65 protein-coding genes and 1 pseudogene are annotated in these 56,211 nt (G+C 40.3%); 4 read left to right on the top strand and 62 right to left on the bottom strand.

Annotated features, from left to right (window positions below):
- The 18 genes from WAX46_RS08485 to WAX46_RS08400 form a co-directional block, all read right to left on the bottom strand.
- On the bottom strand, positions 1-229 hold a 229-nt coding region (locus tag WAX46_RS08485), incomplete at its 3' end, for a helix-turn-helix domain-containing protein (protein ID WP_336493650.1).
- Positions 230-344: 115 nt separating this feature from the next.
- The gene (locus WAX46_RS08480) at positions 345-854 is read right to left on the bottom strand and encodes a YpoC family protein (protein WP_226567960.1); all 510 of its coding nucleotides are present in this window, start codon (positions 852-854) and stop codon (positions 345-347) included.
- Positions 851-1,513, bottom strand: coding sequence for an endonuclease III (gene nth, locus WAX46_RS08475; RefSeq protein ID WP_336493649.1), 663 nt, complete (start codon positions 1,511-1,513; stop codon positions 851-853). Before nth ends, WAX46_RS08480 begins: the two co-directional genes overlap by 4 nt.
- A gap of 17 nt (positions 1,514-1,530) precedes the next feature.
- Positions 1,531-2,235 carry a DnaD domain-containing protein gene (locus WAX46_RS08470; RefSeq protein ID WP_226567958.1) on the bottom strand — a complete coding sequence of 235 codons (705 nt, stop codon included), beginning with the start codon at positions 2,233-2,235 and terminating at the stop codon, positions 1,531-1,533.
- 98 nt (positions 2,236-2,333) lie between these two features.
- Positions 2,334-3,626, bottom strand: coding sequence for an asparagine--tRNA ligase (asnS, locus tag WAX46_RS08465; protein WP_336493648.1), 1,293 nt, complete (start codon positions 3,624-3,626; stop codon positions 2,334-2,336).
- Between the two features lie 112 nt (positions 3,627-3,738).
- Positions 3,739-4,224: a cell wall elongation/penicillin-binding protein regulator TseB gene (tseB, locus tag WAX46_RS08460; RefSeq protein ID WP_336493647.1), complete on the bottom strand. Its 486-nt coding sequence runs from the start codon at positions 4,222-4,224 to the stop codon at positions 3,739-3,741.
- 12 nt (positions 4,225-4,236) lie between these two features.
- Positions 4,237-4,407 (bottom strand): YpmA family protein, encoded by a 171-nt coding sequence (locus tag WAX46_RS08455; protein WP_226567955.1) that lies wholly within the window; start codon positions 4,405-4,407, stop codon positions 4,237-4,239.
- A gap of 133 nt (positions 4,408-4,540) precedes the next feature.
- Positions 4,541-7,333 carry an ATP-dependent DNA helicase DinG gene (gene dinG / locus WAX46_RS08450; protein WP_226567954.1) on the bottom strand — a complete coding sequence of 931 codons (2,793 nt, stop codon included), beginning with the start codon at positions 7,331-7,333 and terminating at the stop codon, positions 4,541-4,543.
- A gap of 104 nt (positions 7,334-7,437) precedes the next feature.
- Positions 7,438-7,821: an aspartate 1-decarboxylase gene (gene panD / locus WAX46_RS08445; RefSeq protein ID WP_024422780.1), complete on the bottom strand. Its 384-nt coding sequence runs from the start codon at positions 7,819-7,821 to the stop codon at positions 7,438-7,440.
- Positions 7,814-8,680 (bottom strand): pantoate--beta-alanine ligase, encoded by an 867-nt coding sequence (panC, locus tag WAX46_RS08440; RefSeq protein WP_336493646.1) that lies wholly within the window; start codon positions 8,678-8,680, stop codon positions 7,814-7,816. Before panC ends, panD begins: the two co-directional genes overlap by 8 nt.
- A complete protein-coding gene (gene panB / locus WAX46_RS08435) occupies positions 8,677-9,516 on the bottom strand; it encodes a 3-methyl-2-oxobutanoate hydroxymethyltransferase (RefSeq protein ID WP_226567952.1) in 840 nt (279 codons plus the stop codon). Before panB ends, panC begins: the two co-directional genes overlap by 4 nt.
- Before the next feature lie 199 nt (positions 9,517-9,715).
- Positions 9,716-10,699 carry a biotin--[acetyl-CoA-carboxylase] ligase gene (locus WAX46_RS08430; protein WP_226567951.1) on the bottom strand — a complete coding sequence of 328 codons (984 nt, stop codon included), beginning with the start codon at positions 10,697-10,699 and terminating at the stop codon, positions 9,716-9,718.
- Positions 10,672-11,874, bottom strand: a complete 1,203-nt coding sequence (locus tag WAX46_RS08425; RefSeq protein WP_226567950.1) for a CCA tRNA nucleotidyltransferase — start codon at positions 11,872-11,874, stop codon at positions 10,672-10,674. Before WAX46_RS08425 ends, WAX46_RS08430 begins: the two co-directional genes overlap by 28 nt.
- Positions 11,867-13,012, bottom strand: coding sequence for an N-acetyl-alpha-D-glucosaminyl L-malate synthase BshA (gene bshA / locus WAX46_RS08420; RefSeq protein ID WP_226567949.1), 1,146 nt, complete (start codon positions 13,010-13,012; stop codon positions 11,867-11,869). The genes WAX46_RS08425 and bshA overlap by 8 nt, the downstream gene beginning before the upstream one ends.
- 2 nt (positions 13,013-13,014) lie before the next feature.
- A complete protein-coding gene (gene bshB1 / locus WAX46_RS08415) occupies positions 13,015-13,719 on the bottom strand; it encodes a bacillithiol biosynthesis deacetylase BshB1 (protein WP_336493645.1) in 705 nt (234 codons plus the stop codon).
- Entirely contained in the window at positions 13,706-14,125 is a 420-nt protein-coding gene (gene mgsA / locus WAX46_RS08410; RefSeq protein ID WP_226567947.1) for a methylglyoxal synthase, read from the bottom strand. Before mgsA ends, bshB1 begins: the two co-directional genes overlap by 14 nt.
- Before the next feature lie 17 nt (positions 14,126-14,142).
- Positions 14,143-14,946, bottom strand: coding sequence for a 4-hydroxy-tetrahydrodipicolinate reductase (gene dapB / locus WAX46_RS08405; RefSeq protein WP_336493644.1), 804 nt, complete (start codon positions 14,944-14,946; stop codon positions 14,143-14,145).
- Between the two features lie 5 nt (positions 14,947-14,951).
- Positions 14,952-15,287, bottom strand: a complete 336-nt coding sequence (locus WAX46_RS08400) for a nucleotide pyrophosphohydrolase (RefSeq protein WP_226567945.1) — start codon at positions 15,285-15,287, stop codon at positions 14,952-14,954.
- A gap of 137 nt (positions 15,288-15,424) precedes the next feature.
- Here WAX46_RS08400 and WAX46_RS08395 point away from each other — a divergent pair, with 137 nt between their 5' ends.
- Together WAX46_RS08395 and WAX46_RS08390 are read left to right on the top strand one after the other, a co-directional pair.
- Positions 15,425-16,297, top strand: a complete 873-nt coding sequence (locus tag WAX46_RS08395; RefSeq protein WP_336493643.1) for a YitT family protein — start codon at positions 15,425-15,427, stop codon at positions 16,295-16,297.
- A 35-nt stretch (positions 16,298-16,332) separates the two neighbouring features.
- Positions 16,333-16,506: pseudogene (locus WAX46_RS08390) on the top strand (IS3 family transposase); the annotation flags it as partial.
- A 53-nt stretch (positions 16,507-16,559) separates the two neighbouring features.
- Here WAX46_RS08390 and ypjB read toward each other — a convergent pair.
- The 36 genes from ypjB to WAX46_RS08210 all read right to left on the bottom strand — a co-directional run bounded on the left by ypjB (position 16,560) and on the right by WAX46_RS08210 (position 48,277).
- The gene (gene ypjB, locus WAX46_RS08385) at positions 16,560-17,363 is read right to left on the bottom strand and encodes a sporulation protein YpjB (protein WP_336493642.1); all 804 of its coding nucleotides are present in this window, start codon (positions 17,361-17,363) and stop codon (positions 16,560-16,562) included.
- Between the two features lie 65 nt (positions 17,364-17,428).
- Positions 17,429-18,022: a DUF1405 domain-containing protein gene (locus tag WAX46_RS08380; RefSeq protein ID WP_336493641.1), complete on the bottom strand. Its 594-nt coding sequence runs from the start codon at positions 18,020-18,022 to the stop codon at positions 17,429-17,431.
- Positions 18,023-18,124: 102 nt separating this feature from the next.
- Positions 18,125-18,892, bottom strand: coding sequence for a menaquinol-cytochrome c reductase cytochrome b/c subunit (locus WAX46_RS08375; protein WP_226567941.1), 768 nt, complete (start codon positions 18,890-18,892; stop codon positions 18,125-18,127).
- A gap of 40 nt (positions 18,893-18,932) precedes the next feature.
- Complete coding sequence (qcrB, locus tag WAX46_RS08370) at positions 18,933-19,607, bottom strand: menaquinol-cytochrome c reductase cytochrome b subunit (RefSeq protein ID WP_003215804.1); 675 nt, start codon at positions 19,605-19,607, stop codon at positions 18,933-18,935.
- A 2-nt stretch (positions 19,608-19,609) separates the two neighbouring features.
- Positions 19,610-20,116 carry a ubiquinol-cytochrome c reductase iron-sulfur subunit gene (locus WAX46_RS08365; RefSeq protein WP_226567940.1) on the bottom strand — a complete coding sequence of 169 codons (507 nt, stop codon included), beginning with the start codon at positions 20,114-20,116 and terminating at the stop codon, positions 19,610-19,612.
- Between the two features lie 142 nt (positions 20,117-20,258).
- Positions 20,259-20,705: a YpiF family protein gene (locus tag WAX46_RS08360; protein ID WP_226567939.1), complete on the bottom strand. Its 447-nt coding sequence runs from the start codon at positions 20,703-20,705 to the stop codon at positions 20,259-20,261.
- 60 nt (positions 20,706-20,765) lie between these two features.
- Positions 20,766-21,305: a ReoY family proteolytic degradation factor gene (locus WAX46_RS08355; RefSeq protein WP_226567938.1), complete on the bottom strand. Its 540-nt coding sequence runs from the start codon at positions 21,303-21,305 to the stop codon at positions 20,766-20,768.
- 75 nt (positions 21,306-21,380) lie between these two features.
- Complete coding sequence (locus WAX46_RS08350; protein ID WP_226567937.1) at positions 21,381-22,652, bottom strand: tetratricopeptide repeat protein; 1,272 nt, start codon at positions 22,650-22,652, stop codon at positions 21,381-21,383.
- A gap of 289 nt (positions 22,653-22,941) precedes the next feature.
- Entirely contained in the window at positions 22,942-24,228 is a 1,287-nt protein-coding gene (gene aroA / locus WAX46_RS08345; protein WP_226567936.1) for a 3-phosphoshikimate 1-carboxyvinyltransferase, read from the bottom strand.
- A 9-nt stretch (positions 24,229-24,237) separates the two neighbouring features.
- A complete protein-coding gene (locus WAX46_RS08340) occupies positions 24,238-25,353 on the bottom strand; it encodes a prephenate dehydrogenase (RefSeq protein WP_336493640.1) in 1,116 nt (371 codons plus the stop codon).
- 109 nt (positions 25,354-25,462) lie between these two features.
- Entirely contained in the window at positions 25,463-26,554 is a 1,092-nt protein-coding gene (hisC, locus tag WAX46_RS08335) for a histidinol-phosphate transaminase (RefSeq protein WP_226567934.1), read from the bottom strand.
- Positions 26,555-26,565: 11 nt separating this feature from the next.
- On the bottom strand, positions 26,566-27,369 hold the full coding sequence (gene trpA / locus WAX46_RS08330) for a tryptophan synthase subunit alpha (RefSeq protein WP_226567933.1): 804 nt from the start codon (positions 27,367-27,369) through the stop codon (positions 26,566-26,568).
- Positions 27,366-28,565, bottom strand: coding sequence for a tryptophan synthase subunit beta (trpB, locus tag WAX46_RS08325; RefSeq protein WP_336493639.1), 1,200 nt, complete (start codon positions 28,563-28,565; stop codon positions 27,366-27,368). Before trpB ends, trpA begins: the two co-directional genes overlap by 4 nt.
- The gene (locus tag WAX46_RS08320; RefSeq protein WP_376776429.1) at positions 28,546-29,214 is read right to left on the bottom strand and encodes a phosphoribosylanthranilate isomerase; all 669 of its coding nucleotides are present in this window, start codon (positions 29,212-29,214) and stop codon (positions 28,546-28,548) included. The genes trpB and WAX46_RS08320 overlap by 20 nt, the downstream gene beginning before the upstream one ends.
- A complete protein-coding gene (gene trpC, locus WAX46_RS08315) occupies positions 29,211-29,963 on the bottom strand; it encodes an indole-3-glycerol phosphate synthase TrpC (protein WP_226567931.1) in 753 nt (250 codons plus the stop codon). The genes WAX46_RS08320 and trpC overlap by 4 nt, the downstream gene beginning before the upstream one ends.
- Positions 29,956-30,978 carry an anthranilate phosphoribosyltransferase gene (trpD, locus tag WAX46_RS08310; protein ID WP_226567930.1) on the bottom strand — a complete coding sequence of 341 codons (1,023 nt, stop codon included), beginning with the start codon at positions 30,976-30,978 and terminating at the stop codon, positions 29,956-29,958. Before trpD ends, trpC begins: the two co-directional genes overlap by 8 nt.
- Positions 30,950-32,497: an anthranilate synthase component I gene (gene trpE, locus WAX46_RS08305; protein WP_226567929.1), complete on the bottom strand. Its 1,548-nt coding sequence runs from the start codon at positions 32,495-32,497 to the stop codon at positions 30,950-30,952. Before trpE ends, trpD begins: the two co-directional genes overlap by 29 nt.
- Before the next feature lie 231 nt (positions 32,498-32,728).
- Entirely contained in the window at positions 32,729-33,112 is a 384-nt protein-coding gene (aroH, locus tag WAX46_RS08300) for a chorismate mutase (RefSeq protein WP_336493638.1), read from the bottom strand.
- On the bottom strand, positions 33,109-34,200 hold the full coding sequence (aroB, locus tag WAX46_RS08295) for a 3-dehydroquinate synthase (RefSeq protein WP_226567927.1): 1,092 nt from the start codon (positions 34,198-34,200) through the stop codon (positions 33,109-33,111). The genes aroH and aroB overlap by 4 nt, the downstream gene beginning before the upstream one ends.
- The gene (gene aroC / locus WAX46_RS08290) at positions 34,200-35,372 is read right to left on the bottom strand and encodes a chorismate synthase (RefSeq protein ID WP_226567926.1); all 1,173 of its coding nucleotides are present in this window, start codon (positions 35,370-35,372) and stop codon (positions 34,200-34,202) included. Before aroC ends, aroB begins: the two co-directional genes overlap by 1 nt.
- 72 nt (positions 35,373-35,444) lie before the next feature.
- A complete protein-coding gene (locus WAX46_RS08285; RefSeq protein ID WP_336493637.1) occupies positions 35,445-36,224 on the bottom strand; it encodes a CheR family methyltransferase in 780 nt (259 codons plus the stop codon).
- A gap of 140 nt (positions 36,225-36,364) precedes the next feature.
- Complete coding sequence (gene ndk, locus WAX46_RS08280) at positions 36,365-36,811, bottom strand: nucleoside-diphosphate kinase (protein WP_336493636.1); 447 nt, start codon at positions 36,809-36,811, stop codon at positions 36,365-36,367.
- Positions 36,812-36,940: 129 nt separating this feature from the next.
- Complete coding sequence (hepT, locus tag WAX46_RS08275; protein WP_226567923.1) at positions 36,941-37,903, bottom strand: heptaprenyl diphosphate synthase component II; 963 nt, start codon at positions 37,901-37,903, stop codon at positions 36,941-36,943.
- 24 nt (positions 37,904-37,927) lie between these two features.
- Complete coding sequence (locus WAX46_RS08270; RefSeq protein ID WP_226567922.1) at positions 37,928-38,632, bottom strand: demethylmenaquinone methyltransferase; 705 nt, start codon at positions 38,630-38,632, stop codon at positions 37,928-37,930.
- Positions 38,633-38,635: 3 nt separating this feature from the next.
- Positions 38,636-39,403 (bottom strand): heptaprenyl diphosphate synthase component 1, encoded by a 768-nt coding sequence (locus WAX46_RS08265; RefSeq protein ID WP_226567921.1) that lies wholly within the window; start codon positions 39,401-39,403, stop codon positions 38,636-38,638.
- Between the two features lie 114 nt (positions 39,404-39,517).
- On the bottom strand, positions 39,518-39,748 hold the full coding sequence (gene mtrB / locus WAX46_RS08260; protein WP_226567920.1) for a trp RNA-binding attenuation protein MtrB: 231 nt from the start codon (positions 39,746-39,748) through the stop codon (positions 39,518-39,520).
- A gap of 23 nt (positions 39,749-39,771) precedes the next feature.
- Positions 39,772-40,341 carry a GTP cyclohydrolase I FolE gene (folE, locus tag WAX46_RS08255; RefSeq protein ID WP_226567919.1) on the bottom strand — a complete coding sequence of 190 codons (570 nt, stop codon included), beginning with the start codon at positions 40,339-40,341 and terminating at the stop codon, positions 39,772-39,774.
- 190 nt (positions 40,342-40,531) lie between these two features.
- The gene (gene hbs / locus WAX46_RS08250; protein ID WP_226567918.1) at positions 40,532-40,810 is read right to left on the bottom strand and encodes a non-specific DNA-binding protein Hbs; all 279 of its coding nucleotides are present in this window, start codon (positions 40,808-40,810) and stop codon (positions 40,532-40,534) included.
- A 371-nt stretch (positions 40,811-41,181) separates the two neighbouring features.
- A complete protein-coding gene (gene spoIVA / locus WAX46_RS08245) occupies positions 41,182-42,660 on the bottom strand; it encodes a stage IV sporulation protein A (protein ID WP_008344534.1) in 1,479 nt (492 codons plus the stop codon).
- Positions 42,661-42,865: 205 nt separating this feature from the next.
- On the bottom strand, positions 42,866-43,591 hold the full coding sequence (locus WAX46_RS08240; protein WP_336493635.1) for a hypothetical protein: 726 nt from the start codon (positions 43,589-43,591) through the stop codon (positions 42,866-42,868).
- 18 nt (positions 43,592-43,609) lie between these two features.
- A complete protein-coding gene (locus WAX46_RS08235; RefSeq protein ID WP_008344530.1) occupies positions 43,610-43,813 on the bottom strand; it encodes a DUF2768 domain-containing protein in 204 nt (67 codons plus the stop codon).
- Between the two features lie 265 nt (positions 43,814-44,078).
- Positions 44,079-45,116 (bottom strand): NAD(P)H-dependent glycerol-3-phosphate dehydrogenase, encoded by a 1,038-nt coding sequence (locus WAX46_RS08230; protein ID WP_226567916.1) that lies wholly within the window; start codon positions 45,114-45,116, stop codon positions 44,079-44,081.
- A 14-nt stretch (positions 45,117-45,130) separates the two neighbouring features.
- A complete protein-coding gene (der, locus tag WAX46_RS08225; protein WP_336493634.1) occupies positions 45,131-46,441 on the bottom strand; it encodes a ribosome biogenesis GTPase Der in 1,311 nt (436 codons plus the stop codon).
- 160 nt (positions 46,442-46,601) lie between these two features.
- Entirely contained in the window at positions 46,602-46,796 is a 195-nt protein-coding gene (locus WAX46_RS08220; RefSeq protein WP_008344527.1) for a capping complex subunit for YIEGIA, read from the bottom strand.
- Positions 46,797-46,802: 6 nt separating this feature from the next.
- Complete coding sequence (locus WAX46_RS08215; RefSeq protein WP_336493632.1) at positions 46,803-47,687, bottom strand: YIEGIA family protein; 885 nt, start codon at positions 47,685-47,687, stop codon at positions 46,803-46,805.
- A complete protein-coding gene (locus WAX46_RS08210; RefSeq protein ID WP_226567913.1) occupies positions 47,684-48,277 on the bottom strand; it encodes a YphA family membrane protein in 594 nt (197 codons plus the stop codon). Before WAX46_RS08210 ends, WAX46_RS08215 begins: the two co-directional genes overlap by 4 nt.
- A 127-nt stretch (positions 48,278-48,404) precedes the next feature.
- Between WAX46_RS08210 and WAX46_RS08205 the strand changes: the two genes are divergently transcribed.
- Positions 48,405-48,536, top strand: a complete 132-nt coding sequence (locus WAX46_RS08205; RefSeq protein WP_226567912.1) for a YpzI family protein — start codon at positions 48,405-48,407, stop codon at positions 48,534-48,536.
- Positions 48,537-48,565: 29 nt separating this feature from the next.
- On the opposite strand, the gene fni is transcribed toward WAX46_RS08205, so the two are convergent.
- The 8 genes from fni to prsW all read right to left on the bottom strand — a co-directional run bounded on the left by fni (position 48,566) and on the right by prsW (position 55,828).
- Positions 48,566-49,621, bottom strand: coding sequence for a type 2 isopentenyl-diphosphate Delta-isomerase (gene fni, locus WAX46_RS08200; protein WP_336493631.1), 1,056 nt, complete (start codon positions 49,619-49,621; stop codon positions 48,566-48,568).
- Positions 49,622-49,635: 14 nt separating this feature from the next.
- The gene (gene rpsA, locus WAX46_RS08195) at positions 49,636-50,787 is read right to left on the bottom strand and encodes a 30S ribosomal protein S1 (RefSeq protein ID WP_226567910.1); all 1,152 of its coding nucleotides are present in this window, start codon (positions 50,785-50,787) and stop codon (positions 49,636-49,638) included.
- A gap of 223 nt (positions 50,788-51,010) precedes the next feature.
- Positions 51,011-51,688, bottom strand: coding sequence for a (d)CMP kinase (cmk, locus tag WAX46_RS08190; protein ID WP_226567909.1), 678 nt, complete (start codon positions 51,686-51,688; stop codon positions 51,011-51,013).
- 71 nt (positions 51,689-51,759) lie between these two features.
- Positions 51,760-51,942, bottom strand: coding sequence for a DUF5359 family protein (locus WAX46_RS08185; protein ID WP_099681003.1), 183 nt, complete (start codon positions 51,940-51,942; stop codon positions 51,760-51,762).
- A 63-nt stretch (positions 51,943-52,005) separates the two neighbouring features.
- On the bottom strand, positions 52,006-52,653 hold the full coding sequence (locus WAX46_RS08180; protein WP_336493630.1) for a flagellar brake protein: 648 nt from the start codon (positions 52,651-52,653) through the stop codon (positions 52,006-52,008).
- Positions 52,654-52,755: 102 nt separating this feature from the next.
- A complete protein-coding gene (gene ypeB / locus WAX46_RS08175; protein ID WP_226567907.1) occupies positions 52,756-54,105 on the bottom strand; it encodes a germination protein YpeB in 1,350 nt (449 codons plus the stop codon).
- A gap of 16 nt (positions 54,106-54,121) precedes the next feature.
- Complete coding sequence (gene sleB / locus WAX46_RS08170; protein ID WP_226567906.1) at positions 54,122-55,039, bottom strand: spore cortex-lytic enzyme; 918 nt, start codon at positions 55,037-55,039, stop codon at positions 54,122-54,124.
- A gap of 132 nt (positions 55,040-55,171) precedes the next feature.
- Positions 55,172-55,828, bottom strand: a complete 657-nt coding sequence (prsW, locus tag WAX46_RS08165) for a glutamic-type intramembrane protease PrsW (protein WP_226567905.1) — start codon at positions 55,826-55,828, stop codon at positions 55,172-55,174.
- A 194-nt stretch (positions 55,829-56,022) separates the two neighbouring features.
- On the opposite strand from prsW, the gene WAX46_RS08160 reads away from it, so the two are divergent.
- The coding region (locus WAX46_RS08160; RefSeq protein WP_336493159.1) for a transposase at positions 56,023-56,211 on the top strand (189 nt) is incomplete at its 3' end.

Raw genomic sequence — 56,211 nt, 5'->3', positions numbered from 1 at the left:
TCTCTAATTCGGAAGAGTACTCGGGACCCTTTCCATAGATATATTGTTTTCCAACAGGCTGTTCGAACCTGTGTGTATCCCCAGCCTTATGCCACCTCACCCATGTCTGAACCTGCGTCTTATTCTTGATATTCAATTCCTGCATGATCTCTTTCATAGGTACACCTGCCAATCTCATTTCTACAGCCTTCTGTTTGACTTCAACTGGATAACTCACTCTTGTCCCCATAGAAAAAACACCTCCATGTTTTATTTCGGATCACAACGGTCCGTTTTCAAACTTGAAGGTGTTTTTTATTTGTCTCATATTATGGGGTCAGTCCCCTTATTTGGCAAGTGCTTTTTTAACGATTCCGCTTTAACTTTTTGAGTGCATCGTATTTTCCATACTGCTTTTTGAATTCTGTATATAGCTCGTCCAGTTGAATAAAGCAGTGATATTGGGTAGGCTTTAGCAAAATGAACTCTAATCGTTCTGTCCAGTTAATAGGAGCAACAGGAAACATCTGTTGTTTAATATCCTCCCAATCAACCGTTTGAAGCCGCTCCCCTTTGATCCAGTAAAACATTGCAATCATACTGACGATTCCTTGCAGCATATCATCCTCTTCACAGCGGGATTTTCTTGTTTGAAAACGAGGAAGCATTTTTTCTTTTAATTCATTCCAAAGCTCGAACATCACAGGAACACACTCTTCTGTTTTCTGCCACGGAAGCCCGTCTGTTAAAGGTTCTGACGATAGATCAAATGCGAGTGGATTGACCCTTAGGATATCTAATCGTTCGCCTTTTATCTCTGTCTTTTTCTCTTTTAGCTTTTCTACATATGAGGTGAAAACAGCTGCCGCACTCATGCTAGCTTCACCAGCCCTTTTTTCAGCCTCTTCTGCCCTTCTCTACACATATCGAGCAGCGGACAAGATGCACATTGCGGCCGCTGCGCCTTGCAATGATATCTACCAAAAAAGATCAGACGATGATGGGTGACGGACCAATCTTCTTTTGGCACCTTCTTCATTAATGTCTGCTCTACTTCGAGAACAGAATCCTTCCAGTGGCAAATCCCAAGGCGTTTACTAACTCGTTCTACGTGTGTGTCTACAGCAATAGCCGGAATCCCAAAAGCGACTGATACCACAACATTTGCTGTTTTTCGTCCAACACCTGGAAGCTTAACTAGCTCGTCTCGGCCCCTTGGTACTTCACCGCCAAATTCTTCAATCAGCATTTTACTTAATTTTTGAATGTTTTTCGCCTTATTTCGATAAAGACCAATTGAGCGAATATCTTGCTGCAATTCTTCAAGCGGCACACTTAAAAAGCCTTCTGGTGTTTTATACTTTTGAAATAATGTTTTGGTCACTTTGTTCACAAGAACGTCTGTACATTGAGCAGAGAGTGCAACAGCGATCACAAGTTCAAATGGATTAGAATGAACAAGCTCACACTCTGCCTCTGGAAACATGTCTCCTATGATTTCTAAACACTCATTGATTTGTTTTTTTGATAACATGCCTTCTCCTTTATTGGTTATTGTTCCAGCCAATTATAAAAAGGAACTTGTCGTTTATAAGATGAAGTCTCTTCTTTTAATGGTGGTGATTTTTGCTGTGAACGGAAATGCTGGCTATGTTCTTTTGCTTCTTCCGCTGTTTTCAGCCCTTTCTTTTTCCACTCAAACAAAATTCGATCGATATAACGGAAATTTAATTTTCCTGATAAAACCGCTTCTCTTAGTGCTAAACGAATCATTGCCGCATCATGGTGATCTTGATCCATCCAAATAGAGAGTGTTTCTCCTTCAAGAGGAGACAGTGGTCTGCCGAATTCTTCTTCAAATAGTGCATATAAAGACTTTTCGGCCTGTACATAATCCTTCTGTGTTTCTTTCGCTTGTTTTGCTTCTAAAAAGTCATATAGCATGCCCCATAAAGGCTCTACTGAGTAGCGGTCATGCTGAATGCCAGACCTGTCTTCAAACGGCTGAATCGAAATAAATCCCTTTTGGATCAAATGCTGAACCATATATGCACACTCTTCCGCTGATATGGTCATGCCATTAGATAGTTCTTCAAATGTTTGAAAGAAAACGCCTTGTTCTTCGTTCATTTTAATCTTTAGCATCACGATCATTTGTGATTCATTCAGTCCTAGCTGCTCATAATGAGCTATCAGCAAATTAGGCAAACTTGTTGACCCCATTTGCTGCATATCAATAAATTGCTGCCTATTCATCAGATACACCTCTTCACATTCAGTATATCACGTTTTATTTTACGTGCCCCAAGAAAAGACATTTGAAAAAGCCTCCATATGTTGGAGGCTTTCACGTCTTAAGGGTATAAACGGTTTAATAATCTTGGGAATGGAATGGTTTCACGCACATGCGGCGCTCCACTAATCCAAGCAACAGTACGTTCAAGTCCAAGTCCAAAACCTGAATGCGGTACAGAACCATATTGTCTTAATTCTGTGTACCATTTGTAAGTTTCTTGATCTAAACCGTGTTCTTTTAATCTTGCTTCAAGTAGCTCTAAATCATGAACACGCTCAGAACCGCCGATAATCTCCCCATAGCCTTCTGGTGCAATTAAATCTGCACAAAGCACTACATCTTTACGGTCTGGTGATGGCTGCATATAAAACGGTTTTAATGTTGTTGGGTAATGAGTAATAAATACCGGTTTATCATAGCTTTCAGCGATCGCTGTTTCATGAGGCGCCCCGAAGTCATCTCCCCATTCAATATCATCAAATCCTTTATCCTGCAAGAATTTAATCGCTTCATCATAAGTAATACGCGGGAATGGTGCTTTGATATTTTCTAATTTTTCTGTATCACGGCCAAGTGTATGCAGCTCCACTTTACAATTTACTAGTACATTTTGAACAACGTGAGACACATAATTTTCTTGGTACTCAAGGTTTTCATTAAATTCTACAAAAGCCATCTCAGGCTCGATCATCCAAAACTCGATCAAGTGGCGTTTTGTTTTAGATTTTTCCGCTCTAAATGTTGGGCCAAATGAAAATACTTTTCCTAAAGCCATCGCAGCAGCTTCCATGTAAAGCTGTCCACTTTGAGACAAATAAGCATCTTCATCAAAGTATTTGGTAGCGAATAGCTCAGTTGTTCCTTCAGGTGCACTTCCTGTTAAGATAGGTGGATCCACTTTAACGAAACCTTCTTGATGGAAAAACTCATATGTAGCACGAATAATTTCGTTACGAATTTTCATAATGGCATGCTGTTTTTTTGAACGAAGCCATAGATGACGGTGATCCATTAAGAATTCTGTCCCATGTTCTTTTGGGGTAATTGGGTAATCTGTTGCTTCGTGAATGACTTTAATGGATTTGACTTGCAGTTCAAAACCAAGTGGTGAACGCTCATCTTTTGTGACTTGTCCTGTCACATATACAGATGTCTCTTGTGTGACTGATTTCGCAAGCTTAAAGACATCCTCTTCCACTTCTGCTTTTACAACGACTCCTTGAATAAAGCCCGTCCCGTCACGCAGCTGCAAAAATGCAATTTTTCCGCTTGAACGTTTATTGGCAATCCATCCGCCTATTGTTACTTCTTCATCGACGTGTTTGAACACTTGATTAATGGTTGTTTTCAACATATTTCCCTCCAAAGCCAGAAAGAAACTCACCTTTTTTTCAGGTGTGAATCTTTTTTCACAATTATTATAACCGTTCTAAATCAGCATGGTCAACGCAAGACTGGTGAAACTACGGTGTTAAATTTTTTTCCACTCGGCCTGTTGTAAAATCGACATAGCTGAAGCTATATTGCTTGTTCTCATTCAAGTAGGTCACTTCCCAAAGGAGTACGTCACCTTCTCTTGCTAATTTGACGTCCTTTAGCTTAGAAACGGTGTTCTCCTTTTGAACAGCTTGTACTGCTTGGTTTGAGGTCATTCCTTCTTTTGCTTTTTTTGCGATCACTTTTTCTTTTTTGCTAGCAGGTACCCATACATACATCGTTTCATTTTGTTTGTTTTTTCCTTCAACAATAAATTGTTTTTCTTTCCCGACAAAGGTTTCCACTTCATCTACTTGTACTAATTTTCCTTGTTCTTTTGCTCGTTCAATCGCTGCCTCATGACCTTGTTCTTTTTGACCCATTGCAATCTGATATATCCAAGCAAAGCTAATGATGCCAATGAGTAAAACGAAAGCCACAATGGACGAAATAATCCAGACTATTCTTTTCATGTCAAGCTTCCCCTATGCGCGATAAATTGTAAATATCGCTTGATTTTGATCTTCTTGATCTAATGCTAATCCAAACATAAGATCTTCTCTTTTAAGCGTTCTGTTCAACAAGTCAACGATTTTGTAAAGATCTTCAGAATGCTGAATTTGAACAGTTGAAAGTACCTCTATTTTACTTTCCACTTTTTAATTCCTCCTCGGTACGTAAATATTGTTAGTCATACTTTTCTACGTGGGAACGGATACTATTTTTACAACGGAACACAAAAAGCCGTTACGATAAATTAACTCCAAACCCACACCAGCTAAAGGCCGCTTATGAAAGCGGCTTTTCGTTGTTTAGCTTCTCTATATACGCCGTAAGTGACTCTTTTGACATCTCATGGACAGGCGCATGAGGGAGTGATTTTAAAAATAGTTTTCCGTACGAAGCGGTTTTCACTCGACGGTCTAAGATCAGCAATGTACCAATATCTTTTTCAGAGCGAAGCAGGCGCCCTGCTCCTTGCTTAAAGGTTAACACAGCTTCTGGAAGAGCGACAGCTTTAAAAGGATTCTTTCCTTGTTTTTTAGCAGCTTCACATTTTGCTTCAATAAGCGGTGAATCAGGCGGCCGAAAAGGAAGTCTTGCCATAATGACAGTCGTCAGCTCTGAGCCTGGAAAATCGACTCCTTCCCAAAAACTGCCCGTACCCAGCAAAATCGCTTGCTTTGTTAATTTGAACATTTTCGTCAATTTCACAGGACTTCCACCTGTCAGACCTTGAGCAAACAGGGTCGAATGCATGCCTTCTGTTTTTAGCTCTTCATATACTGCTTTTAACATTTCATGTGAATTAAACAAGATCAATATCTTCGCTTGATGCTGCTTCTCCATGATCTTGACATATCCTGCTACTTGCTTCACATAGTCTCGTTCATCAAGATTTGTGATCGCTGGCATGTCGGTCGGTACAACAACCTTGAGCTGTTTTTCAAGTTTAAAAGGTGAATCAATTTGGACAAGGTGCGGGTAAAAATCTTGCAACCCAAATCGCTCCAAGCAATAATCAAAACGATGATTGACTGTAAGCGTTCCTGATGTGAGGACCACACTTTTTTTGTTCATAAAAAATAGATCAGCCAAAAGCTCCCCAGTATCTAGCGGCTGTGCATACATAAATACAGCATTTTTGGCACCCTTTGCATCAATTTCAATCCAAACAGTTTCATCATTTTTCGGTTCAAAAATAAACCGGTACAGCGTACTGCAAAATCTATGCATAAACGACATGACTTGATCGTATTCCTCGGCTACAAAAGCAAAGTGGTCTGTAAGCTGATCACTTTTTTGAAGAAGCTCATTTTTTTGCTGCTCATAAAGCTTTTCACATGCAATTAACAAGGAACAGAGTTTACTCGCTGTCTCTTTAATCCGTTTCCACTGAGCATGTTTTGAATGATGACGCACTCTATGAATGAGACGATTAATGTCCGCTTTTGGTTTTGTCCTTTTGACAAAAGAGTGGACTGTGCTAAAAAATGCGTCACTTTCCATTTGAAGCTGATTGAGATATTCATCCATTTCGATAAAGGTATCCGTCTGTAAACCTGCGGCATGAAATCTCTTTTTCAGTTTCTTTAACAGCCCGCCTTGTAAGGAGCCTAGCTGCGTTAATTTCGCATGAAGCTGAATATAAGAGGCACTGTCACCCAGTGTTTCATTAGCTGTTTTCTCAAAATGATGGGCCTCATCAATGACATACACGTCTGCATGCTGAAAGTTAGATGATGTTTCCGTTTGTGATAAAAGCAGGCGGTGATTCGTTAAAATTAAATCGGCTGTTTGTGCTCTTTTTTTGGCCCGTTCATAAAAGCAATATTCTTTAAAGCGACGCTTTTTCGATGTAAACGGCATGTGCACACAGGAACTTCGATCTTTTATATTGGTTGCTCCTGACGGTAAATTCAATTCAGATAAATCACCCGTCTCTGTTACAAGCAGCCACATTAATATTTGGGCTTTTGTTAAGACTAAATCATAGTTATCATCTTCCTCATGCAGTACATGCTCAAACTTATCTAAACAAATATAATGCGCTCGCCCTTTGAATACACAGGCAGTTGGCTCGAATGGGAGCAATTGATTTAAAAGCGGGATATCGCGCTGAAGCATTTGCTGCTGCAAAAGAATAGAATATGTACTGATAATGACTGGCTTTCCTGATTTCTTTGCCTCTAATGCAGCTGGAATGAGGTAAGCTAGCGTTTTCCCAATGCCGGGTGCTGCTTCAATTAATGCGTAGGCTCTTTCATGAAACACATCTCTCACTTTATTCATCATTGTGAGCTGACCTTCTCTTACTTCATAGCCTTCTAACGTTAGCGGAAGCTTTTCTTTTATCTCTTCAAACAGCCGCTCGTCATCTGCGTCTACTGAATGTGTCGTCTCAGTCATGTGATTGGTCACATCTTTTACAGCAAATGAGCCGACTTCAACAAAAGGATTTTCCTGACTAGAATGACTCACCTCAAGCTGCTTAATTAACACTCCTATATCACTTAAGAGATATGACGATAATCTGCGCAGCTGCTTTAACACATTTGGCGGTATAAGTTTCAATTTTTGTAACAGGGTTAAAAATAACATAGCAGTAACTTCCGCATCACTATCCGCTCGGTGCGGGTGGTCATGTGGAAGCATAAGCTCTTCACTTAATTCAGTTAGCTTATAGCCTTCAAGTTGAGGATATAGAATTCTAGAAATTTCAACTGTATCAATTGCTAGCACATCCAGCTCATTTTTCCCGCATGCTTTCAGTTCATCATTTAAAAAGTTCAAGTCAAAATGGACATTGTGTGCAACAAAATAGTCACCCTGTATGAGGTCATATACCTGTTGGGCAATGTCCTCAAAAAACACCGCATCGTCAACCATGTGCTGTTTAATCCCTGTCAGCTGTTCAATAAATCCAGGGATCGCCTTTCCTGGATTCACATATCTTGAATATCGTTCGACAATTTGTCCATTTTCAATGACCACCGCAGCAATTTGAATGATTTTATCACCCTTCTTTGGTGAATTTCCGGTGGTTTCAATATCAACGACAACAAACCTTTGATCGGTCATAAAATGGACACCTCAATTCCTCGTTCCACTCTAAGTGAAACACGCTCTGGGCAATATAGCTGAAACAGAACAGCTTCTTTTCATGAAACTGTTCTGTTTACATGTTATAAAATCGTTCTCGCGGGCTCTTGCCCAATCATTTGTTCAATTTGATTTTGTTTATTTAACACGACCACTTTGGGTGTATGTGTCTTTGCTTCTTCTTCTGAGAGCATCCCATAAGCGATAATAATGACTTCATCTCCTGGCTGAACCAATCTTGCCGCCGCACCATTTAGACAAATGACACCGCTTTTTCTTTCACCAGGAATTATATATGTCTCAAGTCTAGCTCCATTGTGATTATTGACAATTTGCACTTTCTCATTTGCCATCATGCCTGCCGCATCAAGTAAATCTTCATCGATTGTAATACTGCCTACATAATGTAAATTTGCTTCTGTCACAGTTGCTTTGTGGAGCTTTGAGGTCATAAAGGTTCTATACATGTTTTTCACCGCTTTCAGGAACATAGAAAATCACATTATCAATCAGTCTTGCATGAGAGAACTTCACAGCAATAGCAATAATCACCTTACCTGTTAGCTGCTGAAGTGGTTCAAGTTCTGGATAGGAGTAAATCTCAATATAATCAATTTCTCCACTTGTTTGAAGAAGCTCCTCTTCAACTAACTGATAAATACGATGTAGATCACGTTCTCCTTTTTCAACAGCTGACTGTCCTTTTTTTAAGGCCCGGTATAGAGCGGGTGCTTCCTGTCTTTCGGTCTTAGACAAATAGACATTTCTTGAGCTTTTCGCTAAACCGTCTTCTTCTCGAACTGTTGGAACAGACACAAGGTGAAGGTCAAAGAAGAAATCCTTGATCATCCCTTCTATCACAGCGACTTGCTGTGCATCCTTTAGACCAAAGTATACATTTGTTGGTGCAACGAGATGAAACAGCTTTGTGAGCACAGTGACAACGCCGTCCAAGTGCCCTGGACGTTTCTTCCCGCATAAGACATCAGTACGCTTTTGAACAGTCATCGTAATAGATGGTTCATCTTGATACATTTCTTTCACATCAGGTGTAAATAAAATATCCACTCCCGCTTCCTCTGCAAGGCGCTGGTCTCTTTTTATATCTCTTGGATAGGATTCAAAGTCTTCGTTCGGTCCAAATTGCAAAGGATTGACAAAAATGCTCATCACCAAAATGTCATTTTGTTCTCTTGCCTTTTTTGCCAAAGTCATGTGTCCTTCATGAAGGAAGCCCATTGTTGGGACAAAACCGATAGAATGCTGCTTCTTTTGATGCTGCTTTATGAGTTCTTTTAGCTCATGAATATGGGTAACAACGTTCATTTCTTGATTCCCCCATATAAACCATCAAGGACTTCTTCTTTGATATGAAATGTGTGTGCTTCCTCTGGAAATGTACGTGCTTTTACTTCTTTCGTATATTGTATGAGCGCTTCTTCTAGTACAGCATCGAGTTGCGCGTATTGTTTCACAAATTTAGGTATTCTAGACACCCCGTAGCCTACCACATCATGGTAAACGAGAACTTGTCCGTCCGCTTCAGCTCCTGCACCAATTCCAATGACAGGAATCTTCAGAATGTCGGTAATACGTTTTGTCAGTTCACCAGGTACGCATTCTAGTACAAGTGCGATCGCACCTGCTTCCTCACATTTCAGACTATCTTCAATCAATTTCTGAGCACTCTCTTGGTCTTTTCCTTGCACTTTATACCCGCCAAGTACACCGACTGATTGAGGTGTGAGTCCTAAATGACTGACGACAGGAATTCCGCCTCTTGTCAAAGCTTGAATGGATTCGAATACTCCGTCTCCGCCTTCTAGCTTCAGGGCATCAGCACCGCTTTCTTGCATGATACGTGCTGCATTTTTCATCGTTTCTTCTAATGAATAATGATAAGACATAAATGGCATATCGGTCACAATAAATGTATCTTTTGCGGCTCTTTTGACTGCTTTTGTGTGATGAATCATATCATCTATCGTCACTTGTACTGTTGAATCAAGTCCAAGTACGACCATCCCAAGTGAGTCACCAACTAAGATCATGTCGACTTCCGCTTTTTCGGCTTGCTTTGCAGCTGGATAGTCGTATGCTGTCAGCATCACAATAGGTTCGTTTTGTTCTTTCATTTTGAAAAAATCTAGCTTTGTTTTCATTTGTTCCTCCTCATTCTGGAGAGGAAATGGCTTGCCTCACATCACATGCTCTTTTCTCTCATGCGCGGGCAAATCATCCCTCTGTCCAAGTCCCTTAGGATCAAGGCAGAAATTTATCAATTTTTTCTTCCTAACAGGTACAGTTCTTTTTCAGATACTGCCCACACGAAGTATATCAAAAATGTGCCGGGTGTTCCACTTAAGTTGACTTGGTCTCTATGTCTGCGGAGTAGATTTTTTGGATACCCTCCGTCGTTTCAAGTAATAGGACACCTTCATCATTGATTCCGAGCGCCGTTCCTGTATATTGCCCATTGACGGTGCAGGCGACAATATGTTTACCGATGGTCATCGTATACGATTCCCATAATTGTTTGATCGGTGCAATTCCGTGCTTTAGATAATCATCATACCTTCTTTCGAAGATGTACAAAATGTTTTGAATCAGCGCAGCTCTGTCTACCTTTTCATTCAGTTCCATTCGTACACTTGTAGCTACATCCTTTAGTTCATCAGGAAAATCATCTGTCATTTGGTTCACATTTATGCCTTGGCCGATAATCACCGCATGAACCTGGTCAGCTTCTGCCTTTAATTCAGTTAGAATGCCAACGACCTTTTTTCCGTTTAACAAGATATCGTTTGGCCATTTAATGGAGGGACTGAGTCCTGTTTTCTGCGCGATTGCTTCTGTGATAGCTACAGATGCCAAAAGCGTCATTTGCGGTGCTTTGTGTAATGGGATTTCAGGCCGGAGAATCAGACTCATCCAAATGCCTGTCCCATTTGGTGAATGCCACGTTCTTTGAAGGCGCCCTTTTCCGTTTGTCTGATGATCACTGACAACAAGCGAGCCGTGGGGGGCTCCTTCATTTACAAGGTCATGGGCGATAAGCTGAGTTGATTCGACTTCTTCTTGAAAGTAAATGTGTCTGCCAAATTCTTCTGTTTCTAGACCAAAAAGAATTTCGTCCTCACTAATTTTGTCCGGTTTACGAAGCAGGCGGTATCCTTTTCTTCTGACGGCCTCTACCTCATAACCTTCTTTTCGTAAATCCTCAATATGCTTCCATACAGCCGTTCGGGAGCATCCAAGCTCATTACATAATTGCTGGCTCGAAACAAAATCTTGCTCAGAGGTGGTAAACAATTCAATTAATCGTTTTCTAATTGCTGATCGCATGCTATGAGCCACTCCTCTATGGCTTCTTTTCGGTTTTTTAAACGGTTTTGCAGAACTGCTTTCTTCACTAAATTAAGCTCTTCTGCAATCCATTTACCTGATGTCTTTTGCCGAAAGGCCATTAAATCTTTTCCTGAAACTGCAAGATCTTGAAGCTTTTTAATAGACAGGGATTCATATGAACGCTTCGCCGCCTCCAGCTCGTCAAAGAAAATGCGGCGCTCATGCTTTAGCTGCGTAATTTTCAAACTGGATAATAGCACGTGTTCACCAACTTCAAACATCTTTTCCGCATCCCAGTCACAATCGACATATTTACTGATGGCAACCGCCTTTTTTAGGAGCTTCGTTGACAACTTCCATTCTTTTAATAAGGACACAGCCTCTGTCTCATCTAGACGAAGCAAGTGGATAAAGGATCCCCATACCTCTTCTAGTCCATCTAATAAATAATATGGAAATGCTTGCAGGGATTGATTGAGCCTATTCGCTTTGAGACCTGGCAATTCTTCATACAATTTCGTTGAGATGAGCACCTTAATTGCTTGCTCACAATAGCGACCTTTTAAAAGCTTCTCCATTTCAATCTTTTTGCGCTCAACAGATATGTTGGCAAGCAGATGCTTATCTTTTTTCATCGCATCAGCCATTTCAGCAGACAGCTCAAAGCCGAGCTGACTTAAAAAACGGACGGCTCTCATCATGCGAAGCGCATCTTCTTGAAAGCGGCACGCAGGATCTCCAACGGTTTGAATTCGTTTCCGATCAATATCCTGTTTGCCTCCTACATAGTCAATGATCTCACCATTTATATCCATGGCCATCGCATTGATCGTTAAATCTCTTCTTAAAAGATCTTCTTTCAATGATGAGATAAACTCTACTTCCTTAGGTCTGCGAAAGTCTTCATATTCTGATTCACTTCGAAACGTAGTGACCTCATAGCTGACCCCATCATGTAAGACTATGACTGTGCCATGCTCCTTACCAACATCAACCGTTTTATGAAATAAAGACTCCACTACATCAGGTGTTGCATCTGTCGCAATATCAATATCTCCAATTTCTCGCCCTAAAAGGACATCTCTCACTGCTCCACCAACAAAGTAAGCCTGATAACCATGTTCGTGCAATGTATGTAAGACAGGGATAGCATGTGTGAATGGTTCATTCATCTTCATCATCACCTTCGATCAATTCTAGGTAAAGCTCTTCATACTCTCTCACAATTTTTTCAGAAGAGAAACTGACATGGACGCTTGACTGTGCTGCCATCGACACTTGTTGATGCATCGCTTCATCCTTGAGTAACGAGATCGCATATTTTGCTGCTCCGTCTATATCGCCGAGCGGGACAAGAAATCCTGTCTCTCCATGAGTAATGACCTCTGGAATTCCACCAACATCTGTCCCAATACAAGGTACCCCGCATGCCATTGCTTCAAGAAGTACAAGGCCAAAGCTCTCCTTCTCAGAAAGCAGCAGCTTCAAATCACTAATCGAATAAAGCTCCTCCACCTTCTCTTGCTTTCCTAAAAATAACACGCGGTCAGTCAGTCCTAGCTTTTTCACGAGTTCACATACAACCGATTTTTCAGGACCATCACCAATGAGCAACAGCTTTGCATGCACCTGTTCAGAAATCTTTTTAAAAACATGAATCACATCATGCACCCGCTTCACTTTTCGGAAATTCGATACATGGATAACGACTTTTTCGTCCTGTAAAAGGCCATAATGTTTCTTCAGCACATCGTGATCTTCACGCAAATAAATACGCTCATCGACGAAATTATGGATCGTATCGATTTTTTTATCTGGTTTAATCAAATCGTACGTCTGTGCGGCTAATGAATTTGACACAGCCGTTACGCGGTCAGATGATTCGATCGCAAACCGGATCACTTCCTTTAATGATGGATCATAGCCTAAAACCGTAATATCTGTCCCGTGAAGCGTGGTGACGACATTAACAGAGTGTCCTGTCATTTGCTTCGCTAAGAACGCACAGACAGCGTGCGGAACCGCATAATGCGCGTGAATAATATCCAACTTCTCTCGTTTTGCTACATCTGCTAATTTACTTGCTAGTGCAAGGTCATAAGGTGGATATTGAAAAACAGCATATTGATTGACATCAACCTCATGAAAATAAATATTCGGATACACTTTATTGAGTCTAAACGGAATGCTAGAGGTGATAAAATGAACGTCGTGCCCTTTTTCAGCTAAACGTTTTCCAAGCTCTGTGGCAATAATCCCTGAACCGCCGACGCTTGGATAACAAGTGATTCCGATCTTCAACTTCTTCATATTTACCCTCCGAGTAAGTCATCATCAATCAAAAGTGGTTTCTTTGTCAGAAACCCTTCTGCATAAGCTTTATTGACTTCCCTTCCATACATAGACTCTCTCATTTTGACAAAATCAATATAACCATTCACAAGCGGTGTCTCCACAGAATGCACCGATTTGACAAATTGGCTTTGATACGCATTTAAGCTATCGATTTTTTGGCTCATCTCACTAGAAATATCGATCACAAAATCTGGACGTTGATGACCGTTAATCATGTAATAATACATCTGGCTTATTTTATGCGCTGGCTGCTTGTATGAATCTTCAAATTTACGTATACCTGCAGAAAAAGCTGCCTCTTCTACAAGTGAGCCCGCATGACCATGATCAGGATGTCGATCTTGGTGGTGCGGGGCAAAAATAAGTCGTGGTTTGTATGTTCGAATGACGCCCGCAATTTCCTTTATCGCTTCGTCATTCAGATAAAGTCCTCTATCTGGCAGCGTGAGCTGGATTCGAGTCGTCACTCCTAAAATAGCTTCTGCTTCTTTTGCCTCTTCTTTTCGGCTGTTCACCGTGCCATTTGAGGATAATTCAGCCTGGGTCAAGTCGCAAATCCCGACACGCGCCCCTTTTTTTACGTATTTTGCAATCGTTCCACCCATTCCGATTTCTACATCATCGCTATGGGCACCGAATGCAAGGATGTCAAGTCGTTTCATTTGTTCCTCCGTTTTTTGCTACATCTCGAAAATCAAACGTACCTTTATTTAAATTCCTGACTAAAATTTCAGCTGTTCCCATATTGGTTGCTAATGGGATGGCATACACATCGCAAAGCCGGATGAGTGCCGATACATCTGGTTCATGCGGCTGTGCGGTTAGCGGATCTCTAAAAAAGAGCACAAGATCCATTGCATTATTAGCAATTAAAGCACCAATCTGCTGATCTCCTCCAAGTGGCCCTGATTGGAAACGATGGATGGGAAGCCCAGTCGCTTCTTTCACTCTCAAACCTGTTGTCCCTGTTGCATAAAGTGTATGATCTGCCAAAATATCACGGTACGCAATGGCAAACTGAATCATGTCACTTTTTTTCTTATCATGAGCGATTAAAGCAATGTTCATCAGGAATCCACTCCTTATTAGTCGATGATATTTTCTAAACCATAAACGAGTTGGTCAATGTGCATGACTTGTTCCACCGAAAGCTTCACACCTGACATAAATGAGGCACGGTTATACGAATCATGACGAATGGTCACAGTCTGTCCATCCATCCCAAACAGTACTTCTTGATGTGCAATCATGCCCGGAAGCCTTACGCTGTGCAAACGGATGCCATCGTAATCTGCTCCTCGTGCCCCTTCGATTAATTCTTTTTCTTCTGGATGTCCCTGCTTTTTGCTTTGTCTTACTTCTGCAATCATTTCAGCTGTTTTTAGGCCCGTACCGCTCGGGGCGTCCAGTTTTTTATCATGATGAAGCTCAATGATCTCAACGTCAGGAAAGTAATTTGCTGCCATTTTGGCAAACTTCATCATTAAAACAGCACCAACAGCAAAGTTAGGTGCAATAATGCATCCTATGCCCTTTTCTTCTGTTAATTGCTGAAGCTGCTTCAGGTCAGCCTCTGAAAAACCAGTTGTGCCTACGACTGGACGCACGCCATGTTCAAGCGCTTTTTTCGTATGTACTTTTCCGATTTCTGGTGTCGTCAGATCAATTAATACATCGGGTGCTGTCTCTGAAAGACACACATCAATATCCGTATATATTGGCGCATGAGATGTCGTATGAATCACATCAGATAATTTTTTCCCTTCGTGTCTATGATCAAGTGCTGCCACTAGCTCAAAATGGTTTGTTTCTTCTGCCAGCTTGACAGCCTCTATCCCCATTCTTCCTCTTGCTCCAGCGACTACTACTTTGATGGTTTGGTTCGTCATCGTCTCTACTTCCCTTCCTTTTTCGTCCAGCGGTCTTTGTCTCTTGTATTGAATTTATGCATCACACGATCATGAGCTTCTTCAAGTGAAATATTGAGTGAATTCGCCAGACATGTTAACACAAACAAAACATCGCCAATTTCTTCTTCCATGCTTTTTTCCGTTTCAGTTGTTTTTTTCGGCTTTTCTCCATAATAATGGTTAACCTCTCTTGCTAGCTCACCCAACTCTTCTGTCATACGGGCCATCATGGCAAGTGGGCTGAAATAGCGTTCTTTAAATTGTCCTATATAATCATCTACTTCTTGCTGCACATGGCGCAGTGTTTTTTCTTTCGTCATGAAGCTCATCCTCCTATCCGTCTCTTACATGTTAGCGAAATCATAAATATTTGACAAATGTTTAAAACTCGGTTTGCTAGTTTCTCTCCCATACCATATAATATTATCGCTGTCTAAGCAAAAAAAGGAGGGATCTTTTGCTAAAAGAAATTCGTTTTAAAAACATCGTATTTATTTTAATAGGGTCTGCGATTTTTTCTTTCGGTCTTGTTCATTTTAATATGCAGAACAACTTGGCGGAAGGCGGATTTACAGGTATTACACTGCTTTTATATTTTCTATTTCACATTGACCCTTCCATTTCAAACCTTGTCTTAAACATTCCAATCTTTTTTATCGGCTGGAAAATGCTTGGAAGAACCATGTTTACCTATACAATTGTAGGAACAATCAGCCTTTCTGTCTTCCTTGCCATCTTCCAGCGCTTTCAAATACATATGCCTCTCCAGCACGATTTAGCCTTAGCTGCACTCTTTGCAGGGGTGTTTATCGGAACTGGCCTTGGGATCATCTTTAAATTCGGTGGTACTACAGGCGGCGTCGACATTATTGCAAGACTGATCAACAAGCATTATCAGGTGGCAATGGGAAGGACAATGTTTATCTTTGACGCATGCGTCATTACCATCTCTCTCACCTATTTAAATTACAAAGAAGCCATGTATACACTCGTTGCAGTCTTTGTCGCTGCGAAAGTCATCGACTTCATGCAAGAAGGCGCTTACGCAGCCAAAGGGGCCATGATTATTTCAGAAAAGGATGATATCATTCAAAAGAAAATCACAGAGGAAATGGAACGCGGAGTGACCATTTTAAAAGGCGTTGGCTCCTATACGAAACAGGAACGCAATGTCCTTTATTGTGTCGTTCCAAAAAATGAGCTTGTTCACCTCAAAAGCGTCGTGACATCAGTTGATCCTCATGCATTTGTCTCAGTGAGTGACGTGCATGACGTACTTGGTGAAGGCTTCACATTAGATGAACATAAAAAGCCACTCAATCCCCATTAAAAAAAGAAGCCCCAAATGTTAGACACAATCTAACATTTGGAGGTATCTTAAAGTCTGAATTTATGTACCTAAAAGCATTTGAGAACATCGACCACTTTAAGCAAGAACTTGAGCAATATATTGATTACTACAATTAAAAACGAATAAAGACAAAACTAAAAGTCATGAGTCCCATACAATATCGAACTCATGACTCGAAAGCTGTCTAATAAAAACCCGTGTCCAAATTTAGGGGGTCACTTGAAAAATGGTGCTTCTTTTTTTATGACTTTGGGTAATCAGCTTGCCGCTTTTGCTTCTTTTCTTTTTCAGCACGGTATTTTCGGAACCCAACATACGTTAACGTTAATAAAATAATACTTCCTGTTGTTAAGATGACCCATAAAAGTGATGGATCGGCTTCATCTTGATCGACGTGAGCAAACACACTCGATAAATCCTCTTCCAGCTTTGTGAGGCGCTCAAGCTTTGTCCCACTAGATGCTTTTAAAAATTCCCCTTGTTCGATCACTTCCATGTGCTGCTTAATGGTTTGAAGCTTTTCTGGCGAAATATCGATGGTTAAACTCGGATAAATCATATCGTATAAAGAAACCAGCTCATTCCAAGTTTCATAGAACATCGTCGATTCTGGATCTTTCACTTCCTTTTTCAAAGTAAGAAAAGATTCCATAATGGGCTTTTCGAGCGAACCCCACAGAGGTTCAGAGTCTGATTGAATCGCATCGAGCAGCATTCTAAACTGAGAGGCATAACGAAGTTTTTCGCGCTCATTCAAGTCTTCCTGCGGGAGCCCTTTAATCATATCTTGATAGCCAAGTGTAATTTGCCGCACCTGTGTATTCGGTAGAGTTCCATGCCAATTCTCAGCTTTAAATGTCTTTTCAACATACAATGCGACTTGTAATGCTTCATCATATTTAGCTTGTCTCGTTAATTGAAAGATTGAATCTGATAGTTCCGTTAATTCTTGCAGCGCTATAGCGGCTGGATCCTCACCTTTAGCAGCAGCTGGATGACATACGAGAAAAAATAATAGAATCATCGCGATTGGCTTTCGTTTCATGCAAGTCCCTCCTAGCCCTTCTCTATACAGCGTATGAAGAAAAGGACAAGGTTAGACCAACATTGTTAAGGGAGTTCAAGCTTGATCGATTTTTTGGATATGACGAGATAATACGAGACAAGAAGAACAGCGATACTTAACCAAAACGTGACATAGCCGATCTCATTCGAATACGCAGAAAGCATAGAATAACGCGGCATCATACCAAATACATAATCAATCACATCATTATGTAAAATCCATATGCCAGCTACAACCAAATGGCGCATCTGAAAACGATAATACGGCGCAAATAAAACCGCCTGAACCGCCATGGCAAAGTGTGAACCAATCAGCATATACCCTTCCCACGGAAAATCATCAACAGATAAAAGAACGAAGATATTCATCCCTACCGCCCACAACCCATATTTGATCAAGGTTACGAGGGCAAGTGCTTCAAAATAAGGGGCGCGACGTTTCATCAGAAATGCAAGTAATACAAATAAAAAGAAAAAGCTTGCCGTTGGGCTGTCTGGAACAAAAGGTAAAAAGATAGCCGGCGTCTCTACGATCTGCGGAATATACCAGTAGTATCCATACACAGTGCCAAGAAAGTTAACAATGAGCACCAGCACAAGCATGTAGCGTGTGGCTAGCAGATATTGAATCCATCTCATATTTCTCTTCACTCACGATCTGTTAAAATCAGAAAAAAAGCTGACTGCGCCAGCTTTTTTCTCTTTTGAGTATATCCTTGTACTTGCATTTAAACAACTGAATTATTTAGATTTGACCTCAGATAAATATTTAGAAAGCTTTTCAAGCTCTTCATCGCTGCCTTTAAAGATACCCTTAGGCATGTTGCCTTTTCCTTCTACAGCGATTTTAGCGATTTCCTCAGGAGCTAGGCCATTGTCAACAAGTGACGGTCCAGCTGCACCGCCCTGCATATTATCACCGTGACAGGAAATACACGTCTGCTCTTGATAAATTTTATACTCTTCGGCTGAAGTGTCAATCTCCGCTTCTTTCTTAATTTCACCTTGTTTCGCAGCTGCTTCCCAATCATGAGTAGCAACAGACTCCCAAGTTAAATAGGTTGCTGCACCAACTGCAAGGATCATCATCCCGACTGCAATCGGTCTTCTATACGGTCTGCGTTCAGAACCAGAATCAAGAAATGGTGCGAGCAAAAGTGCACCAAACGCAATTCCCGGCATAATCATTGCGCCAACTACAGTATAGCTTCCTGCAGCAAATTCATATTTTAATAACTGGTACAAAAATAGAAAATACCAGTCTGGCAGCGGAATATAGCCAGTATCTGTTGGATCAGCCATCCGCTCAAGCGGAGGTGCATGAACAACAGTTAGGACAAGAAATCCAATTAAAAAAACGGCACCTACAAGCCATTCCTTTAAAAGAAAGTTCGGCCAAAAGGCTTCTGTTTTTCCCGGATATTCGGAATAGTCTTTAGGTATGTTAGGTTTTCTTTCTGCCGGAATTCTGGAATCTCCGACAAACTTCATCCCTTTTCCCCTATGCAAAGTCATCCCCTCCTCATAGAACATTCATCAAACGCATATTTTATAGCGGTCCAGAAATTCCTTGCTTACGAATCATAATAAAGTGGGCAGCCATGAGCCCAAATAATGCCGCTGGCAAGAAAAAGACATGGATAGCAAAAAATCTCGTCAGCGTTTGTGCTCCTACAATGTCAGGATGACCTGCAAGCAGCGTTTTAATCTCTTTTCCAATGAAAGGTGTCGCCTCTGCAATTTGAAGACCAACCTTCGTTGCAAACAGCGCCTTCATATCCCATGGTAAAAGATAACCTGTAAAACCAAGTCCAAGCATCACAAAGAAAATGAGCACACCAACAATCCAGTTTAGCTCTCTAGGCTTCTTATACGCCCCTTGGAAAAAGACCCTTAGCGTATGTAAAAACATCATGACAATAACTAGGCTCGCACCCCAATGATGCATTCCTCTGACAATCTGTCCGAATGCCACTTCATTTTGCAAATAATAAACAGATTCCCATGCATTTTTAATGTCCGGTACATAATACATCGTTAAAAACATGCCCGAAAGGACTTGAATTACTGTCACAAAAAACGTTAAACCGCCAAAACAATACACAAAGGCGGAGAAATGATGCGCTGGATTGACGTGCTCTGGCACCTCATGATCCGCAATATCTCTCCATATCGGTGTAATGTCTAGCCGCTCATCTACCCAATCATAAATCTTGTTAAGCATCGTTACCCTTCCCCTTTCGGCACAGCTTTTCCAAGATAGAGGTATCCGTCCTTCACTTGCTGCTTATAATGGTCAAGCGGTGCAAGCGGTGGAGTTCCGGGTACGTTTGTACCATCCTTGTCGTACAGCCCATAGTGACATGGGCAGAAAAATTTGTTTGGATTTTTCGGATCACTGTTCCAGTTCACTGTACATCCTAAATGTTTACAGATTGGCGATAAAGCGACAATTTCATCTCCTTCTTTGTACACCCATGCTGACCTAGATTCCTTTGACTCATACCACGCGTCAACTTGATCAATTTTAAAGTCAAAGCGCTTTGGTTCATTTGTCAGTTCATCCACACTGACAACTTGAACCATATCCTGCTCCTCTGTTCCTTTTAGCACAGGGTCAAGCGCAAAGCGAACCATAGGCATGAGCATTCCAGCGGCCATAAATCCCCCCACGCCTGTCAACGTGTAATTCAAAAATTGACGCCTGGACACTCCATGTCTCTTCTCGCTCATTTTTCTCCCCCCCTCAGGTCGTCAGCTACTTTATAACTGAATTAGAAAAAATTTCATAAAACTAGGACACCCTCATAATATATCAATCTATTCACAAGGTCAACAGCCTAAAAAGCTATGTACAATGCAAATGTAAGGGTTTTTATGAAGGGTTCCACTTTTGTAACAAAAAGTTCAAAATTTGTTCTACACTGTCTTGAATGATTTTTTGCTTTAATTCGACCTTTAGATGCTCTAGCGGAACCGGCTTCAACATAAATGCCGATTCACTCATTTCTAAGTACTCTTTCCAATTGTGATCGGATGTGATAAACACAACATGCTGAAAATGTTCTTGTAAAGACTGTTTAACCGCAAGTATGTCTTCTTGCTTACGATCATTTATTTCTAAATATGTATGAGGAGGAAAAAGAAATACTCGCCCTTTCAGCTGCCTTTCAAGTTCCTCTGCTACAAGTATTGTAAACTCACCTAAAGACACGCTTTGTTTGATTTGGCCTGCATCCATTCCAACTAATGGAATGATAGCGGTATCAATGTAATCTTTAGATTTCAAGAAGCGATCAGTATCCTCCGCCTGAAACTTCATCTATTTCCCCTCTTTCATGACATAAGCCCTGCCTGTATGGGCAAGGCTTATTGGTTCAGTTTATGATAATAGGCTCAATTCTTTTGCTAACTTATTAAATGTTTCTTGATCATGACGGTCAAGGGCTTCATCTATTTCTTTCATGAGTCGTTCTTTTTGAAAAGTAGCGATAGAGTGCTCTAGCACTTTCTCAGCGAGATCCTTATCTTTTTCATTTTCATAAAGATCCTTAGGAATATGCGGATTTGTTTCAAGGACTGCTGCATATTCCGGCGAACGAAAAGCAGAACGGAAATTCAATTGAATAAACAAATCCTGCTGTTTATTCAAACGAATATCATGGAATGATTTCTCAGCATCTGTCGTCATAATGTTTTCTTTATAAAATCTAAAGGGAACTTCATCCACACAGTGTGTTGACATGATAATTCCCCTTGGGCAAAATTCTGCTTGCTCTACAAAATGAACCTTTTCCATCAAAGAGTCGTGACTCATTAAATAATTTAATATCCAAACACACTCTCTTCGCTTTAACTGATAATGGTTTAAGAACCACCGGATAAATTCCTTCTTTTCATTGACAGAAACAGGGGTCTGCATGTTATTCCCTCCTCTATCGTAAATTAAATTGCTATACATGAATTATTCAACAAACCAGTTCTTCATTCCTGCATACTATAAGGAAAATTCATCTTCAATTCTTAAAATCGTTTCTTCAATTTCTTCGTTCGTGCCATCTTTCTGAAGAACTTTTCGTAATAACGGCAATGCTTCTTTCTGTCTGCTTTCTTCTAAAAGAAACGAAGCGTATTCATATAAAAAGTCACGTTCCTCATTAAAATCAGGGAGAGCAAGCTTGAAGTACTCGGCTGCGTCTTTGTATTCCTCTCGTCCAACAGAAGCAGAGGCAGCAAACCAATTCCATTTTGGATCCTCTTCCCCAAAGCTTTTAACCTCTTTAATGACATCCAGGATTTCATCAAATAGCTCTTCATTTAAATAGATCGCAAGTAGCGTTTGAATCGCTTCAATATATCCTGGATCAAGAGCAAGTGCTTTTTGAAGCAGTTTTTTCGCATCTTCCGAATCCCCAGATTTTAAATCAATCTTTGCAGCATATAAGTATAATTCTTTGTTATACTCATCAATTTTAATACCCTCTTTTACTACCTCTAAAGCCTCTTCATATAGACCTTCTTCCTCATAACTTTTCGCTAAAGGCATATAAAGAGACGAATAAGACGGATCAATATCCTTTAGTTCTAAAAACTGTTGTATGGATGTTTTCGTTCTGCCAGCTCTCATCGCTGTAAGTCCGTAACCAAAGAGTGTATTCGGATCTGCTTGATCCTGAACTGCCTTTTCGTACCATTCAAGCGCATCCTCAAATTCTCCAGCTGTGCTTAACGATTCAGCGAGCCGCTGGTATACATTGACACCGCCAATCTCATTTTGTTGATTAGCAACTTTGTAGTAATAGTCGGATGCTTTCTTTGAAAGACCTTGAGAAAAATACAATTCACCTAATGCAAAATCAATGATAGCTTCATTCGGAAGTAATTCTTTCGCTTTTAAAAGCTTTTGTTCACTAACTTCAAATAGTCCTTGCATTTGATATAAATCTGCCATTAACAATAAACTCTCTGGATAAGCATCGTCATCTTCAGAAATCGTTTCTAATACAGCAATCGCCTTCTCTTCTTCATCTGAATCAATTAATAGCTCTGCATAAAAACAGGTTAAACCGGTTTCCTCTGGGTATAATTCATGTAAATCACTGATAAGATTCCGCGCTTTGTCGATATCTCCCCAGTCATAGTATAGCTGAGCTGCCTGTGCTTTTTCTTCATCATGCAAATACTTTTCTGCTTGAGCAAGTGTTTGGAGTCCTTTTTCAGTCTCACCTGCCTCTACTAATTTTATGGCTTCTTGTAATGAACTATTCAAATCAAACCGTTCCTTTCTGTTTCCACAAACCTAAACTGTTGTTACTTCATATCATAATCGACAGCTACACATCCAGCAAATATGTTGCTCTTTTTAAATGAACCCATTTTTGTGTTTTAAAGACTCTTTTTCGTTTCATACTTTACTAAACTGACGATTTGTAAACCGTAGGCGCTCAAAAATCATTTTTTATCGAGCAAAATGATTTTTTTCAAGGTTTCACCTTGAGACAAGCTATGCTATATTTTTTTCAATTATGCAAAAGGAAAGAAAAAGCCTGAGGACATCCTCAGACTGTTTTCGTTAAATATTCAATGTGTTCAAAGAAATTTGGATAAGATACATGTACTGCATCTGTATCTTCAATCTGGACTGATTGCTCTGTGATACACGCAGCAATCCCTAACATCATGCCGATCCTGTGATCTCCATAGCTTGAAACGACTGCGCCACCCTTAAGCATCGTTTTCCCATGAATCTTCATTCCGTCATCTGTTGCTTCAATATTAGCACCAAGTTTTTTGAGTTCTGAAACCACTGTATCAATTCGATTGGTTTCTTTTACTTTTAACTCAGCGGCATCTTTAATAATCGTCGTTCCTTCCGCTTGGGTAGCAAGGAGCGCAATAATAGGAATTTCGTCTATGAGTCTGGAGATCATATCACCAGAAATTTCAATGGCTTTTAATGAAGAGGTAGAGATCGTTAAAACACCGTATGGTTCTCCGCCTTTGGCATCCACTTCATTGATATCCAAGTTCGCACCCATTTGTTTCAGCACATCAATAATACCAGTTCTTGTTTTGTTTAAGCCGACATTTTTCAATATAATCCGGCTGTTTGGAACGATAGATCCAGCTACTAGGAAGAATGCAGCTGAAGAAATATCTCCAGGGACAAATATATCTGTCGCTTTTAACGTTTGTCCTCCTTCAATGGAAACACTTTGTGCATCTTCATGTAGCGAGACACCAAACATTGAGAGCATTCGTTCTGTATGATCTCTTGATTTATGTGGTTCAGTTAACGTCGTCGTTCCTTCTGCTTGAAGTCCAGCTAAAAGAACAGCAGACTTAATTTGTGCACTAGCAACAGGAGACTGATAAGAGATGGCTTTTAAATTGCCTCCACGAATAGAAAGCGGCGTATATTCACCATTTGCTCTGCCATCTATCTTGGCACCTAATTGTTTTAGTGGACCTGTTACTCGTTTCATTGGTCTTTTAGCAATACTTTCGTCACCGATCAGCGTACTGTGAAACTCACAACCTGCTAAGATCCCCATCATTAAACGAATGGTTGTACCAGAATTACCAACATCGAGGATGTCACTCGGCTCCTTAAGCTCTTTGAGCCCCTTGCCGTGAATGACAACATCGGTCCCTTTTTGCTCGATGTCAACGCCCATCTTTCTGAAACAATCAATCGTATTTAAACAATCGGCTCCAGGAAGAAAATTTTTCACCACGGTGGTTCCATCAGCAATTGCACCAAACATCACTGATCTATGAGAAATGGATTTATCACCTGGAATATGAATTTCTCCTTTCATAGGAGCATTTTTATGAATTTTCATATTTGCACCTCAGTCAGCATAAAATGTATCGTAATTCGCTCTGTTTTTTATACAGATTTCTGCTCGCTTGCGATCGTCATCTGTTTGAAAACTAATGCGTAAAATTCCGTTAATGTCTTCACGTGTTTCAATAATACGGATATTCGTAATACTAATGTTTTCACTTGCTAGATGCCCTGTAATCTCCGAAATGACACCAGGATAATCCGGGACATCCACATAAAGATCATAAAAAGCAGGAATGGCTCCTTTTTTCCGCAGAGGGAGCCCGTCACGATATTCCTTGGCATCTTGAAAATAAGAGAATAATCCCTCAGCGTCTTCTTGCTGAACAAAGGACTCAATGCGGTCGATCTCTTTTTTCCATTCATGGAATCGGTCCAAAATCTTGTTTTTATTGTGCAAAAGGATATCGCGCCACATTGCAGGATTACTTGATGCAATCCGTGTAATATCACGAAAGCCTCCAGCAGCAAACCGTTTTACAAGAGGGAAGTGTTCTTCAAAATGATACGCTTGATGCACAAGACTAGCTGCAACTATATGTGGGAAATGACTAATAACACTTGTCACAGCATCATGCTCTTCTGGACTCATTTCTATAAAATGAGCATTTGTCCCTTTTAATAAATCCTTTAAACGATCAACAGCCGGACGACTCGTTGTATTTGCTGGCGTTAAAATGTAGAATGCATTTTCAAATAAAAAGTCTTTTGCTGCAATGACACCTGATTTATGAGAGCCTGCCATTGGATGTCCACCAATAAATTGATAATGGTCAGGCAACGTTTTTTCAGCAAAATTGACGACCTTTTGCTTTGTGCTGCCAACATCAGTAATTGTTAGCTCTCTTTCAATTCCAGATCCTGCAATATCACTTAACATCTTGACGGTTTGTTGGACTGGCGTTGCCAAAATAATCGTTTTAGATTCATTCAAGCCTTCCATAAATGAATTGGCTGTTGCATCAATAATACCAAGCTTTGTTGCAGCAACCATTTGCTCATCAGAAACATCGTAGCCTATTATTTTTTTGTGAGGATATTCTTTTTTAATCGATAGTGCGATGGAACCACCAATTAAACCAAGTCCAGCGATCAATATTGTTTCGTTTGCTTCGTTCATGTTCATCACCTGATTTTTCGCGAAAATTAAACAAGCCCATTCAATAGGTTATATTGGATTGGTACAATGAAAGCCATATCCTATAGCAGAATATGACTTCATTGTTATGCTACGCACGAATGCCTTGTAATAAATCGGCAAGTATACTTAGGATTTCTTCATTTTGCTCCTTTGTTCCTACAGTAATACGCAAAGAAGTTGGGAATCCAATTACTTTACGAACAATATAGCCTTTTTTCAATAGTGCATTAAACAGCTCGTCTGCATCTCTTTCAAAATCAATCAGCACAAAATTTGTTTGAGACGGATAGATAAATAGCCCAAAACGATTAGCAAATTCTTGATATTGCGTTAGACCTGCTTCATTTTTTTGTCTGCATGATTGAATAAAGTCTTGGTCTTTTATGGCTGCACGCGCAGCTGCCTGTGCGATACGACTTGTATTAAAGGGCTCTCTTGCTGGTTCAATGGCTCTAATCAGTTCCTCTGATGCGATCCCATAGCCTACTCGAAGTGCTGCAAGCCCATAGGCTTTAGAAAACGTTCGAAGGACGATGACATTTTGATATGAGTTTAATAAAGATAAACTGTTCGGAAAATCTTCCGCTCGAACGTATTCAAAATACGCTTCATCTAGAACGACAAGCACGTGAGATGGTACTTGATCTAAAAACGCCACAAACTCTGCTTCTGACAAATGATTCCCAGTTGGGTTATTTGGATTACATACCCAAACGACCTTCGTTTTTTCATCAATGGCATCCAGCATTCCCTGCAGATCGTGAGCTCCCCCCTCTAAAAGAGGCACTTCTCGAATTTCTGCATGTTCAATCACTGCATTGTGACGGTACTGTGGAAAAGATGGAGAGGGGATGACGGTATTTGTATATTGGTCAAGGAATGCTCTAGCAATAATTTGCACAAGTTCATCTGAGCCATTCCCGAATATTAATTGTTTTTCACTCACTTGAAGAAACTCAGAAAGATCCGTTCTTAAACTTGCACTGTATCCATCTGGATAAATCGCTAATTGTTCAAGCTCAGCTTGTATGGCCTCTCTTACATGTGTGGAACACCCAAAAGGGTTTTCATTTGAAGCCAATTTCACAATTTTATCTAATTGATATTCTTTTTTGACCTCTTCAATTGGTTTCCCAGGTTGATATGGTTTTAGCTGTTTTAATTGATCCTTGATTTGCAAAATGTTTCACCTCATTTGAATGAATAGAGGGGACTAAACGTTTTTGCATATGTTTCAAATTCTCTTAAAGCATCTTGGCGTGTATTACTTGCTATCAATTGTTCTTGAAGTTCTTCAATTTTTTTTACAAGTGCACTGCCTACAACGACACCGTCACTCATTTTATTCATCGAGTCTACCTGCTCTCTTGTTGAAATGCCAAAGCCTACTGCAACCGGTATTTGACTGAGCTGTTTCACTTGTTGAATAAAATCAGTGATAGAGGCGTCAAAGGATAGTCTGACACCTGTTACACCAAGAGATGAAACACAATACACAAAACCTTCTGCCTGCTCTACGATTTTTTCTAATCGTTCCTTGCTTGTTGGTGCAACGAGCGATATATATGAAATGTCATGTGTTTGACAGTTCTTCTGCAGCTCCCTGCTCTCTTCAAACGGCAAATCGGGTGTTAAGAGCCCCGAAATGTGATTTTTGTGCAGTAAAGCGAAAAAGTATTCTGTGTCTAATTGTAACACAGGATTATAATACGTAAATAGAATTACAGGAATTTTTACACCGTTTTTTTTCATCTTCCCTGCTAACTCTATCGCTTTTACGATATTCATGCCTTGATTTAGAGCTCTTCTGGAGGCTCTTTGAATCACAGGACCGTCTGCTAATGGATCGGAATAAGGAACACCTAGTTCAATAGCATGTGCACCAGCTGCTTGGAGAGTGATAGCTAAATCAATGGTGATCTCTTCTGACGGATCTCCTGCCGTGATAAATGGAATGAATAATTTCTCACCTTGCTCTAATTGAAATGTAATCATTTTGTTTTACCCTCACTTTCAAGCACATTCATTAATGTATGCACATCCTTATCTCCTCTTCCTGATAGGCAAACAAGGACGATTTCATCTTCATTCATATTCCGGCTCATCTCAAACGCTTTGGCTAAGGCATGTGCTGATTCAATCGCTGGCAGAATACCTTCTTTTTCTGTCAGCAACTTTAACGCATGTAGTGCTTCTTGATCTGTGGCACTTACATATTGAACCCGTCCACTTGCATGCAAGTATGCATGCTCTGGTCCGATTCCAGGGTAGTCTAAACCAGCGGAAATAGAATACGGTTCAATAATTTGGCCAAATTCATCTTGGATCAGATAGGTCAACGATCCATGAATTACACCTTTTGTTCCTTTCGTGATGGTCGCTGCATGAAGAGGGGTGTCAATTCCTTTCCCAGCTGCTTCTACACCAATGATATCCACCTCTTCATCTAAAAACGCTCGGTACATTCCAATGGCATTACTTCCACCTCCAACACAGGCAATCACTTTATGAGGAAGCTGACCTTCTTTTTCAAGTAACTGTATTTTTGACTCATCACCGATCATTCGCTGGAATTCACTGACGATTTGAGGATAAGGATGAGGACCAACTACTGATCCAATCATGTAAAAATGGTCGCTGCAGTGCTGGACCCAATAACGGATGGCTTCGTTGGTTGCATCTTTTAATGTCCCGTTTCCGCTTGTGACAGGAATGACCTCAGCCCCGAGCAGTTTCATTCGGAACACATTGAGTGATTGTCTTTCCACGTCTTCTTTTCCCATAAATACGGTGCAGGATAATCCAAACTTTGCGGCGACCGTTGCAGCAGCTACCCCGTGCTGACCCGCCCCTGTTTCGGCGATAATGTTTGATTTCCCCATTTTCTTCGCTAGTAGGGCTTGGCCAAGCGCGTTGTTAATTTTATGAGCGCCGGTGTGGTTTAAATCTTCTCTTTTCAAATAAATTTTTGCACCGCCGAGATACGCTGATAATTGGTCAGCGTATGTGAGTGCTGTCGGTCTGCCTGAATAGTTTTGTAAAAGCGCTATATATTCCTTTTGATAAGTAGGGTCTTCTTTTAATTCATGAAATGCTTTTTTGATTTCTTCCAGTGGCTGCATGAGCGTTTCAGGAACAAATTTCCCTCCGAATTCTCCATATCGGCCAATTTCATTCGGATATGCATACATCATTTAACACCCTTTCTTCAAACGCTTTGATCTTTGCGCTGCTTTTCTTCCCGTTTTCTTCTATTCCGCTTGAAAGATCGATGGCTTTTGGGCTATAGGCAAGCAGATCTGTGATCGTTGCTGGTGTCACTCCACCTGCAATAGCGCAAGTCTTTACCAGATGCTTTGCATGCTGAACGTATGAAGGTACCGCCTCCCAAGCAAAAGCTGTTCCAGACCCGCCTCTTATCCCTTTCACCTTCGCATCAATGAGATAGCCATCGACGAAAGGGGCAAATGCCGTCATTTTTTCGAGCGTTCCTTTTAAATTGGGCTCGTGATGAAACACTTTCCAAACGATCGCCCTTGTTTGTTGTTTTATTTCTTTTGCATCTTCTCGTGTTTCATCTCCATGAAGCTGCACGATATTTAAGGGAATGTGGTTTGCGATGTCACACACTTTCTGTATCTTTTCATTTACAAATACACCTACAACATCTTTCCTGCACTTTGTTTGTACTAGCCAGTGTTTTACTTGGTCTGGATGAACTTGTCTTTTACTTGGAGCAAAGATAAATCCGATGGCATCTGCTCGAGATTGCGAGATACATTTGACATCCTCTTGTGAGACTGCACCGCAATATTTTAAATAAGGCTTCGTCATTTTCATTCTCCAAACAATGTATGAACGGCTTTTTCCTGTGATGGTTCTCTCATTAAAGATTCACCAACAAGGACAGCGTCCGCTCCATGTTTTTCCAAAAAGATAAGATCATCAAATGTCTGAATGCCGCTTTCACTCACTAGTAATACATCCTTTGGAACAAATGATGCAATCTCTTTTGTTTGCTCGACTGTTGTTGTGAATGTATTTAAATTCCGGTTGTTCACTCCAATGATCTCAGGAGTAAAAATGTTTAAGATATTCGTGAGTGTATCTGCTTCATGTACTTCTACGAGGACATCAAGCCCTTTTTCTTTTGCTTCAGCATACAGTTCATACAGCTTTTTCGGCTCAAGTACTTCTCCAATTAATAAAATCGCATCAGCCCCTATACATTTTGACTCTTCTACTTGTATTGGGTCAATGATGAAATCTTTTCTTAAAATTGGACATACAACGTGTTCTTTAATGAGGGACAGGTACTCGTTTTTCCCTTGGAAAAACGGTTCATCGGTTAAGACAGATAAGCAATCTACGTTAGATTTTTCGTATGCTTTTGCTGTTTGTAAAGGATCAAAATTCGGCTGAATGATCCCTTTAGAGGGAGACGCTTTTTTCACCTCAGCAATGAGTCCGATAGAGCGATAGGGATTCATCAGTGCTTTTTTAAATGATCGTCTTTCATATTTTCCATCAGCAGGTAATTGCAAGGTTTGGATATGTTCTTTTTTACGAGCGATAATTTGATTAAGCATGGATCTCTTCCTCTTTCGTTTTTTGTTTTAATCGGTTTAATTGTTGTTTGGCTGACCCGTTTTTGATCGTTTCTAACGCTTTTAATGTTCCCACCATAAGGCTTTCTGACTTCCCTGCCACATATAAAGCAGCTCCAGCATTAAGGGCTGTAATATGAAGCGGTGCTCCTTCTGTTTGATGATTCAATATATTCAGAATCAATTTGGCGCTCTCTTCCGGTGAATGGACCTGAATGTCTGATAAATGCCCTTTTTTCAATCCAAAGTCTTCTGGGTTTAGGGTATACTCTGTCATTTCATCTTTTTTCAATTCAATCACATACGAATTTGCAGTAATCGTTAATTCATCCAGCCCATCTTCTCCGCAAACAAATAAAACATGCTCTGGCTCAAGAGGGGCAAGAGCTTTGGCCATTAGCTTTGCCTTTTCCTTTGAATACACACCGATGATTTGCTTTTTGGCTTGCATCGGGTGGCATAGCGGACCTAATAGATTAAATACCGTCCGAAATCCGAGCTGCTTACGGACTGAGGCTACTTGTTTCATAGATGAATGATAGAGCGGTGCAAATAAAAAGCCCATGTTTTTCACCTGTATTTGTCGTCTTGTTTCTTCTGGTGTCGATTGAATTTGGATTCCAAGACATTCTAGCACGTCGGCACTCCCGCTTTTAGAAGAAACCGAACGATTTCCATGTTTGGCGATTTTAGCACCGGCAGCGGAAGCTACAATGGCAGCGGCCGTCGATATATTAAATGTCGATAAACCATCCCCTCCAGTACCGCACGTATCAACGACGTCAAGTGATCGTTCCATTGGTGCTGTATTTTTCCTCATTGCTTTCACAAAGCCTGTCATCTCTTCAGAGGTTTCCCCTCTATGCGCTAAGATAGATAGACTTGCAGCAACTTCAGCATCTGTTAAAGAGCCACTCATCATCTCATGCATTAGTCTGTTCGCTTCATTTTCTGATAGGAGTCCACCATTAACTAGAGCTGATAGTTGTTGATTCACTTTGCACATTCTCCCTTTCTGAGAAAATATGTTCAGCAAGCTGAATGGCTTTCAGAAGTGCTCCTGCCTTGTTACGCGTCTCTTCCCATTCGTTTTCAGGAACAGAGTCAGCCACAATACCGGCACCAGCTTGTATAGAAGCGGTCTGATCTTTAACGCTCATGGTACGAATGGTAATACAGGAGTCGATATTGCCGTCGAACCCAATATAGGCGATACAGCCGCCATACGTTTCTCTTGGCTCAGGCTCCATTTCATTTAATAATTGCATGGCGCGAATCTTCGGTGCACCTGTTAATGTACCTGCTGGAAATGCGGACATGAGGGCATCTACTGGATGCGTATCTTGCTTCAACTGCCCTGTCACAACGGAGATGATGTGCATGACATGTGAAAAGTTCACTACTTTTGTACAGGTCGGGACGGATACACTGCCGTATTCTGCCACACGGCCTACATCATTCCTGGCAAGGTCCACTAACATGTAATGCTCTGCTTTTTCTTTTTCATCATCTAAAAGCTCGCTTGCTAGTGCTGCATCCTCTTCTTTGGTTATTCCTCTTTTTCTTGTACCTGCGATTGGATGGATTTCTAAGTGTCCATTTTTTGCATGAATTAATCGTTCTGGTGAGCTTCCAACTAAATCTCGATCTTTTAATTTCATAAAATACATATAGGGTGATGGATTCACAATCCGAAGCACACGATACAATTCAAATGAACTTACCGTGACAGGGATATCAAAACGCTGCGAGAGTACACCTTGGAAGATATCACCCGCTCTAATGTACTCCTTGATTTTTTCTACATCCTTTAGAAATTGCGTTTTTTCATATGTTGAGGTCACTTGTTCAAAGGACGGTGGTTCGTTCATATTCCCTGATAAAATCAGTTCTTTCATATCAACCTTTGTGTGGAGCTGCTGAATCATATGTTCAAGTCGCTCTTGATTTTTCTTGTAAGCTCGTATTTTTTCGTCCTCTGTTTCATTTCCTGTCAGCTGAGTATATTGAATAAAATGAACATGATTCGTTTCGTGGTCAAAAGCAATCATCGTTTGACAGACAAATAATGTGCAGTTATCAGTCGTTGATGCATTCACATGCGGTCTGACAGAAGGCTCAATACTTGGGATGAGATCGTAACTCAAGTACCCAACGGCTCCACCTGTAAATGGGATGTCAACATCTGGTGTCTTGATTTGATATTGCTCTTTCATCCAGTCTAGTAAATCTTTCAGCTCTGCTTTTTGCATCACTTCCTGCCCCGCAGCATCACGCGCAAAATATTGATCTTGGGTATCATGTAAGGTTAAGAAAGGGTGTAATCCGATAAAGGAATATCTTGACCAGCTAGAAGACTCATCTTTGCTTTCTAGCAGATACACTATATCCTGTTTCAGTTTCTCAACAATTTGAATAGGTGAGAGTGTATCGACTGTAATGGTTTCAACAATCGGGATCGTTTTGTAAGACGCACTGTCCTTTAAAAATTGGGTAAGGTTTGTTTGAAAATTCATAAACACACTCCTTAAATGGGATTAAGGAGAATGAGGGGAATATAGAGGGGTTTGTTTGAGTATACGAAATAAGCCTAAAAGAGGCTTCCTCTTTTAGGCAGTATGATTAAATAGAAGTATCGTATCTCTGCTCAACTCTACTCATCTCAACTACCCTAGTCTCATTCTCATCTTCTCTATGCTTGTAATGCCGTTTACACCTGTGTGTAAACTTCGACTGTTCATATCGTATTATAATTGCTTGTTTTTTGTCAACTGTAAATCAGGACGAAGCGTGACGGCTTCTTCCAAGTACACATGATGTATGTCTTCCTGCTTTGTATCTGTTTGGACGGTCATTAAAACGCGAATGCATTGATTTAGACCGCCATGAATGTCCAGCTCCTGCATACAAGTGACAGGAACATACGTCCAGCCCTCAAACTGACGAAGTGCTTTTGCCGGAAAAACGGAGTGAATATCTTGTGTAGCAGAAATTAAGATCTGCACGACACGTTCTGGATCTACTTGGTTTTTTGAAATGATGGCTTCTAGCAGCTGTTTCGTTTTGTTTAACACTTCTTTTTCTGTATCTTCTGTCACAGTTGTAGCCCCACGTATCCCGCGAAACATCATAGACATCCATCCTCCCGTTTCCATTCTTCAAGCCAGTAATGCAGCTCTTCTTTCGTGAAAGATTGCAAGGTAACGTCTCCAACCTGTTTTAATAAAACAAATTGAACATGGCCACCTCTTGCCTTTTTATCACCAATCATGCGATCGACAAATGTTTTAGTTGAAATATCTTGCGTGACTTGTACTGGAAATCCTAGTTCTTTCATCCATTCTTTCATATCCGAACGATTGAGGGAAAGTCCTAATTGCTTTTCGCTCACATATAAAGCAAACTGCATACCAATCGCAATAGCATCCCCATGAGTGATGGCGCCATATCCATACTCCGCTTCAATGGCATGCCCAAGCGTATGGCCTAAATTTAAAAATGCACGCACGCCTTGTTCCTTTTCGTCTTCTTGGACAATCGACGCTTTTACTTGAATCCCTTGATACAGTATATGTGACAGCTCGTCTTTTGATAATTCCTTTAGCGAACGAATGGTCATAAGCTCTGATAAAAAGTCTTCACTTGAAATCAGCGCATGTTTGATGACCTCAGCAAAACCCGATCTCAGCTCAATTTGAGAAAGTGTCTCTAGCATACTGGTATCATAAATCACAGTTCTCGGCTGATGAAACGCGCCAATTAAATTTTTACCTAGCGGATGATTGATTCCTGTTTTTCCACCCACTGCACTGTCATGTGCAAGCAAAGTGGTCGGAATTTGAATAAAATCAATACCTCTCATATAAGTGGCAGCAGCAAAACCAGCCAAGTCTCCAATCACACCGCCTCCTAGCGCAATGACGCACGAGGAACGATCAAGCTGAAATTGAATGGCTTTCGTATGAATATACTCAAACTGCGCAAAAGATTTCGATTGTTCTCCGTTTGGTACAACCACTTTTTGCACAGACCACTTCTGCTTCAGTAATTGAACCATTTCCTCTCCGTAAATGGCATCAACTGTTGAATCTGTGATAATCAAGAGCTTAGTAAAGGAGCACCCAGTGGAAGTAATCAAGTCTAGGATATTTTGTCTAATCCCATCACCGATATATACAGGATAAGTGGCTGAAGACGTCTTCACTTCCAGTGTTTTCATTAAAACTCCCTCTGAAGCTGACGCATTTTTTCAATATTTTCTTTAATGCGATCAATTTGGTCAAGACCAAACTGCTCAACGACTGCATTGGCAATTTCCCAAGCCACGACTGCTTCTGCAACAACGCTTGCGGCTGGAACAGCGCAGCTATCAGAACGCTCAATACTTGCAGAGAAAGGTTCTTTTGTTTCTATATCAACGCTTTGAAGCGGCTTATAAAGAGTTGGGATTGGTTTCATGACCCCTCTTACGACAATCGGCATGCCGGTTGACATTCCGCCTTCAAGACCGCCTAAGCGATTCGTTTTTCTTGTATAGCCCTTTTCTTCATCCCAAATAATTTCATCATGAACGTCACTGCCATTTTTAGAAGCTGCCTCGAAGCCAATACCAAATTCTACACCTTTAAAAGCATTGATACTTAGGACAGCACCAGCAAGCTTGCTGTCTAATTTGCGATCATAATGAACATAGCTTCCAACTCCAACTGGCATGCCTTCAACGATGACTTCCACAATGCCGCCAATCGAATCGCCGTTTTTTTTAGCTTCGTCAATGGCATCCATCATTTTTTGACCTGCTTCACTGTCATAGCAGCGAACGGGTGATGCTTCTGTTACCTTTTGCAAATCTTCAATAGACTCATATGCGGTATCAGCTGCTTTCACTCCACCAATTTCAAGGACGTGACCAGCTACTTTGATCCCAAGATGAGCTAAAATTTGTTTCGCTACCGCTCCTGCTGCCACGCGAACCGTTGTCTCACGGGCTGATGAACGCTCTAATACGTTCCTCATATCACGATGTCCATATTTAATCGCACCATTTAAATCCGCATGCCCTGGTCTTGGACGAGAGATTTGACGCTTCATTTCACTTTCTTCTTCTTCAGTGATAGGCTCTGCACCCATCACCTTTGTCCAGTGCTTCCAGTCATTGTTTTCAACGACAAGTGTAATAGGAGAACCTAATGTTTTCCCGTGGCGAACACCACTCAGCACTTTCGCTTGGTCTTTTTCGATCAGCATTCTTCTTCCGCGGCCATGACCTTTCTGTCTTCTAGCCAGTTCATAATTGATGTCATCCTGCTCTATATAAAGTCCCGCTGGAACTCCTTCAATGATTGTGGTCAGTTGTGGACCATGTGATTCACCTGCTGTTAAGTACCTCATGACTCAATCTCCCTTCATCGCATTAACGCTTTTAAGTAAAGCTATAATAACACATCTCCTAGATAAAATCAGCTAGATACCCTTTTTTTGATAAAAGAAAGTATCAGCAGATGTCAGTCCAAACTTTTCCGGGTGAAAAATTTGTTCTGTGGAACCAACAAATAAAACCCCATTTTGTTTTAAACTACTGCTCATTTTCAAGTAAATTTCTTCTTTCGCGTCTTCTGTGAAATAAATAAGTACATTTCGGCAGACAATGAGATCGAGCTGTTTTTCATATGGATCTGCTAAAAGGTTGTGCTTTTTAAATTGAATGTGCTTTCGAACCTCGTCCTTCACAGTGTAAAATGAAGAATCTTCTTTTGTGAAATATTTTTGTTTGATTTGATCTGGCACCTCTTGCAGGGAGCGTTCGTGATATGTCCCTTTTTGTGCTGATTGCAGGACTTTATCATCAATATCTGTTGCGATAACTTGGAAGTTATTTACAAGAGGATGACTTGAGAGTAGCATCGAGAGCGTATAAGGCTCTTCGCCTGTCGAACATGCTGCGCTCCATATTTTTAAACTCCCATCGTTTTTTGAAAGAAGGGGAAGGATTTTTTGATCAAGGACTTCCCAACGCTGATAGTTTCGGTAAAATTCTGACACATTAATTGTCATTCGGTCCATCGTTTCATCTAACAGCGCTCTGTCCTTTTCAAGAGCAGATGCGAATGCTTCAAAATCTCTAAATCCTTTTTTATCATAAAGTGACGTTAATCGTCGTTTCATTTGTGCTTCTTTATATAAATGAAGATCAACCCCGGTTAGTTTTTTCCATTTTTCAACAAATACTTGATATTGATTCATCAATGTCCTCTCCCGTCTCATATCTTTGTCCTAGTATAGCTGTTTTTATCAAAAATTTGCATCATCTCATGCGAAATTTCTTATAGAAATCAATATAAAAAAGCCAAAGTGCTCACTTGATGAACACCTTGGCTTGAACATTAATAAATCCAGCTTGAAATTGTTTGATCCCAATTTGTGAGTTCTTCTTGTTTAAAGAATAGGTTAATTTCTCTTTCGGCACTTTCTGGTGAGTCTGAGCCATGGATAATGTTCTTTCCAACGGTTAATCCATAATCTCCTCTTATTGTGCCAGGCAGTGCTTCTTTCGGATTTGTTTTACCGATAATCTGTCTTGTCACATCAACTACCTGTTCACCTTGCCATACCATTGCAAAAACAGGTCCTGACGTAATAAAGGAAACCAATTCCCCGAAAAATGGTTTTACTTTATGTTCTCCGTAATGTGTTTCCGCTACTTCTTTCGGAATACTCATTAGTTTTGCACCAACAAGCTTAAGCCCCTTTTTTTCGAATCTTGACACAATTTCACCGATTAATTGTCTTTCAACACCATCAGGCTTGACCATAAGAAATGTTTTGTCCATATGCTTTTTCCACCCCGTCATTATGTATGTATAGGCTTACATTGTTACAAAGTGATCTTATCATTTTTTTTTATCATAATCAATTTTTGACAAAAAATTTCACAAAAAAACCAATCAACTAGAAGTTGATTAGAATTTTCGTTTTCCAATATATTTGGCAATGGAGGATAAGGATGTCTTCGCTCGTCCCTGCGGAAGCTTGTCTAGCTGTTCAAATGCTTTTTTCAAATACATTTCACTCACTCGATTAGAACGGTCGATCGCATCTGTTTGTTTTAGACTTTCAATCACAGGCTTCAGCTGCTTTTCGGTCGTTTCACTATTAATCAGCTTCAATTGACCTTCTAGTGTCGGACTCATCAGTGCATATAAGACTGGGAGTGTTACATTGCCTTGTAAAAGATCTCCGCCAACAGGCTTGCCTAGCGCTTCTTCAGTTGATGTAAAGTCAAGGACATCATCGATGATCTGATAGGACATGCCGACATAGTATCCAAACCAGTAAAGGGCTTTATGTGTTTTTTCATCTGTGCCTGCTGCAATCGCACCTAATTGACAGCTGCCTGCAATAAGCAAGGCTGTTTTTCGCTTGATTCTTCTTAAATATGTACGCAGGTTTTGATCCATGTTGTATTTGTCTTTTACTTGCTCTATTTCACCGAGACAGAGCTCAACGACCATTTTTGACAAAATTTCATGTGCCATTGGGTGGTTGATTTTAGTCATGTACTCAAGCGATCTTGCAAATAAGTAATCCCCTGTGTACATGGCAATTCTGTTATCCCATTTTGCTTTGATGGTTGGCTTTCCTCTTCTCAGTTCTGCATCATCAATGACATCATCGTGAACAAGCGATGCCATATGAATCAATTCCAAGGCAACGGCTACATATTTAATTTTATTAATATCATAGTCGCCAAACATACCTGAAAGGAGAACAAAAACGGGGCGGATTCGTTTTCCGCCCGCTTGTAGCAAATGAAGCCCTGCTTCACTTAATAATGCATAATCAGAGCGAACTGTTTGTTCAAGCTCTTTTTCAATTATATCTATATCATGATTTAAAAAAGAGATCATTGCTTTTAGTTTCATTATCTTCACCCAAATATCGTTTATTCAAAGCTTCTTTCCGATATGTGTTGCTGCTACACCGCCTGTAAATGGATGATACGAGACATCAGACAAACTTGCCTCTTCGAAAAGAGCCGCCAGCTCTTTCATGCCAGGGAACGTTTTGGCTGATTCTTGAAGCCATGAATACTCCTGATAGCTCTTGGCAAACAGCTTACCAAAAAGCGGCATAATGTATTTGAAATAGACGTGATACCCTTGTTTAAAGCCCATTATCTCAGGCTGTGATGTCTCAAGGCAGACAACCATTCCACCAGGCTTCACCACTCTTGTCATTTCCTTTAACACCGTTAAGTAATCAGGGACATTTCGAAGACCAAAACCGATCGTGACATAATCAAATTTGTTATTATCAAAAGGAAGCTCCATTGCATTGCCGTGGAGCAGTTCAATTTGATTGTAGCCCCCTGTCTTCACCTTCGTTTCTCCAACACTGAGCATATTTTTACTGAAATCAAGGCCTTTAATCTCACCTTTTTCTCCTACAGCGTCTGCAAGTGCAATGGTCCAATCTGCTGTTCCGCAGCACACATCTAATGCTTTAGCTCCTTTTTGGACATTCATGAGCTTCATTGTTTTATCGCGCCACTTTTTATGCTGTTTAAAGCTGATGACAGAGTTCATTTGATCATAGTTTTTATAAATTTTTTCAAACACACCGTGTACTCGCTGTTCTTTTGATTGCTGCATGACTTACCCTTCTTCCACTTTCTGATGATACGTAGGCTCATTTTTCATATGATCCAAGCGATTTAATAGCTCTTTTTGAACGACCGGAGATGAAACAAGATACTTCTTGATCGTCAGTTTGGCTTGCTCGTAGCCTTTATTCTCAAAGTTGTCAAAACATGTATAGGCGTCCGTATAGCTATCGTTCAAAAAAAGTTTTAAATGTTTGTCATCTTCTGCTTGTTTCATAAAACGCTTATAAACAAGGAAACGACTTGCAATCTCATTCCAATGCGTTATTTGAAAGTACTCAGAAATTCTTTGGAATAGCGCCGACTCCACTGTGGCCACACTTTTGTAAAAGTGCGCTGCATCTTGAATGGACCGATCATACAGTCTAATTTTATGTTCATTTATCTCTTTGATCGCCGTGGCGAGAGTGCGGATCATGTAAATATCTTTCATATCAGATAGAAGAGAATAATAGAGACCGCTGAAATAGTCTCCTGCTAGGATGGTTAGCTGACGATTTTTAAATTCGTCTTGTTTGATGGCTGCTGCAGTTGTGACTTCGTCATGGGTATCAAGGGCAATTTGCACAAGCATCGCCGTTAAAATATAATTTTCTTTTTTCTTTGCATCAATTTGAGCTTCGTCAAACATTGCATGAAAAAGAAGGATCTTATCTTCATCGATGAGTGGCGCACGCAAATGCTTGGCCAAATAAGGATGAGAAAGCTTTTTATTTAATTTTATATTTAGATTAGATAAAATTCCGTAGATGTCTTGCAAAGATATCACCCTTGTCCCAAAAATTACAGTTTATATGTAGCTCTGCACATCGTATAGAGCTTTATTATACCACATCGGCTCTCACTTTTATGCTATCAAGTGCATGCTTGTGCTTTATTTCTTTGCCTCGCTTTGAATTTCACCGAAGCTTGTTTGAATGACAGCATCGCCTCTTACTTTAATTGCCGACGTATGCTCAGTAAATTGTGCAATAATGACTTCACCTTTATCGAGTTTTTCGGAATGGTGAAATCTTGTATCAGATCCTCTAGTTAAGCCGATTACGTTTACACCATTATCAATGGCTTTAATCACCACAAACTCAGATGCTTTATTTTCACTCAATCTGTTCACCTTCCATCTATTGTTTAGTCGTTTTTAATAAAGGAAAGCACTTCTGCTCTTACTGCCGCATCATTTGCAAATGTGCCGCGCACTGCTGATGTCACCGTTTTAGCGCCTGGCTTTTTCACTCCGCGCATCGTCATACACATATGCTCTGCTTCAACGACAATCATCACGCCATGCGGATTTAGTATTTCCACCATACTATCTGCAATAGTTGATGTAATGCGCTCCTGAAGCTGCGGGCGCTTTGCCACGGCTTCCACTGCTCTTGCAAGCTTGCTAAGCCCTGTTACTTTTCCTCCACGCGGAATATAAGCGACATGGGCTTTTCCATAGAAGGGTACAAGGTGGTGTTCACACATTGAATAGAAAGCAATATCTTTTACAAGTACGAGCTCTTCATGATCTTCACTAAAAATGGTTTTAAAATGTTCTTTTGGATCTTCATTTAATCCCGAGAACACTTCTTCATACATTTTTGCTACTCGTTTTGGGGTATCAAGAAGTCCTTCACGCTCTGGATCTTCTCCAATTGCTTTTAATATATCGCGTACAGCGTGTTCAATTAGTTCTTTATTTATTTCACTCATGTATTATATCCTCCAAAGGCGATTACATTTCATTCAGATTCTAGCACACTTCAGATCCTAAAAGCAAAGGAGATCGTTCTAAACGAACATTTTGATTCAAAAGGAAAAGCCCCTTATCGAAGGGGCTTTTCTAGACCAGTGTGAAACTGTATATGTATAACTCCTTTTATAGGAACATTACACATAACGATTATTTACCTGCCACCGCGTCTTTAAGTGCTTTACCTGGTTTGAAAGCAGGTACTTTGCTAGCAGGGATTTCGATCTCTGCACCAGTTTGTGGGTTACGTCCTTTACGAGCTGAACGCTCACGTACTTCAAAGTTACCAAAACCAATAAGTTGGATTTTGTCACCATTTTTAAGTGCATCTAAAATTGTATCAAAAACAGAATCAACTGCTTTTGTCGCGTCTTTTTTAGATAACTCGCTTGATTCAGCAACCGCGTTAATAAGTTCTGTCTTGTTCATGCCTTTCACCTCCTCCCAAAAATATGAATTCAGTAGATTGTTATCATTTCTTCACAATTCTTCTTCTTTCTATACACTTTCTTTGAAAAAAAGCATCTAGAAAGCGTTATACATGGCTTTTCATGTAGAAAACATCTCTTTGAAGGAATGTTTGTCCAACAAAGTGAAGATTTTCTGTAAGTAGATTAACACATATGAAATACCATATCAAGCATTTTAAAGGGAAGAATCCTTATTTGTCAAGGATTAAGGGCACTTTTGCGAACGAACATTCCTAATTTTAGTTGAATCTGACTAATCTTTATACAATTGTCTTTTGATGACTCATTCAACACGAAAAAAAGACCCCTATCAATGAGAGGTCTCACATGTTATAGAATAATCGCGATCAAACCGCCTGATCCTTCGTTGATAATTCTTTCAAGCGTTTCCTTCAGCTTATATCTTGCATTTTCCGGCATCAGAGATAGCTTTGCTTGAATTCCTTCCCTGACAAGGGAGCTGAGGGAACGACCAAATATATCTGAATTCCAAATGGAAAGCGGGTCATCTTCGAAGTCTTGCATTAAGTAGCGGACGAGCTCTTCACTTTGTTTTTCTGTTCCAATAATTGGTGCAAACTCGCTCTCTACATCGACCTTAATCATATGAATAGATGGAGCAACTGCCTTTAATCTCACACCGAATCTTGATCCTTGCCTAATGATTTCTGGCTCATCTAAACTCATATCTGACAAAGCTGGAGCTGCAATCCCGTAGCCAGTTTGTTTCACCATTTTTAATGCATCTGAGACTTGATCATATTCAGTCTTCGCATGAGCAAAATCTTGCATGAGCTCAAGAAGATGGTCTTTACCCCTAATTTCCACACCAACCACTTCTTTTAAAATGTGATCATATAGATCATCCGGCGCATACAGGTCAATTTCCGCAATACCCTGACCCATTTCAATACCTGCTAACCCCGCTCTTTCAATAAAGTCAAATTCACTGAATTGACCAACGACGCGGTCGACATCTCTTAATCTTTTAATATCCTTTACGGTTTCTTTCACTGAATCCTGGTAGCTCTCTCTTAGCCAATGATCTTCTTTTAACACCATAACCCAGCTAGGCAGGTTCACATTCACCTCAAGCACTGGGAATTCATATAATGCTTCACGAAGAACACTGAGTACATCTTGTTCTCTCATACTTTCTACGCTCATGGCGAGTACAGGAATATCATATTTTTGACTGAGTTCCTGCCGCAGTGCTTCTGTTTCAGGATGATATGGTCTCACGGAGTTGATCACCATAATAAATGGCTTTCCAACTTCTTTGAGTTCGTCAATCACACGTTCTTCTGATTCAATATAATCGTGTCTCGGAATTTCTCCAATTGATCCATCAGTCGTAATCACAACACCGATGGTTGAATGCTCTTGGATGACCTTGCGTGTACCAATTTCCGCTGCTTCATGAAACGGGATTGGTTCCTCATACCACGGCGTGTTGATCATTCTCGGTCCATTTTCATCTTCATACCCGCGGGCACCAGGAACTGTATACCCTACACAATCTACAAGCCTGATGTTAACATCAAGTCCGTCACTTACGTGAATAGATGCCGCTTGATTTGGCACAAATTTTGGCTCTGTGGTCATAATGGTTTTTCCTGCTGCGCTTTGCGGCAATTCATCCTGTGCTCTTGCACGATCCGCCTCATTATTGATATTCGGGAGCACCACGAGCTCCATAAACTTTTTAATAAACGTAGATTTCCCTGTACGAACAGCTCCAACGACTCCTAAATATATATCGCCTCCTGTTCGTTCAGCGATATCCTTGAAAATATCGACTTTTTCCAAGTGATCCCCTCCCGGACTTGCTATCCTCGTTTTCAAATAAGATACTCTATACTTCAATCAAACTGTGCTTGAAAGGTGTCAGGACAATATATGTGTATGACGTTGTCCCATTTGAATATGACACCTTTTTTGTTTTGAGAGTATGTTTAGCCATAAAAAAACCTTTCTCCTCATTTATATGCAGAGGAAAAAGGTTCATTCTTGTTTATGACGTCTTTTTTTCTAAAAAGGCAGGCTCATCTTTTTTATTGATTGTATATGGGACAGAAAATGCGGGTACAAATGGGGTTTCCTGCCAATATACATCTTCAATGTTTTCGCCTGGTTTCAGCTTTTGTTTCGCATTTTTCAAAATTTGAGCAAAATCACTGCGATAGTCAACATAGATTTCGCCTTTTGATGAAATCAGTAATGGAAGTGAATGTCCCGTGACAGGGCTCATCACAGTAGGCGGCGCCTTTAATCCTAGTTTTTTTTCATTTAACGTATATAAATCTTTGGACACAACTTTCCCATATGGCGGATATGTATGTTCGTCTTGATATATTTTGATCCTTAGACGTAATTCACTGATGGTTTGCGTCATTTTGACATCAAGCAGTTTCACCGTTGGGTTTTTTTCGACGTCAGTGAGGACAAAGATATATTCCCCCCCGCCTTCAAAAGATGTAGACGGTACATCGTGTAAATACCTTGGAGACAAGCGCTTAAAATCGATGACATACTTTTGATAAACAGGCGTGTCTGCTTCTTTTGTTTCAATTGGCAAAAGACCGTTTGTTTCTTTTTGAAAATTTTCAATCGCTGCCTGCACACTTTGCAACTGCTCCTCGTAGGGCACCCTGTTTTCAGCTTTACGTTTCTCTGGATAAAGACATCCTGTAAGTAAAATAAGTGTTAACAATATGACACTGACTTTTCCTTTGATCATCACATTCTTCCTTTTTCTTTATTCATTAACCGGCCCGCTAAATACAACTAAAAACACAATGATACCTGATATGAGCATCAAGCTATACGCAACGGTCGAGGCTGTTATTTTAAGAAATCGGCTTTTCAGCTTAAACCTACTCAAATAAATGGTTACTACGGCTAAAAACATGAGCCCCATAGAACCAAGCGCAAACCACATCTTGATTAAAGCAAAACTCATCCTGCCTATCCCCTCTCATAACGAACGAATTGTAAGCGTTTATGTTTCATTCTAAACCAATAATAAGTAAAATATCAATCATTTTTCCAATCATTCGGGAAAAGTGAATAAAAAAACTGAAGCAAAGAGGGGGACTCCGCTTCAGTCATTAGGTCGACTATTTTTCCTCATTCTGTAGAGGCAAAGCTCTATCCAAACTTCATTGTTATGTTATGCAAGTCTTCCCCTTCTTGCATCCTCTACACGCCTAAGTTCAGTCTTCCAATTACTTTGTTTGGTTTTCGAACATGTTCACAAGATCTTCCATTTCATGTGTTTTCACACGTGCCATTAATGATTCTACAGCATCGTCTACCTTTTTCCCTTCAAACAGGACATGGTAAAGCGCTTCTGTAATTGGCATGCTGACCTTATATTCTTTGGAGAGCTGGTAAGCGCCTTTGGTTGTGCGGACGCCTTCTACCACCATCCCCATTTTCTCAAGGACTTCTTCTAGCTTATATCCTTTACCGAGTAAATTCCCGCAGCGCCAGTTACGTGAATGGACACTTGTACATGTGACGATCAAATCACCTACGCCCGTTAAACCGGCAAATGTAAGAGGGTTTCCTCCCATTTTTGTACCAAGGCGTGCGATTTCAGCCAGTCCTCTTGTGATGAGTGCCGCTTTCGCATTGTCACCATATCCAAGTCCGTCTGTAATCCCTGCTGCAAGAGCAATGATGTTTTTAAGTGCTCCTCCAATCTCCACACCAATGACATCAGGGTTTGTGTACACTCTAAAGTTGTTGTTCATGAACAAGTCTTGAACAAATTGAGCGGCTTCAATATTTTCTGATGAAACGGTTACGGTTGTCGGGTGACGCAATCCTACTTCTTCGGCATGGCTCGGTCCTGATAGGACGACCACAGCTTCTCTTTGCTCAGCTGGAACTTCTTGTTCAATCATTTGAGAAATTCTTAGCAGCGTATCTGGTTCAATCCCCTTACTAACGTGAACAAATGGCACTTTTGACGAGATAAACTCATTTGCCTGCTTCAATACTTCACGTATAGCCTTTGTTGGAACAGCGACGATAATAGCCTCTGCGTTCTCTAAAGCCTGTTTCATATCTGTTGTGACCTTAATAGACGCTGGTAGCGTGACATTTGGCAAGTAATCATGATTTTCATGTTTTTCATTGATTTGATCAATCAATTCTTGTCTATGTCCCCACATGTGTACATCATGATGATTATCAGCTAATACAAGCGCAAGAGCTGTTCCCCAGCTTCCGGCTCCAAGTACTGAAATTTTCTTCATCCTGCTCACCCTTTTTATTTTCTTGCTCTCGCAAATATTTTAATTGGTGTTCCTTCAAAACCAAACGCATCCCTAATTCGGTTTTCTAGAAAACGCTCATAAGAAAAGTGCATAAGCTCTGGATCGTTCACAAACACAACAAAGGATGGCGGCTTAATCGCCACTTGTGTTGCGTAGTAAATTTTCAGACGCTGGCCGTTATGGGTCGGTGTTGGATTCATTGCAATGGCGTCCATGATAATATCGTTCAGAATATTGGTCTGAACACGCATCGCATGATTCTCGCTAGCTGTAATGATGGACGGCATTAAGGTATGAATTCTCTTTTTCGTTAGAGCAGACATGAATAAGACTGGTGCATAGTCAAGGAATTGAAAATGCTCGCGAATGTTTTGCTCAAATTCCTTCATTGTACGCTCATCTTTTTCAACAGCATCCCATTTGTTCACAATGATCACAACGGCTTTACCAGCTTCATGTGCGTAGCCGGCAATTCGTTTATCCTGCTCAATAATCCCCTCTTCACCGTCAAGAACAACAGCGACTACATCAGAGCGGTCAATCGCTTTTAGTGCACGAAGTACACTGTATTTCTCTGTGGTTTCATACACTTTCCCTTTTTTTCTCATCCCTGCTGTATCCACAATGACAAAGTCACGCTGATTGTACGTAAACATCGTATCAACAGCATCTCTTGTTGTACCAGCGATGTTACTTACAATCACACGGTCTTCCCCAAGCATGGCATTGACCAAAGAGGATTTACCTACATTTGGCCGCCCAATTAAGCAAAACTGTACCACTTCTTCATCATACTGGGTATCTGGAAAGTTTTTAAAATGCTCTGCCACTGCATCAAGCAAATCACCGAGGCCTAGCCCGTGCGTTCCAGAAATCGGATACGGTTCGCCAAAGCCAAGTGAATAAAAATCATAAACGTCGCTTCTCATTTCAGGGTTGTCCAGTTTATTGACAGCAAGCACAACTGGTTTTTTTGTGCGATATAAAACTTTTGCGACTTCTTCATCCGCAGATGTCACGCCGTCTCGGCCATTGACCATAAAGATAATGACATCCGCTTCATCCATTGCGATCTCAGCTTGATGGCGAATTTGCGCCAAAAACGGCTCATCTCCAATATCTATTCCACCAGTATCTATTAAATTAAAGTCATAATTTAACCATTCAGCAGAGTTATAAATTCGATCTCTTGTTACACCAGGTGTGTCTTCTACAATCGATATTCTTTCGCCTGCGATTCGGTTAAAAATTGTAGATTTTCCAACGTTGGGCCTTCCAACAATGGCTACGACAGGTTTACCCATAGTACCCTTCCTTTCAATCCAGCGCGATTCAATATGTTCATCATCATGTTTCAACCGGGATTTAAAATTTTCATTCAGTTTGTTATGAAATAAACCCTTCAAACATGAAGGGTTCAACTTATATATTATATCAATTTTTAATCAGACCACAATGAATAACTTAAAAATGTTTGACAATTAAGTAAAGATCTTCTCCAATTCCGTGTGCAATGCCGTCCAAAATCGCCTCTAAATTCATCGCATACATATCGAGCTCTTCTTTATTTTCACAGAAAAAAACCGCTGTTCCTCCTATGACTCGCTCTTTATTTGTTGTAGCCACAGCCAATATAAATTGCTCTATTGTATTCGCCATTTCTCTTTACCTCGCTTTCTTTTTAATGAAATCCGTCGGCATTCTAATAGCATTTTCTAAGATCGGCACCTCTTCTAATACACGAACAGCCAGATCTTCACGTTTCCATTGCGGTAAAATGAACACGCCAAGGGTGCCATTATTCAGATCGCGTTTTGCTAGCGGACAAAGCGATGGTTCACCAGAGTCACGATACACGCCAAGTACATTCGATAAATCAAATAAAATTGCTTGTCGCTGCCCAAGGTTTGCAATCGTTGTGGCTGAGTTAAAATTCTTTGGGGTTAAGATAAAGCCCATTCCATAGTCTAAAATAAGTTTCTGCTTTTCAGGAAGCCCGATATTCATAATGTAAATATCATTCACATAAAGCCCCGCCCCGTCAAAACGAAGTTCGCCTTTTTGAATATTGACGATATCCTTTAGTTGGCTGCCAGACATTAATAGCTTTGCCATGAAAAAACAAAGAACACCGACCACTGTCCCAATAACGAGAGAGAAGAAAATACAGGCTGTCGTTGTAATGAGTGAAGTGAGAATGGCAATATAATTTCGACTTTCAAAGGCGATCGCAATGCCTTCAATATATGTACTACCTCTTGAGACAAGTTCATACGAATCCATTTGGGTTAAAGTATTTCTTTCCATATTTCGCACATCACGAAATTGCGTGGCTGCCAATGTCAGAAAAGTAATCGCGGTGAATTCCTCCTCAATCAATGCAGGCATAATGATCGCACCAAGCCCTGATGCGATAAAACCAAGCGAAATGTGAATCACTTGTCCATGTATATACGTGGGATATTGCCGATAATCTGTTCTTAGGATATAAATTCTGGCCGCCATCCCAAAGATGACACCAATAATCACAGGAAACGTGTAATCCGTCATGTTGATTTTGCAGCCCCTTTTACTGGTTTTCTGGATGAACGGGTACTTAAGAGCTTTTCAAGCTGGCCTACACCTAATAGGAAAATGGCTCCTTGAACAACAAGAGAAAGAAACGAGAGATCTCCAATAATAATCGATGATGTGAGGCGATGAATCGTGAGAGAATAAAGAGTTTCTCCGAGACACGCAGACATCATCCATAAAGTGATTCGTTCCGTCAACTGATGTCCATATGTCAAACACATCAAGATCAGCAAGGCAAATACAACCCAGTCCACCTTTATTATCGTGAACCAAACAGGGTCATATAATTCAAAAATCATAAAAAAGCTATACGCGCTTATCATCGAACATAATTGCATGATTTTGACGATTCCATAGCCAGGCTGGAATATAACAAAAGCAACACAAGCATATAAAAAAGTCATCAAAAACCCTGCATTGATACTGAAATCAAAAATGGATATCATGAAATGACTGAAAATAATATGAACAAGTACACACACTGCCAGCACATTGCGCCATGTCCTTTTTTCCATAATAAATGTCACCATAATCCAAACGAACCATATTGACCAATAATAGTACATTGCCTCCAACCTCATCACCTCAATTACATTATGGGAAAATCTCCAGTTTTTAAACGTGTGAAGCGTTACGGGCTTTGTATGAAATAAACAAGAGGTGACACCCTAATCATTGAGGAGGGATGTATGGATGGGTAAGGATAGACAGGAAACACGCCTAAAGGCATCAAGAAGAGTTGAATCTGATCGAGATCAATCAATTCGTCATAAAGGGGCAACAGCATTAGAAGATTCAGATGACGCTCGAAAAAGAAATCAATAAAAAAAGGCATGTGATGATCACATGCCTTTCTACCTTGACCTTAAGCTATAATACATTGTATCCACGCCTCTCTCTTTCAACCAATGACTCGTTTCACCTGAGATCACAATCGGTGTTTGTCTCAGCTCCTGTATGGTCCTTGCACCTAGCACTGTCATCATCATCTTTACATCTTCTTGAAGATCAAGAATATCAGTGATAAGGCCGCTTTCTCCTCCTCTGGTAAGTGATTTCAGGAAAAAGCCAGCTAATCCAGCAGCGGACGCACCAAGAGCGATTGATTTTGTCACATCAAGAGCATCTTGAATCCCTCCAGAGGCTAAAACCGTTTGATCTTGAAAGGCCGTGTGTACTTCAGCAAGACTCGCTGCAGTTGGAATCCCCCAATGGTCAAAATAACGAAGTGCTTTCTGGCGACGAAGGTTTTCGATTTTAGAAAAGTTCGTTCCGCCAAACCCTCCCACATCAACGGCAGTTACTCCCGCATGAAATAACTTTTTTGCCGTTTCCTTGCTCATGCCAAATCCGACTTCCTTTACGACAACAGGCACATCAATCGACTCAGCGATGGCTTCAATGCGTTCAATGGCGCCTCGAAAATCACGATCCCCTTCAGGCATCACCATTTCTTGAATGGCATTTAAGTGAATTTGAAGCATATTTGCCTCAAGCATGTTGACAGCTTCCCGTGCCTGTTGAAGCGTCGCTTCACTGCCTAAATTCGCGAAAACAAGTCCACCAGGATTGACTTTCCGAACAATTTCATACGTACGTCTTTCTTCACGGTCTTTCAGCGCAGCCATTTGGGACCCAACTGCCACTGGAATATTGGTTTCCTTCGCTGCGATGGATAAAGAACGATTGATCTCATAAGTCGACTCTCCACCCCCACCAGTCATTGCATTGATAAAAATTGGCGAACCGAAAGTCAGTCCGCCAATTGTCGTAAGTGTATCAATTTGTGCTGTCGCAAGATCTGGTAGACCGACGTGAACGAAGGAAACATCCTCTAAACCTGTTGCTGCATGCTGGCCAGTCGACAAAGCATGCTCAATATGCTGTTTCTTTCTTTCTGATCGCATCAATTTTGATCACCAAATTATTTTAGTTTATTGAGTTTATCTCCGATCAGGTCACCAAGCTGGAATCCGCTAGTGTTTTCTTCTTTCGCCTGATACTGACGATAATCCTCTTCTATTTGCTTTTCCGGATTTTCTTCTAAATCACGAATGCTTAATGAAATGCGCTCTTCATCTTCATTCACATCAAGCACTTTCACTTTCACAGTTTGCCCTTCTTCAAGGACTTCTTGAGGAGTACCGATATGTTTATGTGAGATTTGGGAAATATGCACAAGTCCTTCTACACCTGGAAGAATTTCAACAAATGCACCAAAGCTCACAAGACGCTGAACGGTTCCTTCAAGTACATCATCTTGTTTTACCTTTTCGCTAATTTGACTCCAAGGTCCTGGTAACGTTTCTTTGATAGATAGTGAGATACGTTCGTTATCTCGATCAACAGCAAGTACTTTCACCTTGACTTCCTGTCCTTCTTCTACAACGTCAGATGGCTTTTCAACATGCGCATGGGATAGTTGAGAAATGTGAACTAATCCATCAATGCCGCCAATGTCAACAAATGCACCGAAGTTCGTCAAGCGCTGCACCTTTCCATCAATCAAACTACCTACTTCAAGCTTTTGGAGGAAGTCCCGCTTTTTGTCTAATTGCTCTTGCTCAACTACTGCACGGTGTGAAAGGATCACACGATTTTTTTCGCAGTCAAGCTCTACCACAATAAGTGAGAGCGTATTTCCTTTGTAGTCTGTAAAGTCTTCTACATAGTGTGCTTCAACAAGAGATGCAGGAATAAATCCCCGTACACCAATGTCTACAACAAGACCACCTTTGACAACGTCTTTTACTTCAGCTTCAAAAACTTCTTTTGTTTTAAATTTTTTCTCTAGGTCTTCCCAAGCGCGGTCTGCATCAACAGCACGTTTCGATAAAATCAAAGCATCGTCTTCGACCTTTGTTACTTTAAGCTCTAACTCGTCGCCATCTTTCACGACATCTGATGCTTTTTCAACGTGAAGACTTGATAATTCACTGATTGGGATGATCCCAGGTTGCTTCACATTGACGATATCTACATTGACATGCTTGTCCTCAACTTTAGAAACAATCCCTTTCACTACATCTCCAACTTCTGGTACCTGAACATCGATTTGATTCATTTCCTCTGTCATTTCGATAACCTCCTTGGTCCAAACCTACACAGCTTAAGTAAAACGGCTGAGCGAATATGTGTCTTAAGCATGATGATTGCCAGCCGAATATGTATTATAGAAACATTCAAATCAACATAATTGCTTGAATGATCAATAAAAATAGTATTAGTATAAACTTCTAATAAAAGGCCTTGTTTGTCAAGAGATAAACCTCTAACTTATAAAAGTTTTCTAAAATTTCTTACTGTTTTTCAACGCAGTCCACTGCATCTAAAATTTTACCTGCCACCTCTTGAATGGAAAGGGAAGTGGTGTCAATTTCAATTGCATCATCAGCCTTCTTCAGTGGTGATATCTCACGCTCAGAATCAAGTTTGTCACGCCTTGCAATCTCTTCGATCAGCTGATCGTAATTGACATCATAGCCTTTTTTCTGATTCTCCTCAAAACGGCGTTTTGCTCTTTCCTCTACTGAAGCAAGCAAGAAGATTTTCACTTCGGCATCTGGAAGAACGTGTGTGCCAATGTCTCTTCCGTCCATCACAACTCCGCCTCGTTTGCCAAGCTCTTGCTGGCGGCGAACCAGTTCCTCACGAACAGTTCTATGTTTTGCTACAATCGATACTTGGTTACTGACATCGTCTGTTCGAATGTCCTCAGTAACATCGGTATGGTCTAGATGTACTTTTTGACCTTCGTTAGTTGACACAAGTTCAATGACTGTCTTTTTCAGTAATACATCAAGTGCCTGTTCATCTTCAAGGTTTACACCATGATTGAGTGCCGCAAGTGTAATTGCGCGGTACATCGCACCTGTATCAATATAAATATATGATTTTTTCGCTGCAACAATTTTTGCTACAGTGCTTTTTCCTGCTGCAGCAGGACCGTCAATTGCGATAGATAATTTCTTTTTCATAATACCTCTCCTTGATTGAATCTACCTTATGAATTGTAACACGATCACCGCTCAAAATGGGGAATTTTCTATCAATCCTTTTGCTTAAACGTCTCAATCCAATCTTCAATGCTCATGTTGTTCACACCCTCATATTGCACGACTTTTGACAAAAACAGTTCCCCTTTCGTCAAATGAAGTGTAATCTGAACGGCTAATAGTAGCACAAGCTGAATCAGTACTGCCTTGAATAACCATCTTTCAATTGTCTTCATACAAAAAGCCTCCACGCTAGATTCTTTCAACTCTAGTATGGAAACTTTTTACACCCTTTATTCTTATGCTTTTTTCACACGTGTTAAAAGCTGCTGCTGGAAGCAGTACTTCATGATGTGTTGCTGGTGGTCATTTGTGATCTCAGTAAACTCCATGATTGCTCTTTTTTTGCCGGTCTGTTCATCTTGATATACACGATTCATCTCTGCAACCGCTTTAATTTTTACTGGTTCTTTGAGCGGTAGTTCAAACTCTGTGATCACTTCACCGTAATCTTTTAGTAAGACGTGTTCTGGAACAGCAATCGCTACGCCGCCAGCACTCATATTCACGATCAATGTGTCAAAGGGCTCTTCATCAGTTTGTGTAATGGTGGCTTTCACCATCGTATCCACTCGCAGATATTCTCTGCGCTGAAGCCGAATCATTTCTTCTTTTGGCGGAATCGAAATGACAATCATCGGAATGTCTTTTTTTCTTTTTCCTATAACTTCGCTTGTACATTTGTATGGAATTTGATTTTCATCGAAAAAGAAGACGGTAATTTCTGTTTGCTGATTTAAATAGATGGTGCGTCCTGTTTCTTTATCTCCTGGATAATTAATGCAAATATTATAGTTATTATTTTCCAAAACTTTCGATTTTGCTGCTTTCACTTCTTGGTTCTCATTGACATATTCAATTGTAATTGTATCCCCTATTTGTAACATTCCTCATCACTCTTTTCATCTGTAAAATCGTACCCTCTCCTATATTAAACCATGTATAAAACAAAAGGAAAAGACTTATTAGTCTTTTCCTCGTTTCCTTTTCTACAGGTCTTTGTATATAGGTTCTGCATTTTTTAGCTTATCTATTCTTTCTTCTTTTCCTGTATTTGCATTAATGAACATCCGGTATGTGTCATTTTTAATTGTTCCAAGGAATTCATAGCAGAGAACCTCCTCTGACATATCATTTTGAACAATGACTAAATGAGTATCCTCGATCTTCACGTGCTTATTCAGTGTCTTCTCAGCTTCTTTTTGCGAGATTTTAGGTGCTTTGATATCGCGTTTTTTATGATTCATTAAGTAGTCTTTCGCTGAGAACCCAACAACCTCTCCATCATCTAGTGCGACTTTCATGCGTATACTATCCGGATAGAGTAGTACATTTTTTTGAAGAGGCACATAGGTAAATACACCGATATTATCAAATTGTGCACTTTCATCTAAATGGAACGATTCCGTATCAAATCCATGCTTCTTTAAGAAGCTTAGTGCTTTTTCAGATGCATCATTTAAGCTGATTTTTTGTTTTTTCACTTCTCGATTCTGAAGAAGATAGACGGGGTGTCCACCTTTTTCAGTCAAGTCTACATAAAAATTTGCTTGGCTATCTGGATCTGACATTGATAAGCTATACACATCTCGATTTGTTTTGCTTCCGCTTTTTCGCACTTTAAAATCTTGATTATGATCAGGTGTAAATTGCTGCGCAATGCGGATTGCTTCCTTTTTTGAAATCTTTTTGCCTTTTAAATGACTGTAGCCTTGCGCTTCTGATTGTGATGATACATTCGTAGGACCGAGATCTACATCCGCAAATGCATCTGCATTGCTTTCAACGGTTTTTAATCCGTCAATGATGGTGTTGTCGTTCTTTCGATCGCCATCAGCTAACGCCATTTCAACATCCATCCATTTTAAATTTTTACTCAATACTAAGTGCTGGACTTGTCTAAGCTCGTTTTGGATATCTGCCGCTTGATCATATAATGCGGTAATGGTTTTATGGGTATCTTTGTTTAATGGTTCGTCTGACAAAGTCTTAACTGACGATTGATAGCTAAAGTCTCCGACATTCGCCAAAAATTCTTCCGTTTTGTTAAAAGGCATCAATGTGAGCGGGAGCTGACTGACATTGTTATGTGCTTCTGATGACATTCTCCATACATCTGCAAGTGCTGGAGAGATCGATGTTTGGCTGTTCATTGCAAGTGTCGATCCAAGTTTATCGTGCAACTGATCGACTTGGTACGTTAAATCGTGGAATGCTCTTTGGTAGTTGTTCTCTGCATGAAGTAGCACCGCATCTTTTTCTTGATGTTCTTTATAGCCCCAGTAACCTGTTGAGATGACAGCAATTCCTAAAATAGCAATCAATATTCCTCTGATCATTTATTTACACCTCTTTTTATTCACAGAAAATATGTTTCCCGATCCGTTTAATTTGTGATCTTCCCCAAACCCATGGGCTTGTTGCTGTATTAGGGTTAAAGTAATAAACGGCGCTTTCAGATGGATCCCAGCCATTAATAGCATCAAATACTGCTTTTTTTGCCGTTTCATTTGGCCTCATATAAAATTGTCCATCTGCCACAGCTGTAAACGCAAGCGGCTCAAAAATGACACCGGCAATGGTATTTGGAAAGGTTGGGCTCTTCAAACGGTTTAAGATGACGGCAGCGATGGCCACTTGTCCTTCATAAGGCTCACCTCTTGCTTCACTATATACTACTTGTGAAAGGAGCTGAATGTCATTATTAGAAAAACCACCTGGCATGTTGGCAGCCGTTTGTTTCGGCGTTTGATTTGCTTTTTTATTGCCTGACTGGTTTCCAGACTTGACAGACGATCTTCTTCCTTTGCTCTGACTTTGTTGCTTCTCTTTTGACCTTTGGGCCGTCTTTTTTGAACTTCTTTGCGCGGGTGCCTTTGTTTGCTGATCAAGCGGCTTCCCGCCATAGTGTGTAAACTGGTTCCCTTTTTGCAATTGCTCCTGCACAAACTCTTTATAGTATTTTGTCTTTTGAACTAATTTGCTTTTTGTTTTTTTACCTACAAGTCCATCGACCTTCTTTAAACCAAACTGACTTTGAAAGTTACGAACGGCCCAGTATGTTCCCCAGCCATAGACTCCATCAATTTTTCCATTGTAAAAACCATTGTATTGAAGCCGTGCTTGCAGCTCGACTACATCTTCTCCTGTTGCTCCTCGCTGAATGACTTGATTAGTGAAGGCTTCACTTTTTTCTGGTGTTATCAGTGAAAACACGAGTAGAACGATTGAGAAGATAAGGACGGTTTGTTTCATGAAACGAGCTTTGTCCATATTTGATCCTCCTGTATTTTTGATGTTTGAATATATGTTTCTTCCGATCCCTATTTTTATACATTCATCACAGGAGGGAATTTGATGAAAAGACAAAAAAACGCCCTATTTTCTTATTGGGCGTTTTCCAATTTAAATTTCCACCATTTTCACCGCGTGAGCTTTTTTGGCTTTCCGCAGGCCAAACCACCATAAAAAAATCATGAAAGGCAGCATAATATATCCCCAGTTTTTCATCCCAAGAAGAATGAAATCATATAAGCCGTGAAAAAGCACAGGCAGCGTTAAAGAAAGGATAAGCCATTTGACTTGCTCTTTTTTAGCAGAGAAACGAGCCTTTCCTATATAAAATCCCATCACCACACCGAACAAAGCGTGACTTGATACTGGTAATAAGGCACGTGTAAAAGCATATTCTACTCCATGACCGACTAAGTAGAGAATATTTTCAAGCGTCGCAAAACCAAGTGAAACACTTGTTCCATAAACAATCCCGTCATAGTGCTCATCAAACTGTACATGCGCATAGACGCTGACCATTAATATAAACCATTTTAATGATTCCTCTAAAAAACCCGAAGTCACAAAAGAAATCAAGATCGGATTAGTTGTAATATGTTCCTCCTGAAGGACATATTGAATAAACATGGTTGGAAACACAAGTATGACACCTAGCATAAAAGATCTGATGACCATGTGAACCGGCTCATTGTCGTACTGATCTTTCAAATAAAAATAACTTAAAAGTGCGATGCCGGGAGCTAAACCTGCTGAGATGATTGCGATCATAATCAGACCTCTTTCCCTACATTATCCTTTATTATCGTACCATGATTTACCCATTTTTTATATGAATGAGCCCATTTTTCATAAAATAACTTTCTATATACTCCCAGTTTAAATAAAAAAGAACTGAATCCAATTGTGGAGTTGAAGTGCACCCCAAATATTAGACACAGTCTAACATTTGGAGGTGCTTTTCTTTGGCTAAATTTACAATTGAAGATAAAATCAAAGCGGTAAAACGATACCTCATTGACCGTGAGAGCTTGCTTAGAATTGCAAAACAGATTGGCGTGAACAAAAGTATACTTCAATATTGGGTCAGAAAGTATCAATATCATGGCGAAAAAGCTTTTTCAAAGTCATATACAAATTATCCAGTCCGATAT

Origin of the sequence: Bacillus sp. FJAT-53060, assembly GCF_037104745.1 — a bacterium.
Lineage (GTDB): Bacteria > Bacillota > Bacilli > Bacillales > Bacillaceae > Bacillus > Bacillus stratosphericus_B.
This window is presented reverse-complemented; position numbering and strand designations above follow the sequence as displayed.

Coding starts and splice junctions, on each gene's coding strand:
- WAX46_RS08480 (WP_226567960.1), bottom strand. CDS start 854: ATGAGTGCGGCAGCTGTTTTCACCTCATATGTAGAAAAGCTAAAAGAG.
- nth (WP_336493649.1), bottom strand. CDS start 1,513: ATGTTATCAAAAAAACAAATCAATGAGTGTTTAGAAATCATAGGAGAC.
- WAX46_RS08470 (WP_226567958.1), bottom strand. CDS start 2,235: ATGAATAGGCAGCAATTTATTGATATGCAGCAAATGGGGTCAACAAGT.
- tseB (WP_336493647.1), bottom strand. CDS start 4,224: ATGAAAAGAATAGTCTGGATTATTTCGTCCATTGTGGCTTTCGTTTTA.
- dinG (WP_226567954.1), bottom strand. CDS start 7,333: ATGACCGATCAAAGGTTTGTTGTCGTTGATATTGAAACCACCGGAAAT.
- panD (WP_024422780.1), bottom strand. CDS start 7,821: ATGTATAGAACCTTTATGACCTCAAAGCTCCACAAAGCAACTGTGACA.
- panC (WP_336493646.1), bottom strand. CDS start 8,680: ATGAACGTTGTTACCCATATTCATGAGCTAAAAGAACTCATAAAGCAG.
- panB (WP_226567952.1), bottom strand. CDS start 9,516: ATGAAAACAAAGCTAGATTTTTTCAAAATGAAAGAACAAAACGAACCT.
- WAX46_RS08430 (WP_226567951.1), bottom strand. CDS start 10,699: ATGCGATCAGCAATTAGAAAACGATTAATTGAATTGTTTACCACCTCT.
- WAX46_RS08425 (WP_226567950.1), bottom strand. CDS start 11,874: ATGAATGAACCATTCACACATGCTATCCCTGTCTTACATACATTGCAC.
- bshA (WP_226567949.1), bottom strand. CDS start 13,012: ATGAAGAAGTTGAAGATCGGAATCACTTGTTATCCAAGCGTCGGCGGT.
- bshB1 (WP_336493645.1), bottom strand. CDS start 13,719: ATGAAACGACTTGACATCCTTGCATTCGGTGCCCATAGCGATGATGTA.
- mgsA (WP_226567947.1), bottom strand. CDS start 14,125: ATGAACATTGCTTTAATCGCTCATGATAAGAAAAAAAGTGACATGATT.
- dapB (WP_336493644.1), bottom strand. CDS start 14,946: ATGACGAACCAAACCATCAAAGTAGTAGTCGCTGGAGCAAGAGGAAGA.
- WAX46_RS08400 (WP_226567945.1), bottom strand. CDS start 15,287: ATGACGAAAGAAAAAACACTGCGCCATGTGCAGCAAGAAGTAGATGAT.
- ypjB (WP_336493642.1), bottom strand. CDS start 17,363: ATGAAACGAAAGCCAATCGCGATGATTCTATTATTTTTTCTCGTATGT.
- WAX46_RS08380 (WP_336493641.1), bottom strand. CDS start 18,022: ATGAGATGGATTCAATATCTGCTAGCCACACGCTACATGCTTGTGCTG.
- qcrB (WP_003215804.1), bottom strand. CDS start 19,607: ATGCTTAACAAGATTTATGATTGGGTAGATGAGCGGCTAGACATTACA.
- WAX46_RS08365 (WP_226567940.1), bottom strand. CDS start 20,116: ATGAGCGAGAAGAGACATGGAGTGTCCAGGCGTCAATTTTTGAATTAC.
- WAX46_RS08360 (WP_226567939.1), bottom strand. CDS start 20,705: ATGAAGTTTCAGGCGGAGGATACTGATCGCTTCTTGAAATCTAAAGAT.
- WAX46_RS08355 (WP_226567938.1), bottom strand. CDS start 21,305: ATGCAGACCCCTGTTTCTGTCAATGAAAAGAAGGAATTTATCCGGTGG.
- aroA (WP_226567936.1), bottom strand. CDS start 24,228: ATGAAAATTCATAAAAATGCTCCTATGAAAGGAGAAATTCATATTCCA.
- WAX46_RS08340 (WP_336493640.1), bottom strand. CDS start 25,353: ATGAACGAAGCAAACGAAACAATATTGATCGCTGGACTTGGTTTAATT.
- trpA (WP_226567933.1), bottom strand. CDS start 27,369: ATGATTACATTTCAATTAGAGCAAGGTGAGAAATTATTCATTCCATTT.
- trpB (WP_336493639.1), bottom strand. CDS start 28,565: ATGTATGCATATCCGAATGAAATTGGCCGATATGGAGAATTCGGAGGG.
- WAX46_RS08320 (WP_376776429.1), bottom strand. CDS start 29,214: ATGAAAATGACGAAGCCTTATTTAAAATATTGCGGTGCAGTCTCACAA.
- trpC (WP_226567931.1), bottom strand. CDS start 29,963: ATGCTTAATCAAATTATCGCTCGTAAAAAAGAACATATCCAAACCTTG.
- trpE (WP_226567929.1), bottom strand. CDS start 32,497: ATGAATTTTCAAACAAACCTTACCCAATTTTTAAAGGACAGTGCGTCT.
- aroH (WP_336493638.1), bottom strand. CDS start 33,112: ATGATGTTTCGCGGGATACGTGGGGCTACAACTGTGACAGAAGATACA.
- aroB (WP_226567927.1), bottom strand. CDS start 34,200: ATGAAAACACTGGAAGTGAAGACGTCTTCAGCCACTTATCCTGTATAT.
- aroC (WP_226567926.1), bottom strand. CDS start 35,372: ATGAGGTACTTAACAGCAGGTGAATCACATGGTCCACAACTGACCACA.
- WAX46_RS08285 (WP_336493637.1), bottom strand. CDS start 36,224: ATGAATCAATATCAAGTATTTGTTGAAAAATGGAAAAAACTAACCGGG.
- ndk (WP_336493636.1), bottom strand. CDS start 36,811: ATGGACAAAACATTTCTTATGGTCAAGCCTGATGGTGTTGAAAGACAA.
- hepT (WP_226567923.1), bottom strand. CDS start 37,903: ATGAAACTAAAAGCAATGATCTCTTTTTTAAATCATGATATAGATATA.
- WAX46_RS08270 (WP_226567922.1), bottom strand. CDS start 38,632: ATGCAGCAATCAAAAGAACAGCGAGTACACGGTGTGTTTGAAAAAATT.
- folE (WP_226567919.1), bottom strand. CDS start 40,341: ATGAGTGAAATAAATAAAGAACTAATTGAACACGCTGTACGCGATATA.
- hbs (WP_226567918.1), bottom strand. CDS start 40,810: ATGAACAAGACAGAACTTATTAACGCGGTTGCTGAATCAAGCGAGTTA.
- WAX46_RS08240 (WP_336493635.1), bottom strand. CDS start 43,591: ATGATCAAAGGAAAAGTCAGTGTCATATTGTTAACACTTATTTTACTT.
- WAX46_RS08235 (WP_008344530.1), bottom strand. CDS start 43,813: ATGAGTTTTGCTTTAATCAAGATGTGGTTTGCGCTTGGTTCTATGGGG.
- WAX46_RS08230 (WP_226567916.1), bottom strand. CDS start 45,116: ATGAAGAAAATTTCAGTACTTGGAGCCGGAAGCTGGGGAACAGCTCTT.
- der (WP_336493634.1), bottom strand. CDS start 46,441: ATGGGTAAACCTGTCGTAGCCATTGTTGGAAGGCCCAACGTTGGAAAA.
- WAX46_RS08220 (WP_008344527.1), bottom strand. CDS start 46,796: ATGGCGAATACAATAGAGCAATTTATATTGGCTGTGGCTACAACAAAT.
- WAX46_RS08215 (WP_336493632.1), bottom strand. CDS start 47,687: ATGACGGATTACACGTTTCCTGTGATTATTGGTGTCATCTTTGGGATG.
- WAX46_RS08210 (WP_226567913.1), bottom strand. CDS start 48,277: ATGTACTATTATTGGTCAATATGGTTCGTTTGGATTATGGTGACATTT.
- WAX46_RS08205 (WP_226567912.1), top strand. CDS start 48,405: ATGGGTAAGGATAGACAGGAAACACGCCTAAAGGCATCAAGAAGAGTT.
- rpsA (WP_226567910.1), bottom strand. CDS start 50,787: ATGACAGAGGAAATGAATCAAATCGATGTTCAGGTACCAGAAGTTGGA.
- cmk (WP_226567909.1), bottom strand. CDS start 51,688: ATGAAAAAGAAATTATCTATCGCAATTGACGGTCCTGCTGCAGCAGGA.
- WAX46_RS08185 (WP_099681003.1), bottom strand. CDS start 51,942: ATGAAGACAATTGAAAGATGGTTATTCAAGGCAGTACTGATTCAGCTT.
- WAX46_RS08180 (WP_336493630.1), bottom strand. CDS start 52,653: ATGTTACAAATAGGGGATACAATTACAATTGAATATGTCAATGAGAAC.
- ypeB (WP_226567907.1), bottom strand. CDS start 54,105: ATGATCAGAGGAATATTGATTGCTATTTTAGGAATTGCTGTCATCTCA.
- sleB (WP_226567906.1), bottom strand. CDS start 55,039: ATGGACAAAGCTCGTTTCATGAAACAAACCGTCCTTATCTTCTCAATC.
- prsW (WP_226567905.1), bottom strand. CDS start 55,828: ATGATCGCAATCATCTCAGCAGGTTTAGCTCCCGGCATCGCACTTTTA.